The sequence below is a fragment of the Novosphingobium aquiterrae genome (assembly GCF_042434435.1).
In the GTDB taxonomy this organism is placed as follows: domain Bacteria; phylum Pseudomonadota; class Alphaproteobacteria; order Sphingomonadales; family Sphingomonadaceae; genus Novosphingobium; species Novosphingobium aquiterrae.
Map to the genome: position 1 here is coordinate 888832 of NZ_JBHLTL010000001.1, position 57671 is coordinate 946502.

General features: G+C 65.5%; 49 protein-coding genes (2 of these 49 only partly in view). 22 read left to right on the top strand and 27 right to left on the bottom strand.

Going from position 1 to position 57671, the window contains the following annotated elements:
• Positions 1–457, top strand: partial view of a YeiH family protein gene (locus ACFFF7_RS04335; protein ID WP_379480127.1) — the 3' end only. It extends 647 nt beyond the left edge of the window; 457 of the gene's 1104 nt are visible here — the last part of the coding sequence; its start codon lies off the left edge, out of view; its stop codon occupies positions 455–457.
• Here the strand turns inward: ACFFF7_RS04335 and ACFFF7_RS04340 are convergent.
• Positions 454–699 (bottom strand): DUF6356 family protein, encoded by a 246-nt coding sequence (locus tag ACFFF7_RS04340; protein WP_379480128.1) that lies wholly within the window; start codon positions 697–699, stop codon positions 454–456. The genes ACFFF7_RS04335 and ACFFF7_RS04340 overlap by 4 nt on opposite strands.
• A gap of 104 nt (positions 700–803) precedes the next feature.
• Here ACFFF7_RS04340 and ACFFF7_RS04345 point away from each other — a divergent pair, with 104 nt between their 5' ends.
• The gene (locus tag ACFFF7_RS04345; protein ID WP_379480129.1) at positions 804–1283 is read left to right on the top strand and encodes an Lrp/AsnC family transcriptional regulator; all 480 of its coding nucleotides are present in this window, start codon (positions 804–806) and stop codon (positions 1281–1283) included.
• Here ACFFF7_RS04345 and ACFFF7_RS04350 read toward each other — a convergent pair.
• The 7 genes from ACFFF7_RS04350 to ACFFF7_RS04380 form a co-directional block, all read right to left on the bottom strand.
• Entirely contained in the window at positions 1266–2186 is a 921-nt protein-coding gene (locus ACFFF7_RS04350) for an alpha/beta hydrolase (protein WP_379480130.1), read from the bottom strand. The genes ACFFF7_RS04345 and ACFFF7_RS04350 overlap by 18 nt on opposite strands.
• Before the next feature lie 2 nt (positions 2187–2188).
• Positions 2189–3697, bottom strand: coding sequence for a tryptophan halogenase family protein (locus ACFFF7_RS04355; RefSeq protein WP_379480131.1), 1509 nt, complete (start codon positions 3695–3697; stop codon positions 2189–2191).
• Positions 3694–5745 (bottom strand): glycoside hydrolase family 97 protein, encoded by a 2052-nt coding sequence (locus tag ACFFF7_RS04360; protein ID WP_379480462.1) that lies wholly within the window; start codon positions 5743–5745, stop codon positions 3694–3696. The genes ACFFF7_RS04355 and ACFFF7_RS04360 overlap by 4 nt, the downstream gene beginning before the upstream one ends.
• A gap of 5 nt (positions 5746–5750) precedes the next feature.
• Positions 5751–7379: an alpha-glucosidase gene (locus tag ACFFF7_RS04365; RefSeq protein WP_379480132.1), complete on the bottom strand. Its 1629-nt coding sequence runs from the start codon at positions 7377–7379 to the stop codon at positions 5751–5753.
• 16 nt (positions 7380–7395) lie between these two features.
• On the bottom strand, positions 7396–9216 hold the full coding sequence (locus tag ACFFF7_RS04370; RefSeq protein ID WP_379480133.1) for an alpha-amylase family glycosyl hydrolase: 1821 nt from the start codon (positions 9214–9216) through the stop codon (positions 7396–7398).
• The gene (locus tag ACFFF7_RS04375) at positions 9213–10721 is read right to left on the bottom strand and encodes a tryptophan halogenase family protein (protein ID WP_379480134.1); all 1509 of its coding nucleotides are present in this window, start codon (positions 10719–10721) and stop codon (positions 9213–9215) included. The genes ACFFF7_RS04370 and ACFFF7_RS04375 overlap by 4 nt, the downstream gene beginning before the upstream one ends.
• Before the next feature lie 65 nt (positions 10722–10786).
• Positions 10787–13537: a TonB-dependent receptor gene (locus ACFFF7_RS04380; protein ID WP_379480135.1), complete on the bottom strand. Its 2751-nt coding sequence runs from the start codon at positions 13535–13537 to the stop codon at positions 10787–10789.
• Between the two features lie 276 nt (positions 13538–13813).
• Here ACFFF7_RS04380 and ACFFF7_RS04385 point away from each other — a divergent pair, with 276 nt between their 5' ends.
• Both ACFFF7_RS04385 and ACFFF7_RS04390 read left to right on the top strand, forming a co-directional pair.
• Entirely contained in the window at positions 13814–14863 is a 1050-nt protein-coding gene (locus ACFFF7_RS04385) for a LacI family DNA-binding transcriptional regulator (protein ID WP_379480136.1), read from the top strand.
• Between the two features lie 118 nt (positions 14864–14981).
• Complete coding sequence (locus ACFFF7_RS04390) at positions 14982–16472, top strand: MFS transporter (protein ID WP_379480137.1); 1491 nt, start codon at positions 14982–14984, stop codon at positions 16470–16472.
• Here ACFFF7_RS04390 and ACFFF7_RS04395 read toward each other — a convergent pair.
• From ACFFF7_RS04395 to ACFFF7_RS04435, 9 genes are all read right to left on the bottom strand, one after another.
• Entirely contained in the window at positions 16469–17026 is a 558-nt protein-coding gene (locus ACFFF7_RS04395; protein WP_379480138.1) for a VOC family protein, read from the bottom strand. The two genes, ACFFF7_RS04390 and ACFFF7_RS04395, sit on opposite strands and share 4 nt — an antisense overlap.
• Positions 17023–18123: a 4-hydroxyphenylpyruvate dioxygenase gene (hppD, locus tag ACFFF7_RS04400; RefSeq protein WP_379480139.1), complete on the bottom strand. Its 1101-nt coding sequence runs from the start codon at positions 18121–18123 to the stop codon at positions 17023–17025. The genes ACFFF7_RS04395 and hppD overlap by 4 nt, the downstream gene beginning before the upstream one ends.
• A 73-nt stretch (positions 18124–18196) precedes the next feature.
• On the bottom strand, positions 18197–19357 hold the full coding sequence (locus ACFFF7_RS04405) for a glycosyltransferase (RefSeq protein ID WP_379480140.1): 1161 nt from the start codon (positions 19355–19357) through the stop codon (positions 18197–18199).
• 23 nt (positions 19358–19380) lie between these two features.
• Positions 19381–19902: a DUF2141 domain-containing protein gene (locus ACFFF7_RS04410; RefSeq protein WP_379480463.1), complete on the bottom strand. Its 522-nt coding sequence runs from the start codon at positions 19900–19902 to the stop codon at positions 19381–19383.
• A gap of 23 nt (positions 19903–19925) precedes the next feature.
• The gene (locus tag ACFFF7_RS04415) at positions 19926–20858 is read right to left on the bottom strand and encodes a hypothetical protein (RefSeq protein WP_379480141.1); all 933 of its coding nucleotides are present in this window, start codon (positions 20856–20858) and stop codon (positions 19926–19928) included.
• Positions 20859–20957: 99 nt separating this feature from the next.
• Complete coding sequence (locus tag ACFFF7_RS04420; protein ID WP_379480142.1) at positions 20958–22094, bottom strand: glycosyltransferase; 1137 nt, start codon at positions 22092–22094, stop codon at positions 20958–20960.
• Positions 22091–22828, bottom strand: a complete 738-nt coding sequence (locus ACFFF7_RS04425) for a DUF2334 domain-containing protein (protein ID WP_379480143.1) — start codon at positions 22826–22828, stop codon at positions 22091–22093. Before ACFFF7_RS04425 ends, ACFFF7_RS04420 begins: the two co-directional genes overlap by 4 nt.
• Positions 22825–23805, bottom strand: coding sequence for an agmatine deiminase family protein (locus ACFFF7_RS04430; protein ID WP_379480144.1), 981 nt, complete (start codon positions 23803–23805; stop codon positions 22825–22827). Before ACFFF7_RS04430 ends, ACFFF7_RS04425 begins: the two co-directional genes overlap by 4 nt.
• Positions 23806–23811: 6 nt before the next feature.
• Positions 23812–25482: a M28 family metallopeptidase gene (locus ACFFF7_RS04435; RefSeq protein ID WP_379480145.1), complete on the bottom strand. Its 1671-nt coding sequence runs from the start codon at positions 25480–25482 to the stop codon at positions 23812–23814.
• Between the two features lie 123 nt (positions 25483–25605).
• Here ACFFF7_RS04435 and ACFFF7_RS04440 point away from each other — a divergent pair, with 123 nt between their 5' ends.
• The 6 genes from ACFFF7_RS04440 (at position 25606) to ACFFF7_RS04465 (ending at position 33706) form a co-directional block, all read left to right on the top strand.
• On the top strand, positions 25606–28320 hold the full coding sequence (locus ACFFF7_RS04440; RefSeq protein WP_379480146.1) for a bifunctional [glutamine synthetase] adenylyltransferase/[glutamine synthetase]-adenylyl-L-tyrosine phosphorylase: 2715 nt from the start codon (positions 25606–25608) through the stop codon (positions 28318–28320).
• Positions 28317–28790 carry a peroxiredoxin gene (locus ACFFF7_RS04445; protein ID WP_379480147.1) on the top strand — a complete coding sequence of 158 codons (474 nt, stop codon included), beginning with the start codon at positions 28317–28319 and terminating at the stop codon, positions 28788–28790. Before ACFFF7_RS04440 ends, ACFFF7_RS04445 begins: the two co-directional genes overlap by 4 nt.
• A gap of 171 nt (positions 28791–28961) precedes the next feature.
• The gene (locus ACFFF7_RS04450; RefSeq protein WP_379480148.1) at positions 28962–29750 is read left to right on the top strand and encodes a ferritin-like domain-containing protein; all 789 of its coding nucleotides are present in this window, start codon (positions 28962–28964) and stop codon (positions 29748–29750) included.
• A 143-nt stretch (positions 29751–29893) separates the two neighbouring features.
• The gene (locus ACFFF7_RS04455) at positions 29894–30640 is read left to right on the top strand and encodes a M23 family metallopeptidase (RefSeq protein ID WP_379480149.1); all 747 of its coding nucleotides are present in this window, start codon (positions 29894–29896) and stop codon (positions 30638–30640) included.
• 205 nt (positions 30641–30845) lie between these two features.
• A complete protein-coding gene (locus ACFFF7_RS04460; protein ID WP_379480150.1) occupies positions 30846–32399 on the top strand; it encodes an acyl-CoA synthetase in 1554 nt (517 codons plus the stop codon).
• The gene (locus ACFFF7_RS04465; RefSeq protein ID WP_379480151.1) at positions 32396–33706 is read left to right on the top strand and encodes a cytochrome P450; all 1311 of its coding nucleotides are present in this window, start codon (positions 32396–32398) and stop codon (positions 33704–33706) included. Before ACFFF7_RS04460 ends, ACFFF7_RS04465 begins: the two co-directional genes overlap by 4 nt.
• Positions 33707–33762: 56 nt before the next feature.
• On the opposite strand, the gene ACFFF7_RS04470 is transcribed toward ACFFF7_RS04465, so the two are convergent.
• Both ACFFF7_RS04470 and galU read right to left on the bottom strand, forming a co-directional pair.
• Positions 33763–34683: a hypothetical protein gene (locus tag ACFFF7_RS04470; protein ID WP_379480152.1), complete on the bottom strand. Its 921-nt coding sequence runs from the start codon at positions 34681–34683 to the stop codon at positions 33763–33765.
• A 260-nt stretch (positions 34684–34943) separates the two neighbouring features.
• Complete coding sequence (gene galU, locus ACFFF7_RS04475; RefSeq protein ID WP_379480153.1) at positions 34944–35825, bottom strand: UTP--glucose-1-phosphate uridylyltransferase GalU; 882 nt, start codon at positions 35823–35825, stop codon at positions 34944–34946.
• A gap of 103 nt (positions 35826–35928) precedes the next feature.
• On the opposite strand from galU, the gene murA reads away from it, so the two are divergent.
• Together murA and ACFFF7_RS04485 are read left to right on the top strand one after the other, a co-directional pair.
• Positions 35929–37212: a UDP-N-acetylglucosamine 1-carboxyvinyltransferase gene (gene murA, locus ACFFF7_RS04480; RefSeq protein WP_379480154.1), complete on the top strand. Its 1284-nt coding sequence runs from the start codon at positions 35929–35931 to the stop codon at positions 37210–37212.
• Positions 37209–37679, top strand: coding sequence for a GNAT family N-acetyltransferase (locus ACFFF7_RS04485; RefSeq protein ID WP_379480155.1), 471 nt, complete (start codon positions 37209–37211; stop codon positions 37677–37679). The genes murA and ACFFF7_RS04485 overlap by 4 nt, the downstream gene beginning before the upstream one ends.
• A 22-nt stretch (positions 37680–37701) precedes the next feature.
• On the opposite strand, the gene ACFFF7_RS04490 is transcribed toward ACFFF7_RS04485, so the two are convergent.
• From ACFFF7_RS04490 to ACFFF7_RS04500, 3 genes are all read right to left on the bottom strand, one after another.
• The gene (locus ACFFF7_RS04490; RefSeq protein WP_379480156.1) at positions 37702–37944 is read right to left on the bottom strand and encodes a ribbon-helix-helix domain-containing protein; all 243 of its coding nucleotides are present in this window, start codon (positions 37942–37944) and stop codon (positions 37702–37704) included.
• A 172-nt stretch (positions 37945–38116) separates the two neighbouring features.
• Positions 38117–38839, bottom strand: a complete 723-nt coding sequence (gene phbB, locus ACFFF7_RS04495; RefSeq protein ID WP_379480157.1) for an acetoacetyl-CoA reductase — start codon at positions 38837–38839, stop codon at positions 38117–38119.
• Positions 38840–38943: 104 nt separating this feature from the next.
• Complete coding sequence (locus ACFFF7_RS04500; RefSeq protein ID WP_379480158.1) at positions 38944–39696, bottom strand: hypothetical protein; 753 nt, start codon at positions 39694–39696, stop codon at positions 38944–38946.
• 364 nt (positions 39697–40060) lie between these two features.
• On the opposite strand from ACFFF7_RS04500, the gene ACFFF7_RS04505 reads away from it, so the two are divergent.
• The 10 genes from ACFFF7_RS04505 (at position 40061) to ACFFF7_RS04550 (ending at position 52418) form a co-directional block, all read left to right on the top strand.
• Positions 40061–40456, top strand: a complete 396-nt coding sequence (locus tag ACFFF7_RS04505; RefSeq protein ID WP_379480464.1) for a DUF3576 domain-containing protein — start codon at positions 40061–40063, stop codon at positions 40454–40456.
• 49 nt (positions 40457–40505) lie between these two features.
• Positions 40506–43052, top strand: a complete 2547-nt coding sequence (gene leuS, locus ACFFF7_RS04510; RefSeq protein WP_379480159.1) for a leucine--tRNA ligase — start codon at positions 40506–40508, stop codon at positions 43050–43052.
• Positions 43049–43549: an LPS assembly lipoprotein LptE gene (gene lptE, locus ACFFF7_RS04515; protein ID WP_379480160.1), complete on the top strand. Its 501-nt coding sequence runs from the start codon at positions 43049–43051 to the stop codon at positions 43547–43549. Before leuS ends, lptE begins: the two co-directional genes overlap by 4 nt.
• Before the next feature lie 10 nt (positions 43550–43559).
• Positions 43560–44612 (top strand): DNA polymerase III subunit delta, encoded by a 1053-nt coding sequence (gene holA, locus ACFFF7_RS04520; RefSeq protein WP_379480161.1) that lies wholly within the window; start codon positions 43560–43562, stop codon positions 44610–44612.
• A gap of 128 nt (positions 44613–44740) precedes the next feature.
• Positions 44741–46156 (top strand): sugar transferase, encoded by a 1416-nt coding sequence (locus tag ACFFF7_RS04525; RefSeq protein WP_379480162.1) that lies wholly within the window; start codon positions 44741–44743, stop codon positions 46154–46156.
• Between the two features lie 128 nt (positions 46157–46284).
• The gene (locus tag ACFFF7_RS04530; RefSeq protein ID WP_379480163.1) at positions 46285–46761 is read left to right on the top strand and encodes a hypothetical protein; all 477 of its coding nucleotides are present in this window, start codon (positions 46285–46287) and stop codon (positions 46759–46761) included.
• Between the two features lie 156 nt (positions 46762–46917).
• Positions 46918–48306, top strand: coding sequence for an O-antigen ligase family protein (locus ACFFF7_RS04535; RefSeq protein ID WP_379480164.1), 1389 nt, complete (start codon positions 46918–46920; stop codon positions 48304–48306).
• Entirely contained in the window at positions 48303–48995 is a 693-nt protein-coding gene (locus ACFFF7_RS04540; protein WP_379480165.1) for a polysaccharide biosynthesis/export family protein, read from the top strand. The genes ACFFF7_RS04535 and ACFFF7_RS04540 overlap by 4 nt, the downstream gene beginning before the upstream one ends.
• 11 nt (positions 48996–49006) lie before the next feature.
• Positions 49007–51223 (top strand): GumC family protein, encoded by a 2217-nt coding sequence (locus tag ACFFF7_RS04545; RefSeq protein ID WP_379480166.1) that lies wholly within the window; start codon positions 49007–49009, stop codon positions 51221–51223.
• Positions 51224–51227: 4 nt separating this feature from the next.
• Positions 51228–52418, top strand: a complete 1191-nt coding sequence (locus tag ACFFF7_RS04550; RefSeq protein ID WP_379480167.1) for a tetratricopeptide repeat protein — start codon at positions 51228–51230, stop codon at positions 52416–52418.
• Here ACFFF7_RS04550 and ACFFF7_RS04555 read toward each other — a convergent pair.
• The 5 genes in view from ACFFF7_RS04555 to ACFFF7_RS04575 are tightly spaced (at most 45 nt apart) and all read right to left on the bottom strand, a layout consistent with a single transcriptional unit that may run on beyond the window.
• Positions 52415–52981 carry an LbetaH domain-containing protein gene (locus ACFFF7_RS04555; RefSeq protein ID WP_379480168.1) on the bottom strand — a complete coding sequence of 189 codons (567 nt, stop codon included), beginning with the start codon at positions 52979–52981 and terminating at the stop codon, positions 52415–52417. The two genes, ACFFF7_RS04550 and ACFFF7_RS04555, sit on opposite strands and share 4 nt — an antisense overlap.
• Positions 52978–54105 (bottom strand): glycosyltransferase, encoded by a 1128-nt coding sequence (locus tag ACFFF7_RS04560; RefSeq protein ID WP_379480169.1) that lies wholly within the window; start codon positions 54103–54105, stop codon positions 52978–52980. The genes ACFFF7_RS04555 and ACFFF7_RS04560 overlap by 4 nt, the downstream gene beginning before the upstream one ends.
• Before the next feature lie 3 nt (positions 54106–54108).
• On the bottom strand, positions 54109–55476 hold the full coding sequence (locus ACFFF7_RS04565; RefSeq protein WP_379480170.1) for a hypothetical protein: 1368 nt from the start codon (positions 55474–55476) through the stop codon (positions 54109–54111).
• Positions 55477–55521: 45 nt separating this feature from the next.
• A complete protein-coding gene (locus tag ACFFF7_RS04570; RefSeq protein WP_379480171.1) occupies positions 55522–56712 on the bottom strand; it encodes a glycosyltransferase family 4 protein in 1191 nt (396 codons plus the stop codon).
• Positions 56709–57671, bottom strand: partial view of a hypothetical protein gene (locus ACFFF7_RS04575; RefSeq protein ID WP_379480172.1) — the 3' portion only. 171 nt of this gene lie beyond the right edge of the window; only the last 963 of its 1134 coding nucleotides appear in the window; its start codon lies beyond the right edge, outside the window; the stop codon is at positions 56709–56711. The genes ACFFF7_RS04570 and ACFFF7_RS04575 overlap by 4 nt, the downstream gene beginning before the upstream one ends.

Consider the following 57671-nt stretch of genomic DNA (forward strand, 5'->3'; position numbering starts at 1 on the left):
CCAGGCCGGGTTCCTGATCGGTGCATCGATTCACGATGTCGCCCAGGCAATTGGCGGTGGTTATGCCTTTTCCGATGCGGCGGGCAGCTATGCGACGATCGTCAAGCTTGCGCGCGTAGCCTTGCTGGCCCCGGTCGTCGCGCTGGTCAGCCTCGCCATCGGCCCGGCTGACCAGGGTGGGGGGCAGCCGGTATGGAAACGGCTGGCCCTCCCCTGGTTCATTCTCGCCTTCCTGGGTGCGGTCGCGCTCAACAGCGTCATCGCCGTGCCTGCGCCACTGGGACACGCGGCGCTAATCGCCTCGAAGGCACTGCTCCTGCTGGCGGTTACCGCAACCGCGATGCGCAGCCGCATGGACCTGTTGCTGCAAATGGGCTGGCGCGCGGCGGTGCCGGTGGTCTGCGCCACCCTCGCCAGTTTCGCGACCGCGCTCGGCTTCGCCTACCTGCTGCTTTAAATCACGAAATCGAGGATCGCCGGCATCGGCTGACGCTGGCGATTGATGACCATGGTCGAATGCAGCGTGGTGATCTGCTTGCTGCCCGTCCGCACGAACAGGAACGGCAGCAGGCCGTGGACCAGGCAGGCGAACCCGCCCAGGATCATCCGCACGCCGAAGCTCGACGCGACAACGAGATGCTCGGTGTAGCTCTCGCCCACGCTGGCCGGATGGTCGGTGAACAGTTTGGCAATCGGCATGGACACCCCCCGCTTGTTTCTCGGGCCAATTAATACACCTGCTCTGTGGTAAATTCATCGCCTTATTTCTGGTCATTTGCCCATTTCGCGGTTATTCTATCCCAATGCTGATCGAAAATCCGCAAATCGACACGCTCGACTGGGCGATCCTGCTCGAACTGCAGGCCGATGCCTCGCTTGCCATTCACGAGGTCGGCGAACGGGTCGGGCTGTCGCACAACGCCTGCTGGCGGCGGATCAAGCGGCTGGAGGAAAGCGGGGTGATCGCCCGGCGCGTGGCCCTGCTCGACCCGGAAAAGGTCGGGCTGGGGACCACGGTGTTCGTCGCGATCCGCACCCAGCGCCACGATCCGCAATGGCTCGACGCCTTTTCCCGCGCGGTCGCCGGGATCGACGAGATCGCCGAATGCCACCGCATGGCGGGCGACGTCGATTATCTGCTCAAACTGTCGGTGCGCGACATCGCGCATTATGACCGGATCTATCGCAAGCTGATTGCCGCGGTGCCCGACCTGGCCGATGTCAGCTCCAGCTTCTCGATGGAACGGATGAAGGCCAGCACCGCGCTACCCAGGCCGGCGTAGCAGCCAGGTGAAAAGCTCGGGCAAGCGCGCCGCCCAGGCGTTTTCCTCGTGCTCTGCGCCCGGGTAGACCTTGCTTTCCCAGTCGGTGCCCCGGCGCCAGCTGGTCGCGGCGAGGCGCGCGTCGATCGCTTCCTGGTAGGGAGCATAGAAAGCATCGAGCGTCGCCGTGCCGTGGTCCATCCACAGCCGCCGACCATCCCGCGCACCGATTCCCTGGGCCAGCCAATTACTCCAGTAGGCAGCTAATTCCGGACTGGCATCGCCCAGCTTGGTCGGATCGACCGCCGGCCAGTGCGAGCTGACGCAGGCCGCGCGGCCAAACACCTGGGGCCGTGCAACGAAGGCATAGCAACTCATCAGACCGCCCATGCTGGACCCGACGATGGCCGTATCGTCGCGGCCAGAGCGCGTTCGCAGGTGGCTATCGACCCACGGCTTCAAGGTTTCAGCGATCCAGGTCAGATAGGCGTCGGAAACGATCGGACCGCCTGCCATCGCATCCATCTGCGCGCGCAGTGCCGGGGGGGCGGCATCATAGGCCGGTCGCGGCAGGTACTGGCGATAACGGTCATTGCCCGGAGCCCAGATCCCGACGATGATATGCGGCGCGACCTTGCCGCCGCGCATGGCCGCCAGCATCGCCTTGTCCGCAGCCCAGATCTTGTTGAAGTTGGATTTCCTCACGTCGAACAGGTTGTGCCCATCGTGCATGTAGACCACGCCGTAGCGCCGTTTCGAGCGATCATAGCCCGGCGGAAGCCAGATCGTCAGCCGCTGCACCGGCAGACCCGCTGCGGGAACCTGCTCATATTCCAGCAAACGCCCGGTATCCTTGGCCGCGGCGTGCGCCGGAACGGTCGCCAGCAGCAGCGCACATAGAGCGGCAAGCACACGTCCCAGCATCGCTATTCCTTCAGGCGGTGCAACAGATCGTCGTGCGGCGCGAAGTTGCGGGCGCAGCCGGCGACGAAGCGGTCGAGCGCGGCGAGATCGGTCAGCGGCAGGTCGGCTTCGGGCGGGACCAGCTTGGCAGCATCGGGGAACTGGCCGTATCCCGCCAGCAAACAGTGCCACGACAGCGGCGCGTAGTAGCGCTCGATCCCCAGGCGGTGCACTTCGGCTTCAAGATCCTCGCCGCGAAACCACGCGGTCATCACTGCCTTGAGGTTGTCCGACAGGTCCTGGTTCGCCGCATTGGCGCGCCAGTAGTCGCCCGGGCGCCGGTTCATCCGGTAATGGCAGACGATGTAATCGCGGATCCCCTCATAGCGGGCGTGGATCGCGGCGTTGAAGCTGTCGGCGTGCTGGCGGGTGAAGCCGCCCGCCTCATAGGCCTCGATGAATCCGGACAAAGTCGAATGGACGATGTGCAGCGCGGTCGCCTCGAGCGGCTCGATGAAACCCTGGGCGAGGCCGATCGCCAGGCAGTTGCCCACCCACGAACGCCGCACTTGCCCGACCTTCATCTTGAGGTGGCGGGCAGGCACATCGGCATCGAGCAGGCCGAGGTGGCGGCGCAGTTCGGTCTCGGCCGCATCGGCGTCGAGATGGGCGGAGGCATAGACATAGCCGTTACCGGTGCGATTGGTCAGCGGAATGCGCCAGGCCCAGCCGCTGCTCAGCGCAGTCGCTCCGGTCTCGCAGGTGGTCGCCCCGTCGTCGCGCGCGCTGGGCATGGCCACGGCGGCATCGTTGAAAAGGTTACCGGCAAAGCTTTCGAACGGTTCGCCCAGCGCCGCCTGGATCAGCGTGGCGCGAAAGCCCGAGGCATCGATGAAAACATCACCCGGGATTGTTTCATCGCCCTCCCCCAGCAGCGCGACGATCTCTCCGTTCTCGTGATGGCGCACCCCGTCGATTCGCCGTTGCAGGTGCGTGACGCCCAGCGTGCCGATCGCATGGTCGCGCAGGAATTCACCGACCAGGTGCGAATCGAAGTGATAGCCATAGCCGATGTCGAAGGGGAAGTTTTCGTCCGGGATCGGACCGCGTCGCTCTGCCGCGAGCCGGGCGAGCAGGAAGAACCGGTCGGGGTGGGCCCAGACATCGCGCCCGGTTCGCCGCGCCCGGGTGTGGAAGAAGAACCCCGGCGCAGTGTGCTGGTCCAGCGCGGTCTGGAACGGGTGGAAATAGCTGTCGTAGCCCGGCGCATCGGACCAGCCGTGAAAGCGGATGCCGTTCTTGTAAGTGGCATTGCAGCGCGGCATCCACGTCGCCTCGGCAATGCCAAGCTCGTCGAAGAAGGCCTTCAATTGCGGGGTCGATCCCTCGCCCACCCCGATGATCCCGATTTCCGGGCTTTCGACCAGGGTCACCGCCGCGCGCTGGCCCAGCCGGTGCGCAATCAGGCAGGCTGCCATCCAGCCCGCGGTGCCGCCGCCAAGGATGACAAAGCGGTGCGGCGCTGCGCTCACTTCCGCGCCTTGAGCCTTATCGCAAAGCCGCCGCCCGGCGCCATGCGCAGGCTCAGCCGGTCGGTGCTGGTCAGCACGCGCTTCTCGATCACGACGCTGTGGCGCTTGTCGGTGCGGTAATCGGCATCGTCGCCATCGCGGTAGATCTCCGCGTCGTACTTGACCCCGGGGGTGAGGAAATCGAGCGCAAAGTCGCTGCCGCGCGCCTGTTCATCGCCGACGCCGCCGATGTACCAGTCCCTGCCGCCGCGGACCTTGCGCGCGATCGTGACGAAATCGCCAACCTCGCCATTCAGCACGCGGCTTTCCTCCCAGTCGGTCGGCACGTCGCGGATGAACTTGAAGGTATCCATGTGCTTGGCGTAGTTTTCGGGCGTATCGGCGGCCATCACCACCGGTGAATAGATCACCACGTAAAGCGCCAGCTGCTTGGCCTCGGTCGAGAGGATGTTGCTGTCCTTTTCGCCCTTCAGGCTGAGCACGCCGGGGGTGAAGTCCATCGGCCCTTCAAGCATCCGGGTGAAGACGATGTTGGCTTCGTGTTCGGGCGGATTCTTGCCGCCCCACGAATTGTATTCCATCCCGCGCATGCCTTCGCGCGCCACCCAGTTGGGATAGGTCCGCTGCAGTCCGGTGCCCTTGATCGGCTCGTGGCTATCGAAGGCAACCTTGTACTTGGCCGCCGCTTCGGCGACACGGATGAAGTGGTTGCTCATCCACTGGCCCTCGTGCCACTCGCGCAGCCGGGTGCCGTCGGGATCGACCCGCTCGATCTGCCCGGCGTCGGTGACATAACCGGTCTTGACCACCATTTCGCCGTGATCGGCGGCGAACTTGAAGGCCTTGTCGAACTGCGCCTCGTAATGGCTGGCCGCGCCGCCGGTTTCGTGATGCCCGATCAGCCGCACACCCTTGGACTTGGCATAGCGGGCCAGCTCGGCTGCGTCGAAATCCTCGGTCGGCCGGGCAAAGTCCATGTCGTTGCCATTGCCGAACCAGTCGCCATCCCAACCGACGTTCCAGCCTTCGACCAGGGTGTTGGGGATGCCGTTGGCGGCGGCGAAATCGATGTAGCGCTTGACGTTGGCGGTGGTCGCGCCGTGCTTCGGCCCGCGCGCCCAGGTCCATTCGCCCTTGATCATGTTCCACCACACGCCGTTGAACTTGCCCGGCTTGAACCAGCTGACATCGCCCAGCTTATTGGGTTCGTTGAGGTTGAGCATCAGGTGGCTCTGGTAGAGCCCGGCGGCGTTGTCGGCCAGAATCAGGGTGCGCCACGGGGTCGTCCAGGCGCCGTTCTTCTCGACCTTGGGCTTGCCCGCCCCCGGGGTCAGCGCGGCACGCAGGGTGTTGCCCTCGGTCCGGGCCACTGCCATGCCCGAATAGTCGACCAGCGCGGCTTCGTGCAGCGCGGCGTGGGTGCCATCGGCAAACTTGATCGTCACCGGCGTATCGGCGGTGCCCACGGCCGACAGCGGCGTCTTATTATAGAGGTATTCCTCGCGGTTCCACAGGAACGCCGGCTTCCACCAAGCGGTGCCGTCCGCCGCGAACGCGAACTCGGTCAGCTCGTCGGCGATCTTGGCGTGATGCAGGTTGGGCTGATCGGGGAATTCGTAGCGAAAGCCGACGCCATCGTCATAGATGCGGAAGGTCACGGCAAAGACCCGGGCCAGCGCGCTGGTTTCCTTGAGCTGGACCTTGAGCTCGCGGTAGTGATTGCGGATTGTCCGCCATTCGCCCCACGGCTGCTCCCACGTCGCGTCGAAATCACGGGTCTGCTGGCCTGCGATGGCCAGGTTGCGATCGATCTTCACCGCATCGGTGAACAGGAAACCCAGCCGCGACGGTGCCAACACCAGCTTGCCCTTGCGCGTCACCGTATAGAACGGCCGGCCATCGCCATCTGTGGTCAGCGTGACCGCGATTGACCCGTCGGGCGAACTGGCGCTGGCGCTGGGCCGTTCCTGGGCATGGGCCGTTGCGGCAAGGCTGCTTGCCGCCAAGGCAGTTGCGGCCCAGATTCCAAGGGAGGTGCGATAGACCATGGGTGTCATTCCTCGATCAGGATTGCGCCGAATGCCGGCAAGGCGGTCATATCGGCATTGCCAACCGCGATCAGCGGACGGCCCGCCGGGTTTATTCCTTGCGGCCACGCTGCCGGTTCGGCCGACAGGTTGAAAGCGCACAGCATGCTTTGCCCCTCGGCCTGGCGACGGAACACCAGCCGCGCTTCATCGGCGTGGAGCAGGGCAAAATCGCCTTCGCGCAGGGCGGCATTCTGGCCGCGCAGGGCCAGCACCGCGCGGGTGAACTGCAGCAGGGAATCCGGATCGTGCTCCTGCCGGTCGGCCGCCTTGGCCATGTTGTCCTCGCCCAGCGGCAGCCACGGGGTATCGGCGCTGAACCCGCCGTGCTCGTCCTGCGCGCTCCACGGCATCGGGGTGCGCGCGCCGTCGCGTGACAGGGTCAGCGGCCAGTTGGCAATCGCTTCGGGATCCTGCAATTGCTCGAACGGAATATCGACCTGGGTCAGGCCCAGCTCTTCGCCCTGGTAGAGGATGATGTTGCCGCGCAGCGAGGCCAGCAGCAGCATCTTGAGCGGGGCGAAGGCTTCGCGGTCTTGCGGCGCGCACCAGCGTGACAGCGCGCGCGGCGCATCGTGGTTTTCGAAGGCCCAGCTTGGCCAGCCGGTGCCTTCGTCCGCGGGCCAGTCGGCCTGGGCGGCGGCGACCAGCGCTGGGGTCAGCGCCTCGGCATAGAGGAAATCGAAGCCATAGGCGCTGTTCAGCCGGTGCGCGCCCTGGGTGTAGAGCTGCATTTCGCTGAGCGCTTCCTCACCGCCGACCTCGGCCATGGTGAAGACCGAGTCATAGCGATCGGTCAGCGCGCGGATACGTTCGATGAAGGCCGGAATATCCGCATGTGATTGGTTGTACTTGCGCAACTGGAAGTCGAACGGGCGGGTCCGTTGCAGGCCCGTGTCTGGTGCCGGCGGATTGTCGGTCAGCAAGGGATCGTGCATCGCAAAGTTCAGCGCATCGAGGCGGAAGCCGTCGACCCCGCGATCGAGCCAGAACTTTGCCACCCCCAGCAGGGCATCCTGCACCGCGGGCAAGTGGACATTGAGCTGCGGCTGGCTGCTGAGGAAATTGTGTAGGTAGTATTGCCCGCGCCGCGCGTCCCAGGTCCAGGCCGGCCCGCCGAACACCGATTGCCAGTTCGACGGGGGCGAACCTTCGGGCTTGGCATCGGCCCAGACGTACCAGTCGGCCAGGGCACCATCCCGGCTCTGCCGGCTCTGCGCGAACCATTCGTGCTGGTCAGAGGTATGGGCATAGACCTGGTCGATCATCACTTTCAGCCCAAGCTGATGCGCGCGGGCGATCAGCGCGTCGAAATCGTCGAGCGTGCCGAAGATCGGATCAACCGCGCAATAGTCCGACACATCGTAGCCGAAGTCCTTCATCGGCGACTGGAAGAACGGCGACAGCCAGATCGCATCGACCCCCAGCGCGGCGATATGGTCCAGCCGCGAGGTAACGCCGGGCAGATCGCCGATCCCGTCGCCGTTGGTGTCGCGGTAGCTGCGCGGATAGACCTGATAGATCACCGCGCCGCGCCACCACGGGCTGGCCAGCTGCGATGCGTTGGCGAGAGAAATCGATGACAGTCGGTTCATGGCTGCAGACGGACGCTTATTCCTTCGCCGCGCAAACGGCAAAGCTGAGGGGAGGAAGGGTAACGGTCACGCTGCCCGGGGCGTCGGCAACTTGCGGACACTGACCGGCCAGCGCGGTGAAGGCAAGGCTGGCCGGATCGATTGCAATCCTATTCGTCAGCGGCGTGGTTCCGGTGTTGTAGGCAAGCAGCACCTCGCGTCCGGTCACCGGATCGAAACGCGAAACGGCAAACAGGCCAGGCTTTTCGGACATTGCGCGGACCGTGCTGGCCCCGCCGGTCAGCGCGGGCGTGGCGCGGCGCAGCCGGGCAAGATCGGCGATAAAGCGATAAAGCGGATGGGCGGGGTTGAAGTTTGCCTGGGCGGTGGTCGATGTCGTGCCGACCAGCGCCTCGTCGTTGTATTCGGGCACCTTGCTGGCGAACATGTCCTGCCGCGCCAGCTGGTCGCCGCCGTGTCCGGCAAAGCCCTGTTCGTCGCCATAATAGATCACCGGCACCCCGCGCATCGTCAGCATGATGGCGTGGCCCAGCTTGTCGCGGGCCAGCAAATCTTCGGGCCTGATCCCGGGATTCATCTGCTTGAGGAACATTGCGAAGCGCCCGGCATCATGATTGCCCAGGAACGTCGGCAGGCGCAGCGCCGCAGCCTTGCCCCCTTCGTAGAGCACGTCATCGTCGAGCAGACGGGCCAAGATCTCGGTTCCCGATTTTCCCGCTGCAGCCTCGACTGCGGCGCGGGCAAAGGCGAAATCAAGATTTGAGGGCAGTCCGGCATTGCGGGTCCAGGCGGCCTGCAGCGCAGGATCGAAGTCTCCGGTCGCAACCTCGCCGAAGATGTGGAAATTGGGGATACCCCTGGCCTTGGCGCGGGCCAGCATGGCGGGAACGAACTGGCGCCAGAATTCCGGATTGACGTGCTTCGCAGTGTCGATGCGGAAACCGTCGACCCCATACTTGTCGATCCAGTCGCCATAGATCTCGATCATTCCGGCGACCACGCGCGGATGCTCGGTCGCCACGTCGTCAAGCCCGACGAAGTCGCCGTAGAGCGCGCTTTCGCCCTTCCAGTTCGAATTGCCGCGGTTGTGGTAGTAAATCGGATCGTTGAGCCAGGCCGGGGTCTTGGCCTTCTCTTCGCCCTTGGGCACGCAGGGCGTGTAGGCGAAGGACGGGTCGGTCAATTTCGCCCAGTTGGCGGCCGACGCATCGCCGTCCCCGGCAAAGCCCGGATTGATCGGAGCGCCGCCCACCCCGCCGCGGCGCGAGAACGGATAGTCGGCCTTGCCGCGATAAGGATAGCCGTCCCTGGTCACTTCGCGGTACTGGATCACATCGGCGGTGTGGTTGACCACGATGTCCATGTAGACCTTCATTCCGCGCGCATGGGCGGCATCGACGAAGGCCTTGAATTCGGCATTGCTCCCCAGGTGCGGATCAACCGACGTGAAATCGGTGATCCAATAGCCGTGATAGCCGGCGCTTTCCTGTCCGGGCGGTCCCTGCACGGGCTTGTTCCTGAAGATCGGCGCGAACCACACCGTCGTCGCGCCAAGCCCCTGGATATAATCGAGCCGCGCGGTCAGCCCCTTGAGGTCGCCGCCATGAAAGAAACCCTTGGCCGCCGGATCGAACCCGGTCTTCAGCCGGTCACCCTTGATGCCGCCGCGGTCGTTCTTCGGATCGCCATTCGCGAACCGGTCGGGCAGGACGAAGTAGATCACTTCCTGCTCCGGCGTCCGGGCGCGATAGTCTGCGGGCGCAGGCACCGGTGCAGTTTGCGCCATCGCCGGCGTGATTGCACAGGCGGCCAGCAAGGCTGCGAGAAGGCGGTTCATGCACGTGTCCTGACAGGTTGGCCCAGCATCCGGGCAATGAAGGCGCCGTGGGGCGGCAGCGCCGCCGCCCGCGTGCGACAGGACTTGGCCAGGCTGTCCAGGAATGGCCCGATGTCTTCGCCGGGAACATTGTCGGCCAGCGGCGACCAGCCGCGGGGCATGATCCCCTGTCCGATCATCACCTGGCCCCAGCTGTCGTCAAGGAACAGCTCGTCCTCCTCGCGCACGAACAGGCCGCTGTCGCGGAACAGGTCGAGCTTTTCGGTCAGGGTATCAGGCAATTCGATCGCCCGGCAGTGATCCCAGAACGCTTCGCCGACGCGTTCGTTGGCGACATAGTGCAGGATCAGGAAATCGCGCACCCGTTCCCATTCGGTGGTCGAGAGGCGATTGAACTGGCTGCGCGCCGTGGCAAAGTCAGCACGGTCGCGCGGCAGCAGATTCAGCAGGCGAGAAATGCCCGACTGGACCAGATGGATGCTGGTCGATTCGAGCGGTTCCATGAACCCGGCGGCCAGGCCCAGCGCCACGCAGTTGTGCGACCAGTATTCGCGGCGATGGCCGGTGGTGAAGCGGATCGGACGCGGATCGGCCAGCGGTTTGCCCTCGACATTGGCCAGCAGCAGGTCGCGGGCAGAATCGACGTCCATGAAGGCCGAGCAGAAGACATGACCATTGCCGGTGCGGTGCTGCAGCGGAATGCGCCACTGCCACCCGGCGGGGCGCGCAAGCGACTGGGTATAGGGGCGGAACTGCGGCCCGGATTCGGTCGGCATCGCCAAGGCGGTGTCGCACGGCAGCCAGTGGGTCCAGTCGGTGAACGGCACTTCCAGCGCCCCGCCCAGCAGCAGGCTGCGAAAGCCGGTACAGTCGATGAAGAGATTACCGGCGATGCGCCGTTCGCCTTCGAGTTGAAGCGCGGCAATGTCTCCGCTGGCACCGTCACGCTCGACCGCGACGATTTTGCCTTCCACCCGCCGCACGCCGCGTTCTTCGGCATAGCCGCGCAGCATCTGCGCAAACAGCGTCGCGTCGAGATGATAGGCATAGGCCAGTTCGACACTTGCGGCTTCACCGATGGCAAAGCTGCCCGCGCGCGCGGCGGCGACGTTGAGGCTGTAGTCGCCGTAATCGCCCGCCACGCCCAGCGCGCGGCCGCGCAGCCACAGCTGGCGGAACGGGATCAGGCCGACCCCGCGGCCGACGCTGCCGAAGCTGTGGATGTAGCTTTCGCCGTGGCGCCGCCAGCCGTCGAATTCGATTCCCAGCTTGAAGCTGGCATTGGTGGCGCGGAGGAAATCGGCCTGGTCGATGCCCAGCCCGATAAGCAGATTGTGGATTTGCGGGATCGTTGCCTCGCCCACGCCGACCGTGCCGATGTCATCGGATTCGACCAGCGTAATCGAGGCGCAATCGCCGAGGAACCGGGCCAGGGTTGCCGCAGCAATCCAACCCGCGGTTCCGCCGCCGGCAATCACGAACTCCAGGCGCGAAGCGTCGCTCATGGCAGTCCTGTCCCTAAACGGGGGTACGGTTCCGCCGGCCCATGCCGACGGAACCGTCTAGGTCATCAGAACTTGTAGGTGAAGCCCGCCAGATAACGGCGGCCATAGGTCTGGTACTTCAGCCACGCATCCTGCACGCCGGCCCCGTTGATTTCGGCCAGGGTGGCCTGACGTTCGTTGGTCAGGTTCTGGCCCTGCAGGAACACCGACAGCCCACCGAGCGCCGAGTCCTTGGGGAAGTCATAGCCGATCTGCGCATCGTAAACCGTTTCGGACAGCACCGCCTGGCGATCGAGCCCGCCGCTGAACAGCGCGAAATCACCCAGGAAGCCCGACCGATAGCGCATCGAACCGCGGACATTGAACCCGCTGTTTTCGTAGAATGCGGTCAGGTTGCCGACCCACTTCGAATAACCCGGAATGGCGGACGTTCCACCGGCCGAATTGAACGCCTTGGTTTCGGTGTAACCGAGACCGCCGGTGATGCCGAAGCCGCTGAGCGCGGAGGTGAAGACATCGAACGGCAGCGTGCCCGCCAGTTCGGCGCCCATGATCCAGCCACCCTTGGTGTTGACCGGACCACTGAAAGTCCCGATCGGCGTCGGCGGCTGGATACCTGATGGTACCGGATAGCCCGAGTAATCGTAAGCGAGATCAACGCCGCTCGGATCGATGTAGCGGTTGAGGTGCTTGTAGTACATCTGCAGGGCGATGTAGCCCTTGTTGCCGAAGTACTTTTCGACCGACAGGTCGAGCGCAGTCGCCTTGTACGGCCGCAGCTTGGGGTTGCCCCCACCGCCCTGATAGATGTTCAGCAGCACGTTGCGGTTAAAGTTCACAGTGTTGTTCATGTCGGGCAAACGTGCGCGCATGATCTGTTCCGACGCGGCGAAACGCACGACCAGATCGTCCGGCGAGCGGAAGTTCAGGTTGAGGCTGGGCAGCACCATCCAGTATTTGTCGGTGAGAGTACCGTTTACAGCCCCGAACGAGTTGACTGTGGTGTGGACAGCCTGAACGCCTATGTTGCCGGTCAGCGAATTGCCGTTGCCGAGATCGGCGTCAAGCGACGCCATGGCATAGGGCGTCCAGACGTCTTCGCTGATCCGGTAGGCCTGCGAATTGCCGAAGTTATTCGGAACATATAGCAGCACGTTGTTTGGCACCAGCGTGCGCGGATCCCATGACAGGATCGGTCCGAAGCCGCGCGAAAGATTTACCGGCGCAAGCAGAAGATTGGCAGGAATAACTGCGCCATTGACGCCAGTTGGAGGCGTAAGGGTCGCTTCATCCTGAGTCAGGTTCTTCTTGCGATAAACATGGTCAACACCGACCTTGATTGACTTGATGAAACCGCCGATGTCCTGTTCGATTTCGGCGCGCAGTTCCTTCAGGTCGTCGCGGCTCTTGCGGATCTTGTCGTAACCGGCCTGATTGGTCGGTCCTGACCAGCCCTGTACGTCGGTCAGAACCAGCGCCGGGCTTACGCCATTGAAGTCGCTGCTGAACAATAGGGCATTGTTGCTCGTCAGGGTATAGCCGAAGGTGCCGCCATAGCTGGAAACAGGGAGCGGATTGCCTGCATCGTCAGTCGTGGGCAGGTTGCGCCCAAGGCCGGCAATCGTTTCGAGACGGTCCTGATAGCGATCGGTGCGCGACCAGCTGACGTCAAACAGCGCACGGGTGCCGTTGTCGTTATCCCACTTGAGGTTGCCGGCGAACGAGTAGGTGTCGTTCTTGTTGTCGGTCGCATAGTTTTCGATGATCGGGCGTCCGGTCCACGTTGCCGCAGTAACCAGACCGATCGGAACCGAGGATCCGCCAATGTTGTAGTTGGCAATCGTGCCGGGCGTGAAGCCGGTCACGGTCGAGCCGCAGCACAGGATCGGCATTTCGAAGCCCTTCTGGTCGAGCTTCTCGTTGAAGCGCGAATAGAAGCCATCGACGGTGAAGGTCAGCTGATCGCTCAGCTTGGCCTGGAAGGTGCCGTTGAGGCCCAGGCGCTTGAGCCGCGAGGCTTCTTCCCAGGTCTTGACGCCGCTGATGCCGTATTGGTTAGATCCCGATGGTCCATAACCACCGTAACCCCAGGCATTCCAGTCGTGGGTCTGGTACGGTTCGTCCGAATAGGCGGCCGACAGGGCGATGCCCATGGTGTCGTCAGCAAACTGGTCGACGTAGGTCGCAAAGACGCGGTAGCCCTTGTTGGTGACGGTCGGGATGACCTTCTGGTCGACCACGGTGCCGCGCGCGCCGATCGCGATGACGCGCTTGCCGGCGTCGAGCGGACGGATCGTGCGCATGTTGATGCTGCCGACCAGGCCGCCCGCGGTGTGATCCGCCTGGCTGGTCTTGTAGACGTCCACGCCCGAAAGGATTTCCGAGGGGAACTGGTCGAATTCGACTGCGCGGCTGTCGTTGGTGGTGGTCTGTTCGCGACCGTTCAGCGTGGTGGTCGAAAAGTCCGGGCCAAAGCCGCGGATCGAAATGATGTTGGCGCGGCCGTTGCTGCGCTGCGCAGCCAGGCCGGGCAGGCGGGCGATCGATTCACCGATCGAGTTGTCGGGCAGCTTGCCGATGTCTTCGGCGTTGACCGATTCGACCACGGTTTCGGTGCGCTTCTTGTTCGCGGTGGCGCTCTGCAGCGCGGCGCGGAAGCCGGTGACGACGATTTCCTGGCCCTCGGCGGCGGTGTCGTCCGCGGCCGGTGCGGCGGCATCCTGCGCCAGCGCGGCGGCGGGCAGGGCGAAGGCGGATACGGTCAGCGCGATGGCGGATACGCCAAGGCTACCGCGAATACGGGTGCGAAGTGCCAAGTGAACTCTCCCAAAACCTTGCCGGCAGTCCCCGGGCCCCGGCAAACGGCCCTTGTCCGATGGGGGGAGCATTTGAGCTATACCCCCGTCATGTTCGGCAATAGGACCACGGCGCGACTTGCCGAATAGGGCATACGTATACGCATAGTATGCATTCGCATGCCTGTGGCGGCAAAGACACGCCCCGCGATCGCCCGTGCGTGCAGATTGCGGGCGCGGCGGCCTGCGCCTAGGATGTACATGGCAACCCGGACAAGGGCTGCCGCGGGAGGACCGATGGGGCGCAAACGCTCAAGCAAGCCGACCAGCTTCGACATCGCCTATATCGCCGGCGTGTCGCAGCCGACCGTCAGCCGCGCCTTGCGCGGATCGCGCTCGGTCAGCCTGGCAACCCGGCAGCGGATCGAGGCGATTGCCCGTGAACTCAACTATTCGGTCGACAAGAACGCCTCGTCGCTGCGCTCGCAGCGCGCCAATACGATCGCGCTGCTGTTCTTCGAGGAGCAGACCCCCGACGAAAGCCGGATCAACCCGTTCTTCCTTGCCATGCTCGGCTCGATCACCCGGGCCTGCGCCAGTCGCGGCTTCGATCTGCTGATCTCGTTCCAGAAGATGGAGGATGACTGGCACACCCGCTATCAGGACAGCCACCGTGCCGACGGGCTGATCCTGCTGGGTTATGGCGACTATACGCTATACGAATATACGCTATACGAAAGCCGCCTGGCCAACCTGGTGCGGCAGGGCACCCATTTCGTTCGCTGGGGTTCGGTCAATGCCGAGAATATCGGCGCCACGGTGGGATCGGACAATTTCGGTGCCGGTCAGAGCGCGGGCGAGCACTTGCTGGCGCTGGGGCGCAAGCGGATCGCCTTCATCGGCCAGGCGGATGAACACTATCCCGAATTCGCGGAGCGGTATCGCGGCATGTGCGCGGCGCTGAAGCAAGCCGGTATCGCCCCCGACCCGGCGCTGCAGCGCGGCGGAGTCAGCTATGAGGACGATGGCCAGCGCGCGGTCGAGGACCTGCTGAGCAAGGACACACCCTTCGATTCCATTTTCGCCGCCAGCGACCTGATCGCGATCGGGGCAATGCGCGCCCTGGCTGCGGCGGGGCTGCGCATTCCCGAAGACGTGGCCGTGGTCGGATTCGACAATCAGCCCGCTGCGAGCATGACCAACCCGCCGCTCACAACGGTCATGCAGGACCTGAAAGGCGCCGGCGATCTGCTGGTCGATACCCTGCTCGACCAGATCGAGGATCGTCCGGTCGACAATCGCACCATCCCGACCCGGCTGATCGTGCGGCGGAGTACGTCTGGTTAGGTGCGGACAGGCCGTCCGTCGACGGCGCAGCCGACAAATAACGTATTCGTATGCATCCCTTGTCCGCGCCGCTCGCACGTGCCAGCCCGTGCGACGATAAGGGAGAGGCAAGAATATCATGGAAAAACCCCGCCAGAACTGGGCCGGGCTGGCCAATATCAGCTTCGGTTTCTTTGGCATCCAGATCGGATTCGCGCTGCAGAACGCGAACATGAGCCGGGTGTTCCAGTCGCTGGGGGCCAGTCTCGATGACCTTCCCGCCCTTTGGGTCGCTGCGCCGCTGACCGGTCTGCTGGTCCAGCCCGTGATCGGCTACATGTCCGATCGCACCTGGCTGGGCCGCTTCGGGCGGCGGCGTCCCTATTTCCTGGCTGGTGCGCTGCTGGCGGCGCTGTCGCTGCTGCTGATGCCGCTGTCGGGCGTGTTGCTCGCCTCGGCGGTGCTGCTGTGGCTGCTCGACGCCAGCCTCAACGTCTCGATGGAGCCGTTCCGCGCCTTCGTCGGCGACATGCTGCGCAAGGACCAGCACACCGCCGGTTACGCCGTGCAGACCGCTTTCATCGGCGCGGGCGCGGTGCTGGGATCGCTGTTCCCCTACCTGCTCGACCACCTGGGCGTGGCGAACGAAGCGCCGGGCGGCGGCATTCCGGACACGGTGCGCTATTCGTTCTGGGCCGGGGGCCTGGCGCTGTTCGCCTCGGTGCTGTGGACCGTGTTCAATACCCGCGAATATTCGCCCGAAGAGCAGGCCGCGTTCGGTGAGAGCGCCGAGGCCCACGCCGATACCAGCGCCGCCCTCGGCGCGCGCGGCAGCGGGCCATCGTTCTGGTGGATCGCGGCGGGCGCGCTGCTGGCGGTGATTACCGAGCAGTTCAGGCTGGAGAAGGAAGTCTATCTGCTCGCCGGCCTGCTCGCCGGGTACGGCCTGCTCAGCTACGTCGCGATCCGCCTTGCCCGCGCCGGGCGCAGCCAGGGCATGTTGACCAGCGTGGTCGGGGACTTTTCCGGCATGCCCCCAATCATGAAACGACTGGCATTGGTCCAGTTCTTCAGCTGGTCGGCACTGTTCATCATGTGGATCAACACCACCCCAGTGGTGGCGCGCAATTTCTTCGGCGCAGCCGATCCCGAAAGCGCCGCCTATCAGGAGGCAGGCAACTGGGTCGGGGTGCTGTTCTCGGTCTATAATGGGGTTGCGGCCCTCGCCGCCCTGCTCCTGCTCCCGCTGCTGTCGCGGCGGATCGGCAAGGCGCGTACGCACATGGCTTGCTTGCTGGCCGGTGCGGCGGGCTATGCCAGCTTCTTCGTGATCAAGGACCCCAGCGTGCTGATCGTCAGCGAGATCGGCGTCGGCATTGCTTGGGCCTCGATCCTGGCCATGCCTTACGCGATCCTCGCGTCAAGCCTGCCGCAGGCCAAGCTCGGCATCTACATGGGGCTGTTCAATGTCTTCGTGGTGGTGCCGCAGCTGCTCGTCGCCACGGTGATGGGCTCGATCATGAAGGCGTTCTTTCCCGACCAGCCGATCTGGACCATGGCCTTCGCCGCGGGAACGCTGGTGCTGGCCGCGCTGGCGATGACCCGGGTCCAGTTGCCGGGCGAAGCCTAGGCTTCGCCGCGCTCGGCCGGATCCTCGTGCAGCCAGGCGGCGTGGCGCGGGGCGCGTTTGGTCCGGCTCCACTCCTCCAGCATCGTCGGCGCAAGCGCTCGCAGTTCGGCGTACTGATCGGGCGTGCCGATGTTGCAGGCCAGTTCGAGCCTGTGACCGTTGGGATCGAAGAAATAGATCGAACGGAAGATGCCGTGATAGGTCGGCCCCAGCACCTCGATCCCCTGCGCCTCGATATGGGCCTTGGCGGCGAGTAGTGCATTGAGGTCGTCGACCTCGAAGGCGAGGTGCTGGACCCAGGCCGGGGTATTGGGATCCTTGCCCATGTCGGGCTGCTGCGGCAGCTCGAAAAAGGCCAGGACATTACCGCCGCCGCAGTCGAGGAAGACGTGCATGTAGGGATCGTCTTCGCCGGTCGAGGGAACCTTGTCCTCGCTGAAGGCGGTGACGTAATCCATGCCCAGTACGCGGCGGTACCAGTCGACCGTTTCCTTGGCATCGCGGCAGCGGTAGGCGACGTGGTGGATGCGCTTGAGGGTGGGCGTCGTGCTCATTCCGCTGCTCCTTCCACCTGCAGCGCGCCACGGCGGATCTGGTCGGCCTCGATCGACTTGAACAGCGCGGTGAAGTTGCCTTCGCCGAAGCCTTCGTCTTTCTTGCGCTGGATGAATTCGAAGAACACCGGGCCGATCATGGTCTGGCTGAAGATCTGCAGCAGCAGCCGCGGATCGTCATTCTCGGTCGATCCGTCGAGCAGGATCCCGCGTTGCTGCAATTCGTCCACCGGCTCGCCATGGCCGGACAGGCGCTCATCCAGCATTTCGTAATAGGTTGCGGGCGGCGCGGGGGCGAAGGGCGTGCCCAGCGCCTTCAGCCGGTCCCAGACCGCATAGAGATCGTCGCAGGCGAAGGCGATGTGCTGGATCCCCTCGCCATTGTAGGCGCGCAGATATTCCTCAATCTGCCCGCCGCCGCCGGCGCCTTCCTCGTTGAGGGGGATGCGGATCCGTCCGTCGGGGGCGGTCATCGCCTTGCTGGTCAGCCCGGTATATTCGCCCTTGATGTCGAAATAGCGGATCTCGCGGAAGCCCGCGATGCGTTCATAGAACGCCGCCCAGTGCGCCATGCGCCCGCCATAGACGTTATGAGTCAGGTGATCGATCAGGTGCAGCCCGGTCCCGACTGGATGGCGATCGACCCCGACGTGATAGACGAAGTCGATGTCGTAGATCGACAGACCCCCGGAGCTTTCGGCGCCATAGCGGTCGATGAGGTAGATCATCGATCCGCCGATCCCGCGGAACGCCGGAAGGCGCAGTTCCATCACCCCGGTACGGCTTTCGACCGGCTCTGCGCCGCGGGCGATCGCTTCGTCATAGGCCGCAGCCGCATCGCGCACGCGCCAGGCCATGCCGCACGCCGAGGGCCCGTGTTCCTGCGCAAAGTACCACGCCGGGCTGCGCGGTTCGTAGTTGGCGATCAGGTTGATATCGCCTTGGCGCCACAGGGTGACGTCCTTGGAGCGGTGGCGTGCAATCTCGGTGAAGCCCATCGCGGCAAAGACCGGTTCGAGCACGCCTTTGTCGGGTGCGCAGAATTCGATGAATTCGAAGCCATCAAGCCCCAGCGGGTTGTCGAACAGGTCGGCCATGATCACGCGCTCCAAACCGGAATGGTTTCACCTGCAACTAGTTTGCAGCGTCGCGCGAGTCAAGAACGCTGCGTCAGGCCGGGGCCTTTCGCCGGTCGGCCAAAGCGGCATAGTCGGCGAACAGTTTCGCGAAATGGCCGCGCATGGTTTCGCTGGGCGGAACATTGTCCAGCGGCAGTGGCGGCCCGTCGATAAGCCGCAGTATCGCGTCGGCTGCGGCTTCGGCATTGCCCGCGGCATAGGTGATGCCCGCGCCGTCGGCGGCATGGTCAGCCGCGCCGCCGCGATCGGGTACGATCACCGGAATGCCGCTGGCCCGCGCCTCGGCCGCGGCCAGGCAGAAGGTCTCGGCCTCGCAGCCGTGGATCAGCGCGTCGGCGCTGGCCAGGATCGTGGCGAAGCGCACCCGGTCACGCTCGGGCGCCAGCATGCGGATATGCGGATTGCCGAAGATGCCCTTGACGATGCGGCTGCGCTTGTTGCCGTCACCCAGGATGACCAGGCCGATCGGATGATCGTGGCTGGCCGCCATCACGGCGTCGACCACCATCGGCCAGCGCTTTTCCGCAGACAGCCGCCCGACCCCGATCAGCAGGGTGGCGCTTTCGGGCAGGTCGCAAAGTTCGAGCAGGCGGCGGCGCACCTGCGCGTCGCGGCGGTCCTTCGAAAAGAGCCCCTCTTCCACCCCCATCGGATGCAGCACCGTGTTGGCCACCCCGCCGTCTTCCAGCCGGTCCTTCAACTCGCGGCTGGCGCAAACCACGCGGTCGAAGCTCTGACCCAGTTCGCGCAGGTGCTCCCAGAAGGTTTCAAAGCGGCGGTCGATCAGCTCGCGCGAGAACATCGGCTCGAACCAGCGATAGGCATAGGCCGAAAGCGGATCGGCGTGCATTACCAGCGCGCGCGGCACCGGGCTTTGCCAGCGCGCCACCATCGACGGGCTGCGCCACGGTGACGAGGCTTCGACGAAGTCCGGCTTGAGCAGATCGAGCGCCAGGTGCAGCGCCGCCTCGTCGTCGAAGTACCAGTACTTGCGGTCGAGCGGGAAGCGCGGACTGGGCAGGGTGACGATCCGCGCGCCGGGTCCGCGTTCGACCACCCCGGCCTTGTCGCCGGGGGCAAGAATGACGATTTCGTGGCCAAGCTGGGGACCGAGTTGCAGCTTCTGCTCGATATAGGTCTTCACCCCGCCGCCCTGCGGCGAATAGAAGGCGCAGACATCGACGATGCGCAAAACCGTGCCCCCCTTGCCTCGGATTACTGGCTGAGCGGACCGAAGCTCATCAGACCCTTGCGGTAATTCATGACGATCGTCGTCTGCGAAACGCCGCCGCTGCTGACCGACAGGCGCGTTGCCGCGGCCTTGGGCTTGCGCATCCCCAGCTTGGGATTGCCGGTGAAGCCGATCCCGTCGACCGACAGGCCGAACTTGCGGTTGGCATCGCGGTCATGCAGCAGCGAAATGCTGTAGGTGCCCGGCCCGGGAATGCGCACGCAGACCTGGACATTGCCAGTGGCCGGCACCGCCATCTCGACCCGGCGAAAGGTCTTGCCAGCTGACACCAGAATGTTGTCGTCAGCCAGGAAATCCTCGTCGTTCGACGGGTAGACTTCCAGCTTGAGATTGCCCTTGCGGTCCTTCAATCCGGCAACATTGACCAGCAGAGCCGGCCCGCTTTCGCCCGCACGGCATCGCCCTTCGGCCTTGCCCAGATCGGGGGTGGAGGGGATCAGCGGTCCGGCCCGCGCGACAAGCGGCGCTGCGAGGGCAATGCCCATACCAAGACCAAGAACGGCTTTGTTCACTTCGTGCTCCTCGATTCTATCAGCCCGATCAGGCCGACGATCGCGCCGACGGCCAGATGGGCAATCAACAGCATGGCCGCCATCAGTGTCATCAGGCTTGCCACCTGAACCTCGTGCCCCAGCAGGAACACGGCCAGACCGGCAAACACGACGTCCTTGTTGGGCAGCAGCGGCAGGCGCGAAAGCAGCATGCGGAGTGTCGCCAGGACGATCCACAGGTCCACCGACACGTCGGGCAGGACCAGATGCCACATCAACGCCGAACACGCCAAAACCACAAGGATGCGCAGCACATGTACGATGGAAATAAACCACAATTCACGTTTCGGCAGGGTGAACAGGCGCTGGCGGAACAGCAGAATCACGAACGAGGTGATCAGGATCACCCCCAGCGACATGAACGTGCTGCGCATTTCCATGCCGATCTGGCCGGATGAAACCAGCGGCCAGGTAAAGATCAGCATGACCAGGGTCATGACGTTGCCGGTCAGTGCCGACAGGATCGTCACGTCCTTGATCGCCCCGAACGGGGTCGCTTCCATTTTCAGGTGGCTGCGCGCCCAGCTGTAGAACTGCGCTTCGCCCAGATAGCCCAGCAGCAGTTCGTTGCTGACCAGCTTGCGCAGCAGCGCCGCCATGCCCGAAACGAACGGGATCGGCCACAACCGGCGATAGATCAGCCATTCGCTGAGCGGCAGCGCCATGTAGTAGGCTGCAAAGAAGAACCAGAACCCGGCGTGGCTGGGAACCAGTTCCAGCACCTGCTCGAATTCCAGCTTGCGCATTTCGAGCACGACGGCGACCAGCATCGCCAACGATACCGCAGCGCTGAACCAGCCGGCCCAGCGCGCACGCTTGCTTTCATCCGCCGGAGTAAGCGGCAGCGGCGCTGCGCCGGGCAAAGGATCGACAGCAGTCGTATCAGGCATGACCTGCGCTCAAAAACGCCGTTTCGGCGGACAACGGGCCCGGATTGCGCCTGCTTGCGCGGTGCAGCGCCATCGACTGGCGGAGTGATGCAGCGTACCTCAAGCGGGCGCCGCCTTGGCAGATTTCGTCAGCGATTGAAAGAGCGCAAGGTAACGGGGTGCCGCCTGGCTCAGCCGGAATGGCGCGGCGGCGCGGCGTGCGGCGGCAGGATCGAAGGGCATGACGCAGGCATCGGCCATCGCCCCGGCCAGCGCGGCAGGATCGCGGGGCGGGACCAGAATGCCGAATGCGCCATCACCCAGCAGCCCGTGCATCGAGACGCTGCAAGCGGTGCTGGCGATCGGCAGGCCCGCGGCCAGCGCCTCGATCGTCACCGCGGGCACGCCTTCGTAATCCGACGACATGACGAAACAGTCGGCCTGGCCCAGCGCCGCGGAGGTCGCATTGCTGTGGCCGGGCAAGGCCACCCGGTCGACAATACCAAGCTGCCGCGCCAGCTTCTCGAGCCGGGCGCGTTCACCGCCCTCGCCCAGGATCGTCAGCCGCGACGTCTTGTCAGCCAGCAGCGCAAAGGCGCGCAGCAGCACGGGAAAGTTCTTCTGCCGCGCCAGCCGCCCGATCGAGAGATAGTGCGCCCCGGCAGGCGGCACCGCGCCGCGTGGCAGGGCGCACAGCGCGGCGTATTGCTCTTCGCCCAGCGAGGGATCCTCGATGATCGTGATGCGATCGTCCGGCACCCCGACCCAGCGGGCGATTTCATCCCGCATCGGCGCAGCCATGCCGACGAAATGATCGATCAGCCGCCCCTGGATGCGCAGCCAGCGGTGATAGAACCAGCGCACCGGCTGCGGCAGGTCGCGGCGTTCCAGATCGTTGCTGATCTTGATCGCGACCGGCGGGCAGTGCCGTCCCAGCACCAGTTTCAGCACGGCGATCACCACGGCATAGGTATTGCCCGAACAGAAGATCACATCGGCGGGATTGCGGCGCAGATAGCCGATCATCCGCCACATCATCCACAGCGTCTCGAAGCCGCGGGTCGGGATCGGCTCGGGCTCCAGCAGGTAATTCAGCGAAGGCGCATCGGGCGCCATCGCCCCTTCGCGCCGCCCCAGCACCACGGCGACCTCTGCCCCGGCGACCTGCCACGCCGCACACAGGCCAAGCGCGACCCGCTCCACCCCGCCGGGTTCGAAGCTGTGGATCGGCACGGCGATGCGCAGCGCTGCGCTCATCCCGGCAGCAGATCGGCGTAGCGCCCCGCCGGCCGGCGCGCTGCGAAGGCCGAATAGGTCGCCTCGATGCTGTCGATCAGCGCGGGCACTGTAGTGTCGCCGGGATGGACCGCGATGCGCATCACCTTTTGCGGGTGCAGGGCATGGCGCGCGAGGCCGGCAAAAAAGCGCGAGGACAGCTGCCGCCCCTTGCTGCGGCTGGCCCAGGTGATCACCGGCCCTTTCGCGAGGATTTCACCCGTCGACGGCTGCCAGACGCGGAAATGATCCTCGGCCAAAGCAAAGCCGCTTTTGGCCAGGGCCGCCCGCGCACCCTCGCCGTAGAGCCAGGCCGGAGCGATGAAGCCCGCCGCCGGGCGCCCGATGATGTCTTCGAGCAAGGCCTTGCCATCGGCCATGCGCTTCGCCGCGACCGCTTCGCTGAGGCCGAGAAACTCGCCCTCGCCCGCGGTCATGTGCCTGGCCTTGAACGAGGCCGCGCCGCCGTGTTCGGCCATGTCCTTGTGGAACCAGCCGTGCACGAACATTTCGACTCCCGCGTCGGACCAGCCGCGCAGCTTGGCCTGGAAGGCCTTGGCCTCGGCCAGCGGGGCCTCGCTCCAGTGGTCGGCCACCACCAGCATGGCGAATTTGGGCCCGCCGAGAATGCGCGAAAGCTGATCGGCCAGCTGGTCGACCTCGCGCTCGAAGCGCGGTCCGACGTCGTGGATCGAGGCGAGCAGGCGTTTGGTCATAACGCCGGCATCTGCTGGCTGGCGCAATGGAAGCTGCCGCCCCCGGCAAGGACGGCATCGGCCAGAATGCCGATCACCGCGCGGTCGGGGAACAGCGCCTGCACCGCCGCCACCCCATCGGCATCGTGCGCAGTGCCGTAGGTCGGCACGACGACGAGGTTCGAGGTGATCGCGAAGTTCATGTAGCTGGCCGGCTCGATTCGACCGTTGGCGCTTGTTACAAGGCCCGGAGAGGGCACATCGCGCACCGTTACGCCAAAGGCTTCGGCCCGGGCGCGGGCATCGCCGTAAATCGCGGCATTGGGATCATTCGCGCCGGTTGCATGTGGCAGCGCAAGGATATTCGGTGCCACGAAGCGCGCCAGGTTGTCGACATGGCCGTCGGTATGGTCGTTGATCAACCCGTCACCCAGCCACAGCACCCGGTCGAAGCCCAGATCACGCGCCAGCCGCGCTTCCAGATCGGCCCGCGACAACGCCGGGTTGCGGTTGGGATTGAGCAAACACTGCTCGGTGGTGACGACCAACCCGGTGCCATCGCAATCCAGCGCCCCGCCCTCCAGAATCCAGTCGGCGGCGCTGACCGGCAGGCCCGCGCTCTCGGCCAGTTCCGCACCGATTTCGGTATCGCCGTCCATCACATACTTTCCGCCCCAACCATTGAAGCCAAAGCGCATGGCCAACGGACCCTGCGGCCCGGCAACCACCAGCGGCCCGGTGTCGCGCAGCCAGATATCGCCATAGCGGCGCTGCTCCAGCGAAACGGCCGCCGAACACAGGCTGCGCGCCCGCGCCGCATTGGCTTCGTCGCGCACGATCAGCCGAACGCCCTGCCCGCTGTCGGCGACGGCATTGGCGAAGGCCGCGATCTGTTCCTGCGCGCGCGGCAGGAACCCTGGCCATTCCTCCGCGTCGTGGGGAAAGCCGATCCACAGCCAGCGCTGCGGGTGCCACTCGGGAGGCATTGTCACTGTCATGCGGAGCTACTTCGCGCCCGCCCGGCTCTTGTCCCGCACTAGCCGGAACTCATCGGTCTTGTGCCAGTTGGGCCAGGCCTTGCTGTCGGCCAGGGCGCGGCCGAGGCGGTAGTACAGCACCGCGTCCTGCTGCGGGCCGGACCAGTCCCAGTCGGCGTGGAACTCGTCGCTCGGCTGGTGATAGTCGGTGCTGGTGTAATGCTCGGCTGCAGCCTGACCGGCGGCCGTGCCGCCCTTGATCCAGTCGTTGCCGCGTTCGACCGAGAACATCGGCACGCCGCGCTTGGCGAAGCTGAAGTGGTCCGAGCGGTAATAATGGCCGCGCTCGGGATGATCCTCGCCGACGATCGCCAGGTTCATCGCTTTCGCCACGGTCTTCAGCACCGCGGTCAGTTCCGACTTGTCGCCGCCGGTGACGCTGACGTTGCGCGCGGCGCTGCCGGGCAGCAGCGCGTCCATGTTGACCCCGCCGACCGTCCTGGCCAGCGGATAGACCGGGTTGCGGGCATAAAATTCGCTGCCCAGCAGCCCCGATTCCTCCAGTGTCACCGCGAGGAACACCTGGCTGCGCGTCGCCGGTCCGGCCTTGCGGTTGGCCTCGGCAATCGCGGTCAGCGCGGCGATGCCGGTGGCATTGTCGACTGCGCCGTTGCAGATGTCGTCTCCGGTCTTGTCCGCCTGGCAGCGGCCAAGGTGGTCCCAGTGTCCGGTGTAGAGGACATATTCGCCGGGACGGGTGCGGCCCGGCTGGATGCCGATGACATTGTGCGACATGGCGCGTTCTACGGCGTTGTCGAAGCCGAGGCTGGCCGTGGCGGAGAGCGGCACCGGCTTGAAGCCCTTCTGCCCCGCCGCCGCGGTCAGCGTGGCAAGATCCTGGCCCGATGCCTTGAGGATCTGTTCGGCCACGCCCTTTTGGATCCAGCCGTTGGCCAGGGTCTGGTCCATACCATTGTTCGCCGAAGCGACGAAGTTCTGCTTGCCCGACCAGCTCGACTGGACGACCTGCCAGCCATAGGCGGCGGGGAAGGTGTCGTGGACGATCAGCGCCCCCGCCGCGCCCTGCCGCGCGGCTTCCTCGAACTTGTAGGTCCAGCGACCGTAATAGGTCATGCGGCGGCCTTTGAAGAGGCCGTCCTCACCGGTCATCGCATAGTCGGGATCGTTGACCAGGATCACCGCGATCTTGCCCTTCATGTCGACGCCGGCATAATCGTTCCAGCCCAGTTCGGGGGCATTGATGCCGTATCCGACGAAGACCAGCGGTGCGTCGGCGATCTGTGTTTTCGACGTGATCCGGTACGATCCGGCTACGAAATCCGCACCGGGTGTAAAGCTGAGCGTCTGTCCGCCAGCCCTGACCGTCAACGGGGTGACGTTCTTCGCCTCCATGATCACGGTGGGCACATCCTGGGTCCATTTGCCCTTGTTGCCGGGCTTGAGACCGGCCGCCTTGAAGCGGGCAATGATCGTATTGACGGTCTTGCCCTCGACCGCGGTGCCCGGGCCGCGCCCTTCATAATCATCGCCCGAAAGCACGCGGGTGACATCGCGCAAGGTGGTCATCGATATCGCCGGCGCCTTGCTGGCCGGGGCCTTGGCTGCGGCTGCTGCGCCCAGAAGCAGGGCGGAGGATGCGCAGATGGCGGCGATCGGACGCAAGCGGGACAGGGTCATGGACGGGGCCTTTGGCAAGAGACGGATTAACCGGGGATGTGGCAGAGCCCCCGCCCCCGGGCAAGTACCTGCCCATGCGCGACCTGCTTGATTGCCAGGACGGGAGCGGGCATCGCCATGCCGATGACTTTCGACTGGACCGACGCGCTGCGCCGCGCCCGCGAACACGCCCCCTTTCTGGCGGGCGGGCTCGACCGGCTGCCTGCCCTGGAAGCCCTGCTGGCCGATGGGCAGATCGAGGCGGCGCTCGAGGCGGCGCGGCGTGCCGGTGACGGCGCGGATTCGGTGGCGTCGGCGCTGCGGCGCGAAAAACGCGCGCTGGCAACCGTCCTCGCGATCGGCGACCTTGCCGGGGCGCTCCCGCTGCTGCGGGTCACTGGCGAACTATCGGCCTTTGCCGACCGCGCGCTCGACGCGGCCATTGCCGACGCGATCCGCCAGCGCGTGCCCGATGAAGAGCCCGCGGGCTTTCTGGCGCTGGCCCTGGGCAAGCACGGCGCGCAGGAACTGAACTACAGCTCCGACATCGATCCGATCCTGCTTTACGATCCGGCCCTGCTGCCCCGCCGCGAGCGCGACGAGCCGGGCGAGGCAGCGCAGCGCGTTGCCCGCACGCTGATGCAGACGATGAGCCACGTCGATGCTGAAGGCTATGTCTTCCGCGTCGACCTGCGGCTGCGCCCGGCCAGCGAGGTCAGCCCCCTGGCAATCCCTATCGATGCGGCGCTGACGCACTACGAAAGCTCGGCCCTGGCGTGGGAGCGGGCGGCGTTCATCCGGGCGCGGGCCTGTGCTGGCGATATTGCGGCGGGCGACGCGTTCCTTGCCGCGATCCGCTCGTTCGTGTGGCGCAGGAGCCTGGACTTCGGCGCGATTGCCGAGATCGGCCGGCTGACCCAGCAGATCCGCGCCAGCCACGCCGGCGCCCTGCGCCCCGGCCCAGGCTTCGACCTCAAGAAAGGTCGCGGCGGAATTCGCGAGATCGAATTCTACGCCCAGACCCATCAGCTGATCCACGGCGGGCGCAATCCGGCACTGCGGCTGCGCGGGACCCGGGCCAGCCTCGATGCCCTGGCCGAGGCGGGCCTGATCGACCCTGCCGATGCCCACCTGCTGGGCGAAAGCTATGACCGGCTGCGCCAGGTCGAGCACCGCCTGCAGATGGTTGCCGATCAGCAGACCCATGCCTTGCCGCTCGATCCCGCCGCGCTCGACAATGTCGCCCGTCTCGATGGCCTGGCCGACGGGCGCGCGCTGGTGGCCGAACTGGCGGCGATTACCGAGGCGGTCGGCGAACGCTATGACCGCCTGATCGTCCAGCACGGCCACGATCCCGCCGGTCCTGCGTCGACGATGGCCGTTCAGGGCGACGCTCTGGCCGAAAATCTTGCGGCGCTGGGCTTTGCCGACCCGGCGGCGCTGTCGGCGCGAATCGAAAGCTGGCGCGGCGGCAAGGTCCGCGCGCTGCGCAGCGAGGCGGCCCGCGCCGCCTTCGAGGCGATCCAGCAGCCCTTGCTCAGCGCGCTCGCCGCCGCGCCCGAGCCCGACCGTGCGCTGCTCCGCTGGGAACAGCTGCTGACCAATCTGCCCAGCGCGGTGAACCTGTTCCGCCTGCTCGAAGCGCGGCCCGGCCTGCTCGAACTGCTCGCGCGGATCCTCAGCCTGGCCCCGCCACTGGCCGATGCCCTGGCGCGCCGCGCCGACCTGCTCGATCCGCTGATCGATGCCAGCGCTTTCGATCTGCCGCCTTCGGTGGCGGAATTGGCCGCCGACCTGACCCGCGGCGAGGCCGATGACGATTACGAACGATTGCTCGACCGGATCCGGCGCAAGGTTGGGGAACTGCGTTTTCTGCTGGGGGTGCAGCTGATCGAGGGCGCGCGCGATCCGCTGGAAATCGGCGCGGCGCTGTGCCGCGTGGCCGAGGCGGCGCTGGTGGTGCTGGGCGAGGCAGCGGCAAGCGAATTTGCCCGCGCCCATGGCCGCATCGCCGGCAGCGACCTGCTGGTGATGGGCTATGGCCGGCTCGGCGGCGGCGTGCTGACCCACGCTTCCGACCTTGATCTGGTGTTCCTGTTCAGCGGCGAGCACGGCGGGGAAAGCGACGGTGCCCGCCCGATCGGGGCCACGCTCTATTACAACCGGCTGGCCCAGCGGGTCACCGCGGCGCTGTCGGTACCGACCGCCGAGGGCGCGCTGTACGAGGTCGATACCCGGCTGCGGCCATCGGGCGCGCAAGGACCGCTGGCGGTCAGCCTCGACAGTTTCGCGCGCTACCAGCGGGAAGCAGCCTGGACCTGGGAACACATGGCCTTGGCCCGCAGCCGCGTGCTGGTCGGCGCAGAAGATGACCGCCGCGCACTCGAACAGATCGTCCACGATGTCCTGACCATGCCGCGCGACGCCGCCAAACTGCGCGCCGACGTGCTGCACATGCGCGGCGAGATGGCGCGGCACAAGCCGGCCAAAGGCCCGCTCGACGTCAAGCTGGCGCGCGGCGGGCTGGTTGATGTCGAATTCATCGTCCACTTCCTGCAACTGCGCGAGGGGCGCGGGCTTGACCCGCATCTGCCCACCGCGCTGGCGGCGCTGGTCGAGGCGGGGCTGCTGCCCGCTGCGATCCGCGCTGCCCACGCCCGCCTTGCCCGGTTCCTGATCGCCGTCCGCCTTCTCGCCCCCGATGCCGAATTGCCCCCACCGGCGGCGCGCGCGGTGCTTGCCAAAGCGTGCCAATGCCGCGATTGGGACAGCCTTGTCGCGGCCTTGCAAGACGCCCGCGAAACGGTTGCGGCGTGTTGGGGCGCGACGTTCGGACTTGAACTGGAGTTGGACGGATGAGTACATTTCCCGGTGTCGGCGATGCCTTTCCCGACATGGCCCTGACCAGCCCCGAAGGCGGCACCGTCAAGCCGTCGGACTTTTCTGGGCGCAAGCTGGTGGTGTTCTTCTATCCCAAGGACGACACCCCCGGCTGCACGACCGAGAACCAGGACTTCACCGCGCTGGCCGATGACTTCGCCAAGGCCGGCACCGCGCTGCTCGGCGTGAGCAAGGATCCGCCGGCGCGCCACGGCAAATTCATCGCCAAGTACGGCCTGACCGCGCCGCTCGCCAGTGATGCGGCCGAAGGCGGCCTGTCCGACGCGCTGGGGATCTGGACCGAAAAGCAGAACTATGGCCGCACCTATATGGGCATGGTCCGCACCACCTACCTGATCGGGGCCGACGGCCGGATCGCGCAGGTGTGGGACAAGGTCAAGGTCAAGGGCCACGCCGCGGCGGTGCTGGAGGCGGCGCAGGCACTATGATCGATCGCACGTTGATCCTCTCCATTTTTGGCGAATGCCACAAATGGGGAGGTGGCATTTGCGCCAGCAAATGACGGAGGGGTCGCTGCACTTGCGCCATTACCCCTCCGTCTCGGCTGCGCCGAGCCACCTCCCCATTTGCACTTCGTGAAAATGGAGAGGATCTGGACAATGCCGACCATCGCCCAGGCGATCCGCGCCGCCTTGCTGGAACCCGACCCGCGCGCCAAGGCCTTCGCCGCCCGCGCCGTGGCGCGCGATTTTGCCGCCGGACGCCTGTCCTTCGTCTTCGATGTTCCGATGCCCGATGCACCCGGCCGCCCGGAAACGCCCGTACTGTTGCCCCCCAGTCAGATGCCCAAGCGCGGCAAGGGCGGGTCCGAACGCGGCCGGATCGCGCTGTGGCACGCGCTGGCCCATATCGAGTTCGTCGCGATCGACCTGGCGCTCGATATGGCCGGGCGCTTCGGGGCGGAGCGCGGCCCCGGCTTCGTTGCCGACTTCCTGTCGGTCGCCGCGGACGAGGCAATGCACTTCGCGCTGCTCGCGCGCAAGCTGCGCAGCCTGGGCAGCCACTATGGGGCGCTGCCGGCGCACTCTGGCCTGTGGGACGCTGCCCGCGAGACCGCCCACGATGTCGCCGCGCGCCTCGCCGTGGTGCCGATGGTGCTCGAGGCGCGCGGGCTCGATGTCACCCCGGCAACGCTGGAACGGGTGCGCGCAGCTGGCGACGAAAACGGCGCGCGAATCCTCGAGCGAATCCTTGACGACGAAATCCGCCACGTGCGGGTCGGCGCAACACATTTCACCGCAATTTGTGCCGAGCGCGGCGAATCCGCGGAAAACCTATGGAAAATGCTTGTCCGGCGCCATTTCGGGGGTGCCGTTAAGCCGCCGTTCAACGACTCGGCGCGGCTATCTGCCGGGTTATCGCGCGATTGGTACGCCGGGGTTGCCTGATTAACTTTTGCCGGTCAGACGGGTTGGGCAAGAGACGGCGGGGGGTCCGACCATCTCAAGACAAACCAACCGGAAGGCCAAAAGGCTGCCCGGTTCTGGAAGGTTTTACGGCCTTTCGGGCGCAAAAAAACAAGGTAGTTTTAGTGGTCGTACTTACCGTTGTTGCCAAGGCTCGCACGATTGCCGGCACCCTTGCCGCACTCGCCAGCCTGGCCTTTACGACTCCCGCGATGGCCAACAGCAGCGCTGCCGCTGCCGATGTCACCGCTCCGCTGCGCGCCGCGCAAGCTTCCAAGGTACAGAACACCGGTGGCGACGAAGAGTTCCGCCGTTTGTTTTCCAGCTGGAAATCACTCGACAAGGCGAACCTGGTCAACACCAGCGTGACCGCCGCCGGCTCTGCCAGCTCGATCTTCCGCCCGCGCACCGTTTCGATCCCGTCGCGGATGCCGGTCGTCGGCGCAGCGCTGACCAGCGGTTATGGCATGCGTATCCACCCGGTGCTGGGTGGCCGCCGCGCGCACAAGGGTATCGATCTGGCCATGCCGATGGGCACCCCGGTCTATGCCACCGCCGATGCAGTGGTCAGCAAGGCCGAACGCTTTTCCAGCTATGGCCTGTTCATCAGCCTTGAACACGGCGCCGACATCCAGACCCGCTATGGTCACCTGTCGCGCATCGCGGTTGCCGCCGGCCAGACCGTCCACAAGGGCGACCTGATCGGCTACGTCGGTTCGACCGGCCGCTCGACCGGCCCCCACCTGCACTATGAAGTGCGCGTCGGCGGCCTCGCGGTAAACCCGGTTCCCTATCTGCAGGGCGAAGGCCGTCCTGGCACGCAGCTGGCCGTGGTCAGCGATGATGGCGCCATGGGCGACGGCGACGAATAAGGGTTCATTGTCCGATACCGGGCAGAGACCCGGATCGGGTTTCAGCTTCGGAGAGGAACGCTGGAAGAGGGGCGGTGCCGCAGGCGCCGCCCTTTTTCGTTGCGGTCGTTTTTCGCGGGACGGGCGCTTTTCCCTTTGCCGCCCTTTAATCGTTCGGTTAAACCACTCCTGAGCGGCGCAAAGCCGTAACGGAGAGTGACCGACGATGCATCCTGCAATCCATGCCAAGGCCCATCCCGACAAGGCTGCCATCGTCATGGCCGAAAGCGGCGAGACGATCAGCTATGCCGAACTTGACCGGCGTTCCAACCAGGTCGCCCAGCTGCTTCGCAACCGCGGGATCAAGATCGGCGACACGGTGGCGATGTGCCTGGAAAACCACCCCTGGTTCTTCTGCCTGGCATGGGGCTTCCAGCGTGCCGGGGTGCATTACGTCGGCATCTCCAGCCGCCTGACCGCGCCGGAGATCGCCTATATTTTGGAAGACAGCGGTGCCAAGCTGCTGTTCGGTTCGGCCCACGGCGCCGCGGTGCTTGACGAAGTGGCCAACCTGTCTCCTGCCGTGCCGCAGCTGCGGCTCGACACGCCGGGTCCGCTCAGCGCCGAAGACGCGCTTGGCGCGATGCCCGCCACGCCGATCGCCGACGAACGCGCCGGGGCCGACATGCTCTATTCGAGCGGCACCACCGGGCGGCCCAAGGGGGTCAAGATCCCGCTGCCGGAAGATCCGGCGATCGATGCCACCAACGTCCTCGTCCAGCTGGCAATGATGGCCTATGGCATTAACGAGAACGCGGTCTATCTGTCTCCCGCCCCGCTGTACCACGCCGCGCCGCTGCGCTGGTCGATGACCGTTCACAAGATCGGCGGCACCGTGGTGGTGATGGAAAAGTTCGATCCCGAAGCCGCGCTGGCCGCGATCGAGAAATACAAGATCACGGACAGCCAGTTCGTGCCGACGCATTTCGTGCGGATGCTCAAGCTGCCCGAAGCGGTGCGCGCGAAGTACGATGTGTCGTCGCTCAAATGCGCGATCCACGCCGCCGCGCCGATCCCGGTGCCGGTCAAGCAGGCGATGATCGACTGGTGGGGGCCGGTGCTCTACGAATACTACGCCGGGACCGAAGGCAACGGATCGACCTTCATCACCAGCCACGAATGGCTGACCAAGCCCGGATCGGTCGGCAAGGCGCTGTCCGGCATCCTGCATATCTGTGACGAGAACGGCGACGAAGTGCCCGCGGGGACCGAAGGCCAGGTGTTCTTCGAACCCAGCGACCCCAGCCTGCCGGTGTTCGAATACCACAACGACCCGGTCAAGACGGCAGAAAGCCGCAACAAGCACGGCTGGTCCAGCCTGGGCGACGTCGGCTATGTCGATGCCGACGGCTACCTGTTCCTCACCGACCGGAAAAGCTTCATGATCATTTCCGGCGGGGTCAACATCTACCCGCAGGAGATCGAGAACCTGCTGGTCACCCACCCGAAGGTGGCCGATGCCGCGGTGATCGGCGCCCCCGATCCCGACATGGGCGAACGCGTGGTGGCGGTGGTCCAGCCGCTCGACATGGCGCAGGCCGGGCCCGATCTGGCGGCGGAACTGACCACCTATCTGCGCGGGCAGCTCAGCGGCGTGAAGATGCCGCGCCAGATCGATTTCCGCGAACAATTGCCCCGCGAACTGACCGGCAAGCTCTACAAGCGATTGCTGCGCGACGAATACAAGGCGGCCCATGAACAGGCCCAGGCAGGAGCATGACCACCGTGACACAGCCCGTTGCCAGCCCCGAAGACGCCATCGCGGTAATCGATCCCGCATCCTATGCCGCGTGGGGCCCGCTGCTCGACACCTTCGACCGGCTTCGCAGCGAGACTCCGGTGGTGCGGATCGAAAGCCCCGACGGCGAATTCGACCCGTTCTGGCTGCTGACGCGCTATGACGATGCGATGCGGGTATCGAAGGACAATGCCCGCTTCCTCAACGCGCCGCGCGCCACGGTCTTCACCAACAAAACCGGCGAGGCCTTTGCCCGCCAGATCACCGCGCAGCAGGGCGATGAAAGCCCCAACCTGGTCTCGTCGCTGGTCGTGCTCGACGCGCCCAAACACCCCAAGCTGCGCCGGCTGACCCAGGAATGGTTCATGCCCAAGAACCTGCGCACGATCGAGGCGCAGATCCGCGAGCTGGCGGCCAGGACTGTCGACCGTCTGGTCGCTGCCGGGCCGGAATGCGATTTCGTCCCGCTGGTCGCCGCGCCCTATCCGCTGCACGTGGTGATGCAGATCCTGGGCGTGCCCGAGGAAGACGAACCGCGCATGCTGTTCCTGACCCAGCAGATGTTCGGCGGGCAGGACGAAGACCTCAACAAGAGCGGCATGGCCAACCTCTCGCCTGAACAGATCCTGCAGATCGTGACCGGGGCGGTGAAGGACTTCGAGACCTATTTCGAAGGGCTGGCAGCGCAGCGCCGCGCCAATCCGACCAGCGACGTCGCCACGATCCTGGCCAATGCGGTCATCGATGGCGAGCCGATTTCGGCGCGCGACCTGGCCGGGTACTACATCATCGTCGCCGCTGCCGGGCATGATACCACCAGTGCCAGCACCGCCGGGGCGATGCTCGCCTTGGCCAGGGATCCAGAGCAGTTTGCCCGGGTCAAGGCCGACCGCAGCCTGGTGCCTGGGATTGTCGAGGAAGCGATCCGCTGGACCACCCCGGTCCAGCACTTCATGCGCACCGCGGCCGAGGATGCGCAGTTCGGCGACGTGACGATCAAGGCCGGCGACTGGCTGATGATCAACTATGTCGCGGCGAATCACGATCCGGCGCAATTTGCCGATCCGCGCCGGTTCGATGCCACGCGTGAGGCCAACCGCCACCTGGCCTTCGGGGCGGGAGCGCATCAATGCCTGGGGCTGCACCTGGCCCGGCTGGAAATGCGCCTGCTGTTCGAGGCCCTGCTCGACCGGGTCGATGCGGTGGAACTGGCCGGAGAACCGCGCCGCGCCAAGAGTACGTTCGTCGGTGGGCTGAAAACCTTGCCGCTGCGGATCACCGCGCGCTGACGCCAAACGGGCGCGCACCTGGAGGGGTGCGACGCCCGCGGCGCATCTGGCGCGCCCTAGACGAACTCGGGCGTGCGATGCTTGATCGTCACCGCTTCGGGGCGATAGGTCCGATAATCGAACGGCGTATCGCTGTGGTTCTGCTGCCGCGCCTCGCGCGCCTGCAGGATCAGCCGCGCCCGGCGGCGGCGGGCCTTGGCGGTGGTGAACGGGTTGGCGGCGTCGGGCGGCGCAGCGACCATGCTTTCGATCAGCGCCTGACGATCGGCCCCGGCAGCGAACTGGCGCTCTGCCGCGCGCGGGGCAGGTGCCTCAACCGGCTGGACAGGGACCGCTGCGGGCACGTCCGGTTCGCGTTCCACTGGCACCGAGACAGGTTCGTATTCAACCACAGGAAGGTCTTCGCCGACGCGCTTACGGCGGCGTGACAGCACGTAGCCCGCACCGGCACCGATCACCAGAATTGCACCGCCCAGCGCCAGCGCAGCGCTTTTTTCGTCATTGGCCGGTGCAGGCTGCGCAGCGCTTTCAGCAACCGGCAGCGCCGCCGGTTCTGCTGCGGCGACGGGCGTTACCGCGTCCGGCCCGGTGCCAGCGGGAGGGAGGGTACTTGGCACAGGACCGGACGCAGTCGGCGCGGCGGCGGCGGAGGGGAGCTTCACCGCTGCCGCGCGGGGTGCTGCTGTGGAACGCGCCGTGCGTGTCGGCGCGGCAGCCTTGGCAGGAACAGCCGGAGGCGGAACAGCAGCAGGCTCTTCGGGAAGTGCGATAGCGGTCGGGACCGCCTGGATGACCGGTTGCGATAGGATCGTCGGCGCGACAGGAGCAGGGGCAGGTGCCGGTGCGGCTTCAGCCGCGGGCGCGGCCTGACCGGCCGGCACGGCTTCCTGCGCCATCACGGGAACGGGAACGAGGGCGAGAGCGGCGACAGTCGCGGCGAAGGCCCGGGGCGAACGGATCAGGGTTGCTTTCGTCATGCCAGTCAAAATGCGTGGAGGCGGCAAACCGTTCCATCTTGACATGTGTTCTTTGGGACGAACCGAAAGGCGTACTTCGATGAATTGAGCAACTTTGTTATTTAGTTTCGTGATTGATTTCGAATTGAACGGTCGCAATCCAGCTCGGTTAATCGAACCGACAGGGTTGGTTCATCTGGCGTTTATGTTCCTGATGGGCGCTTTTACTTTCGTCGTGCCTGGGCAACCATTGATCGCTGGCGAATCGCGACCGCATCATCCTATCGCAACAGCCGCAGCGCCATCGCCCGCACCTCATCGCGCATGTCCTCGCGCTCCAGCGCGATGGCCAGGGTCGCCTCTACAAAGCCGGTCTTGCTGCCGCAGTCATAACGCTTGCCGGCAAAGGTAACCGCGTGAAACGGCTGCTTGCCGATCATCTGCGCCATGGCATCGGTCAGCTGGACCTCACCCCCGGCGCCCTTGCCCTGGTTCTCCAGCACCCGCATCACTTCGGGCTGGAGGATATAGCGGCCCGAGATGATCAGGTTGCTGGGGGCATCGGCGCGCTTGGGCTTTTCGACCAGGCCAAGCACTTCGGTCAGGGCGCCGTTTCGCGCGCCCGGGGCGATCACGCCGTAGCTGGACACCTCATCCTCCGGCACTTCCAGCACCGAGATGAGGTTGCCGCCCGTCTCGTTATAGGCATCGACCATTTGCTTCATGCAGCCGGGCTGGCCGATCATCAGCTCGTCCGGCAGGAAGATTGCAAAGGGCTCATCCCCGACGATCGCCCGCGCGCACCAGATTGCGTGACCGAGGCCCAGCGGCACCTGCTGACGCACGGTCACCAGGTTGCCCGGCAGAACCCGTGTCGGTTCGAGCACGGCCAGCGACTTGTCGCGCTCGGTCATCGTCGCTTCGAGTTCGTAAGCGGTATCGAAATGCTCGACGATTGACGTCTTGCCGCGGCCAGTGACGAAAATCAGCTGCTCAATCCCTGCCTCACGCGCTTCGTCGACCGCATACTGGATCAGCGGTCGGTCGATCACCGGCAGCATTTCCTTCGGGATCGCCTTGGTCGCGGGCAGGAACCTGGTGCCCAGACCGGCCACCGGAAACACGGCCTTGCGGATCGGTTTGTGCGCTTTGGAACTTGTCATGCACGGCCCCTAGCCTGCCCATATTGCAGCGCGGTTAAAGCGGTTTCCACGGCCATGCGCAACGCCCCGTTGCCCGCCGCGTGAATCGCGCTAAACGGCATAAATGGACAAGATCATCATCCAGGGCGGCAAGCGCCTTTCCGGCACCATTCCCATCTCCGGCGCGAAGAACGCCGCGCTGACGCTGCTGCCCTGCGCCTTGCTGACCGAAGAGCCGCTGACGTTGCGCAACCTGCCGCGCCTGGCGGACATCGACGGGTTCCAGCATCTAATGAACCAGTTCGGCATTTCGACGTCGATTGCCGGATCGCGACCCGAGGACTTCGGCCGGGTGATGACCCTGGAAGCGCCGCGCATCACCAGCACGGTCGCGCCCTATGAACTGGTGCGCAAGATGCGCGCCTCGATCCTGGTGCTGGCCCCGATGCTGGCGCGGATGGGCGAGGCGACGGTGTCGCTGCCCGGCGGCTGCGCGATCGGCAACCGCCCGATCGACCTGCACCTGAAAGCGCTCGAAGCGCTGGGCGCGACGATCGAGCTGGCCGCCGGCTATGTCCGCGCAATCGCCCCCGATGGTGGCCTGCCCGGCGGGCGCTATTCGTTCCCGGTGGTCTCGGTCGGCGCGACCGAGAACGCGCTGATGGCGGCAGTGTTGTGCACCGGCAAGTCGGTGCTGCACAACGCCGCGCGCGAGCCCGAGATTGTCGACCTGTGCAACCTGCTGGTGGCGATGGGCGCGCAGATCGAAGGAATCGGCAGCAGCGACCTGACCATCCACGGCGTCCCCCGCCTGCACGGCGCCACCTACCGGGTGATGAGCGACCGGATCGAGGCCGGATCCTATGCCTGCGCCGCGGCAATCACCGGGGGCGAGGTGTTCCTCAAGCACGCCGTGATCGACGAGATGGACGCCACCGTCCAGGCGCTGCGCGATGCCGGGGTGACAGTCGAGCCCAAGGCCGGCGGGATCCAGATCGCCGCCGAGGGCAAGCTCAAGGCGGTCAACATCTCGACCGCGCCCTATCCGGGGTTCGCCACCGATATGCAGGCCCAGCTGATGGCCATGCTGTGCCTCGCCGAAGGCACATCGGTGTTGACCGAGACGATCTTCGAGAACCGCTACATGCACGTCCCCGAACTGGGCCGGATGGGAGCGCATATCGAGACGTCCGGCCGGACCGCGATCGTCCACGGCGTGGGCAAGCTGACCGGCGCCGAAGTGATGGCCACCGACCTGCGCGCCTCGATGAGCCTGGTCATCGCCGGGCTCGCCGCCGAGGGCGAAACCCAGGTCCACCGCCTCTACCACCTCGACCGCGGGTATGAACGGCTGGAAGAGAAACTGGCCCTGGTCGGGGCGGATATCGAGCGGGTTGGCGGGGATTGATACAGGCAGCAGGGCTCACTTTTCGCCGCGCCCGCGCGGTCGATGTGGCGACAATTGTCGCGTTGCTGGCCGACGACATGCTCGGCGCTGCGCGGGAAGCATCGGCGGACGCGGAAGCGCAATTGGCCTATCTCGCCGCCTTTGGAGAGATTGACGCTGACCCCAATCAGCTTTTGGCGGTGGCGGAATTGAACGGCGAAATTGTCGGGACGCTGCAACTCACCTTCATACCTGGGCTTAGCCGTCACGGCTCCAAGCGCGGTATTATCGAGGCGGTACGTGTCGCCAGTGATAGCCGCAGCAAGAAGATCGGCGAGGCGATGATCGCTTGGGCGATTGAACAATGCCGGGAAAGACGTTGCCGTTTGGTCCAATTAACGACGGACAAGGCACGGATCGATGCGCATCGGTTTTATGATCGGTTGGGCTTCGAGGCGTCGCACATCGGATACAAGCTCGCCCTGTGATTCGTCTTGCGTTGGTTGTTGGCTAGCCCAGCCGCGCAGCCAGCCACCCCACCAGCCACAGCCGCACCGCGCTGGCGAGGCCGGGCGGGACCGGGGCCTTGATCCGTTCCGCATCGATCCGTGCGACCAGGGCGTTGATTGGCACGCCTTCGACCGCTGCCGCCTGCTTGAGCAGTTCCCAAAACAGTGGCTCGAGGCTGATCGAGGTCTTGTGGCCGGCGATCTCGACCGAGCGCTTGCGCGGCGGGTGATAGGGGGTGGTCATGGTGAAATGGGTCTAGCGCGCCAAAGCGGCTGCGGCAAAGCCGCATCCGTGACGTCAGACGGGTTTGGCGGCCTGATGTCCGCCGCCCCGCTGGCCGAGATGAACCGTGGCTGCGCCACAGGCGAATAGCTTGCCGTTCCTTCGGAACGCCTGCGCTATTCGCCTCGGTCCATCAGTACATGTGCTGACCACCGTTGATGCTCATCGTCGAACCGGTCACGAAACCGCCATTGTCGCTGGTCAGGAAGGCCACCCCGCGGGCGATTTCCTCGGCCTGGCCGAGGCGGCCGACCGGGATCTTGGCGACGATCTTTTCCAGCACCGGGGCGGGCACCGCGGCGACCATGTCGGTATCGATATAACCCGGAGCGATGGCGTTGACGGTGACCCCGTACTTCGCCCCTTCCTGGGCCAGCGCTTTGGTGAAGCCGTGGATGCCCGACTTGGCCGCGGCATAGTTGACCTGGCCGTATTGCCCGGCCTGGCCATTGATCGAACCGATGTTGACGATCCGTCCCCAGCCGCGTTCGCGCATGCCCGGAAAGGTCGCCTTGGCCATGTTGAAGCAGCCGCCCAGGTTGATCCGCATGACCTCGTTCCAGTCATCGAAGCTCATCTTGTGGAGCACGCCGTCGCGAGTCACCCCGGCGTTGTTGATGACGATGTCGATAGGACCATATTCGGCGGCAATGTCGTTGCAATTGTGTATGCAGGCCTCGTGATCGCCGACGTCCCAGCGGATGGACGGAATGCCGGTCCTGTCGGTAAAGGCGCGGGCCTTTTCGTCATTGCCGCCATAATTGGCGATGACCTGATGGCCCTGCCTCTGCAAGCGCAGACAGATCGCCTCGCCAATCCCGCGGGTCCCGCCCGTCACGATAGCCACACGCGCCATCAGCAATCCTTTCCCGAGTTTTGTGATTCTCGGGAAAAGACTAGGCAGGCTGCCCTAGACGGGCAAGCGCATTGCATACGTAAAGGAAATAGCGGCCCAGCGACCTAGAAGCGGATCTGGGTACCGACGTAGACCGCCTGGTTGTCCTGCTTGCCATCGACCAGCGGATCGACGCGGTTGCGCTCGGGCGAATAGCGTACCCCGGCGGTCACGTTGAGATTGCGGCTGAGCCGGTAACTGCCGCCCAGATCGACTGTCTGGTCTGCACCCTGACCTTCCAGGGTGCGCGGGCTGCGGCCGGGACGGGTACGTTCGTCAAGTTCGACCCGCGGCGCAAAACGCGACGGATCCGACTTGGCCGAGCCGGCAATGCTGTATGCGGCCAGATCGGGCATGTCGATGCGGCGGGCCTCGGCTCCGGCTCCGCTTTGGGCAAAGGTCTTGTACCCGCGCGCCGCGCCGAGGCTGTAGGCGGTCGGCGCGATGGCCAGTGCCGCGGCATCGCCGGCATTCCTGGCCGGTCCGCGCACCACGATCTGGCGGGCAATCGGCGAATCGAGCCGGACAGCGACCGTCAGCGAACGGTCCATCCGGGTTGGCGTCGCCGCCGGCGTAAAACGGAAGGTGCGACCCTTCGACAGGGCGCGTACCGTAATCGAACGCGCCAGCCGCGGATCGACGTCGGCGGGGCGGAAGCCAAACAGCTGCGCATCCGCCGAATCATCGATCGGCTGCAAAGCCAGACGGCTTGAGAAGGCCAGAACCGCGCTGGGCAAGGCAAGCAGGGCAACAGTCGCCGCCAGCAGCAATGCCGCTGTGCCGCTGCGCTTTCTTGTCTCTGTTCCAGCCTCGGCCATTGCCGCGCAATTCCCTTGTCAACTGGGCGACTCTGCGCCCGCTACCATGCAGTTTCGGCCCCTTCGGGCGCAATGCCAAGCCCTAACTTGGGATGTCGGCGATCCTGATGGCGGTGGAGCGGTGAATTGCGGCTTAACCAGGCGCGGCCCATTCACGCCGGGTTCACCGCCCCGGCGGCCTTAAGCCGCCTGAACTGTGGCTGGGCAAAGCAGGCTTGCCGCCCCCGCCGCCTCGGTTATAGAGGCTGCGGGCGGCGCGGGCTTCCCGCTCGGCATGGACGCCCTTGATACAGGACCTGGAACGACGATGAACGGCAGCACCCCCACCACTTTCTCTCGTATCGGGCGCGCAGGCCTTGTCGCGATGACCGCACTGGCCCTGGTCAGCTGCGGCAAGAAGGATCGTCCCAAGGCCGATCTGGCCGCATCGAAGATCACCACGATCGGGGTCAATTCCTATCTGTGGCGCGCCAGCCTTGAAGCGCTAAGCTTCATGCCGCTGCTCCAGACCGACAGCAACGGCGGGGTGATCGTCACCGACTGGTACGCCAACCCCAACAACCCGAACGAGCGGATGAAGGTCACGGTCACAATCCTCGACCAGGACCTGCGCGCCGATGCGCTGCGCGTTGCCGCCAGCCGCCAGGTCAACCAGGCCGGGACGTGGGTCGATGCCCCGGTTCAGGCCGCAACCATCCAGAAGCTGGAAGACGTGATCCTGACCAAGGCCCGCGACCTGCGCCGCAGCGGGATCAGTTAAATCCCGATCCGCGCTTGCGCGGCACTGCCGAAAAGCTAGAGGGACGGGCATGACCGACAGCCCTTCCGAACCCGTCCGTTTCAATCCCGCCGCCGCCGATCCGCGCTGGCAGGCGGAGTGGGACGCGCGCCAGTCGTTCCGCGCCGACGATGCCAGCCCCAAGCCGAAGAGCTTCATCCTCGAGATGTTCCCCTATCCCTCGGGGCGCATCCACATCGGTCACGTGCGCAATTACACCATGGGCGACGTGCTGGCCCGGACCAAGCGGATGCAGGGCTTCGAAGTGCTCCACCCGATGGGCTGGGACGCCTTCGGCATGCCGGCCGAAAACGCGGCGATGGAAAAGGGTGTCCACCCCGGAAGCTGGACGTTGCAGAATATCGAGACGATGAAAGCCCAGCTCAAGCGGCTCGGCTTCGCGCTCGACTGGAGCCGCGAACTCGCCACCTGCAAGCCGGACTATTACGGCCAGGAGCAGGCGCTGTTCCTCGACCTGTACAAGGCCGGCCTGGTCTACCGCAAGGAATCGGCGGTCAACTGGGACCCGGTCGACATGACCGTGCTGGCCAACGAGCAGGTGATCGACGGGCGCGGCTGGCGCAGCGGCGCGCTGGTCGAAAAGCGCAAGCTCAGCCAGTGGTTCCTCAAGATCACCCAGTTCGCCGATGAACTGATCGAAGGGCTGGGCCGCCTCGACACCTGGCCCGAAAAGGTCCGGCTGATGCAGGAAAACTGGATCGGCAAGTCGCAGGGGCTGCGCTGCACTTTCAACTTCGTCGACAGCAGCGACGGGATCGCGGTCTATACCACGCGGCCCGACACGCTGTTCGGTGCGAGCTTCGTGGCAATCGCGGCGGATCATCCCTTCGCCCAGAAAATGGCCGCAAATCTGCCCGAACTGCAGGCCTTTATCGCCGACTGCAAGCGCGGCGGGACCACCGCGGCCGAGCTGGAAACGGCTGAAAAGAAGGGCTTCAACACCGGTTATTCGGTGGAGCACCCGCTGAAGAAGGCGTGGCACCTGCCGGTCTACGTCGCCAATTTCGTGCTGATGGACTACGGCACCGGCGCGGTATTCGGCTGCCCGGCGCACGACCAGCGCGACCTCGATTTTGCCCGCAAGTACGACCTGCCGGTGACCCGCGTGGTCGCCGAAGGCGACGAGACCGATGCCGTGTTCCGCGGCGACGAGGCCTATACCGGGCCGGGTCGGATCGTGAATTCCGAGTGGCTCGACGGGATGACCGTCGACCAGGCCAAGGCCGATATCATCGCCAAGGCGGCGCACGACGGCTGGGGCGAGGCGGAAACGCAGTACCGCCTGCGCGACTGGGGCGTGTCGCGCCAGCGTTATTGGGGCACGCCGATTCCGTTCATCCACTGCGCCGACTGCGGCGTGGTGCCGGTGCCCAAGAACCAGTTGCCGGTGGTGCTGCCCGAAGACGTCGACTTCAAGACCCCGGGCAACCCGCTCGATCGCCATCCCACCTGGAAGCACGTCCCCTGCCCCAAGTGCGGCCAGCCGGCGCAGCGCGAGACCGACACGCTCGACACCTTCGTCGACAGCTCGTGGTACTTCCTGCGCTTCGCCAGCCAGCCCGGAGACAAGCCGTTCGATCCGGCGATGATCAAGCAGTGGCTGCCGGTCGAACAGTACATCGGCGGGATCGAGCACGCGATCCTCCACCTGCTCTACGCCCGCTTTTGGACCCGCGCGCTGGCCCACATCGGCATGATCGAGGTCAAGGAACCCTTCGCCAGCCTGTTCACGCAAGGGATGGTGACGCATGAGACCTATTCGCGCGCCGACACGGGCAATGGCGCGCCGATTTACTTCGCGCCCGAGGAAATCGAACGTGGCAGCGACAGCGCCCTGCTCAAGGCCGATGGTCAGCCGGTCGAAATCGGCCGCGTCATCAAGATGTCGAAGTCGAAGAAGAACGTGGTCGATCCCGACGACATCATCGCCCACTACGGTGCCGATGCGGTGCGCTGGTTCATGTTGTCGGACAGCCCGCCCGAGCGCGACCTGCCGTGGTCCGAAGCGGGGATCGAAGGCTGTGCCCGCTTCGTCCAGCGGTTGTGGCGGCTGTTCGGCCAGTACGACGCATCGGCAGCTGGCGAGGACAAGGCGGTTGATCGCAAGGCCCACCAGGCCGTCCACGCGGTCGGCCAGGACATTGCCGCGCTGGGCTTCAACAAGGCGGTGGCGCGGATCTATGAACTGACCGCAGTGATCGAAAAGGCCGCCCCTTCGGCCAGCCGCTCCGCCGCGATCCGCACCCTGCTGCTACTGGTCGCGCCGATGATGCCGCACCTGGCCGAAGAAGCCTGGGCCCAGATCGGCGAGGCCGGACTGATCGCCGACGCCGCCTGGCCGCCGGTCGACCCTGCCCTGCTGGTCGAGGACGAGGTGATCATCGCGATCCAGGTGCTGGGCAAGCTGCGCGACACCGTCACCGTCGCCAAGGGCCTGCCGCGCGAAGAGCTTGAGGCGCTTGCCCTTGCCTCGGACAAGGTGCAGCGTGCATTGGATGGCAAGGCTGTTAAGAAAGTGATCGTGGTGCCCGACCGACTGGTGAATCTGGTGGCATGAAGCGCCTCGCCGCCCTGCTCCTGCCCCTGACGCTCGCCGCCTGCGGGCTGAAGCCGATGTATGCCGGCGGCGGCAGCGGCGCGGTTGCACAGGGCCTTGCCGGAATCTCGGTACCGCCGATCGAGGGCAAATCCGGCTGGCTGATGCGCAACGCGCTGGTCGACCGGCTGGGCAATGGCGGCGCATCCGGCGGATCGCGCTACCGGCTCGACGTCCGGCTTGACGACAAGCTTGAGGGACTGGGCCTGCTCTCCAACGATACCATCGCCCGCGAACGCCGCACCTTGCGCGCGCGCTATCAGCTGGTCGACTTGACCAGCGGCGCTATCGTGCTTGACGCGACCGCCGGATCGGACGCCGGGATCGACGTGGTCAGCAGCGAATATGCGACCATCGCGGCCGAACAGACCGCGCTCGAAAACCTCTCGCGCGAGGTGGCCGACCGGATTGTGTCGCGCATTGCCCTGCAGCTGCGGGGCGCGGCATCCGCGCAGTGATGCAGTCGGCGTGAAGGCCAGTCAAAAGGACTTCAAGGGGTTGGCATCGCGCGCCGCGCGGGATGCGCGCGTGTTCTTTTTCTGCGGTCCCGACGATGCCGGGGCGCAGGATGCCGCCGAAACCATTGCCGGGCTGCTGCCCGAAGCTGGTGAGCGGGTCGAGCTGAACGGCGCCGACCTGCGCAAAGATCCCGTCCGGCTGGGCGACGAAGCTCGCTCGACCTCGCTGTTCGGCGATGCCAGGCACATCTGGGTTCGCGCCAGCGGCGACGAGGTTCACGACGCGGTCGAGAACTTGCTGGCGGGTGAGGCCGAGGCCTGCCCGGTCCTGATCGTCGCAACCGCGGCCACCGACAAGGCGCGCACCGCCAAGCTGCTGGCAAATCGACCCGACGCACTGGTGGCGATGTTCTATCCGCCTGACCTGCGCAGCATGACCGAGACCGTGCGCGGCATGGGCGATGCCGCCGGGGTGCGGCTGTCGGGCGACCTGGCCGAGCGGATCGCCCGCGCTGTCGCGCTCGACAGTCGGCTGGCCCAGTCCGAAGTGACCAAGCTTGCACTGTACCTCGATGCCAGCAAGGAAGCGCCGAAAACCGCCGACAGCGCCGCGCTCGAAGCAATCGGCGCGCGCACCGACGATGACGGGTTCATGAGCCTGGTCAATGTCGTGCTGTCGGGCGAAGCCGCCAAGCTCGCCGCCGAACTCCGCCGGATGCGCGAACTGGGGCTCAATCCCGTTGGGCTGCTGCTGGCGTTCGAGCGCCGCGCCGCACAGCTGGTCCAGCTGGCCGGCAAGCTGGGGCCGCGCGGCAATCCGGTTGAGCTCGTCGATGCCGAAGCCGCCGCGCGCCGGGTGTTCTGGAAGGACAAGCGCGATCTCATCACCCAGCTCAAGGTCTGGCGCGGACGCAAGCTGACCCGGCTGGTCGATCGGCTGGTCGATCTGCACCGGCAGCTTCTCACCAACAGCCAGAATGCCGAGCTGCTGCTAGCGCAGGGTTTGGCCGACATTGCCCGCGCTGCCGCTTCGCGTCCCGGCGGACCGGCGCGCCGCGACTGATCGTCGCTTCGACCATTAAGCATTGCGCTATCGCGCTGATCGGCTACGCATTTTCCGCAACCGGGAATCGGGGCTGGCCACAAGAAGGCAAAGTCGGTCGCAATGACAAGTCTTTCGAAGGACACTGCATGACTGCGGGCGCGCCCGGCGGCATGCAAGCCGTTGTGACGCGTGGGTATCTCGACCCTGCGGACGAAGGCGGGCCACGCTTTCGCTCGCTCGTGCAGCGGCGGTTGCAGTGCTATCTCGCCTTGATCTGCGGCGATCTTGCCGCGCTGTACGTCGGATTCGTCGCGGCAGGGTACCTCTATCTCGGCGCGGTCGGGATAACCCAAGCCAGCCTGTTATCGCAGCTAGTGATGCCGGTTTTCCTGACAATCGCGTTATATAACGGTGCCTATTCGATGCGCGCCCTGGAATCGGCCCAGCACGGCGGTCTGCGCGCCGCGCTGGCGCTGCTGATTTCGGCGGCAGCCGTCGTGTTCATCGCGTTCTACACGAAATCGAGCCACGAATTCTCACGCATCCTGTTTTCTCTGGGCATCGTCCTGTCGCTCCTTGCCCTGCTATGGGTCCGGACGCAGATGCGTGATTTCGTCCGCTGGCGCTGCGGCCCGCGGGTTCTCAGCGAACTGCTGATTGTGGACGGAGGGCCGGACGTGCAGCTTGGCGGCGCGTGGCAAGTCGATGCACAGGCTTTGGGCCTGCGCCCCGCGCTGGATGATCCGCATGCGCTGCACCGCATCGGTCTGCTGCTTCAGGCAGCGGACCGCGTGGTGGTGAGTTGCGCTGCGGAGCGCCGCTCTGCCTGGACGACGATCCTGCGCGGTGCGAACGTGTCGGGCGAGGTGCTGGAAGATTCGGTAGCCGAACTGGGCGCGCACGGCGCCCGCATTGCTGGCGGTCATGGCTGGCTGCGGATTTCGGTTGGCCCGTTGGGGCTTCGCGCGCGGGCAACGAAACGCCTGTTCGACATCATCGTTGCCGGAACGGGCCTGATCGTCTTGTCGCCATTGCTGCTGCTTGTCGCCATTGCGATCCTGGTCGAAGACGGCAGCCCGGTCCTGTTCATCCAGCGGCGCGTCGGCCGCGGCAACCGCTTCTTCGACATCGTCAAGTTCCGCTCGATGGCGAATGTCGCCAATGACGGACATGGCGCCCAGTCAGCCAGCCGGAACGATGCCCGCATCACCCGGGTCGGCCGCCTTATCCGCCGGACCAGCATCGACGAGCTGCCGCAGCTGTTCAACGTGCTGATCGGACAGATGTCGATGGTCGGGCCGCGCCCGCACGCTCTGGGATCACAGGCCGGTGACAAGCTGTTCTGGGAAGTCGACGGGCGTTATTGGCAGCGCCACGCGCTCAAGCCGGGCCTGACGGGGCTGGCGCAAATCCGCGGCCTGCGCGGCGCGACCGAAGCAGAAGAGGATCTGCAGGAGCGCCTCGACGCCGACCTGGAATATGTTGATGGCTGGTCGCTGTGGCGGGACATCGCGATCATCGCGGGCACTGTCACTGTGGTGATCCACGAACGGGCTTTTTGACCGCAGAGGACAGGCCGTGCGCGGTTTATGACAAGTCTCGGAACTTTCATATTATGAAGGTATTACAAGCTGGACTAAGGGTTAACCCTTGTGATATTGCACCTGCGAAATAGGTTGGAGTTTGTCCTTTGAGCACCCAGATCTTTGCAGCCCTCGCTGCGGTTAGTCTGATTGGCGCCGGCGTTGCCGGTGCGGCGGAAACCCGCGCGATCGATGCAATTCCCGGTGCATCCGCACTGATGGGTGCAGGTCAGGGCGGCGGTTCCGACAAGTGCCGCGTCGATGTGATTCGCAGCGGCGCCGCAGGAACGGCTGATGTGACGCGTCAGGTTCTCGACAATGGTGGCTGCGTCTGCATCGTGACGACCGGTGCAGCCGCATCGAACGGTTCGGCTGAAGACATCGTGCGCGCTTTGCTACGTGACCGCACCTGCGATGGTGCACCGCTGGCTGCAGCCGCGGCTGGCAGCAATCCCGGTGTTGGCGGTCCGGTTTCCGCCGCAGCGACAAGCGGCGGTGGTTCTGGCGCGATCTTGCCTGTGCTGATCGGCGGGGTTGGCGCAGCCGGTCTCGCGGTAGCGCTGGGCAAGAGCTCAAAGGGCTGAGCGCATTCAAGCGCCGGTTTGACGGAATGGCCCGCGGATGATTCCGTGGGCTTTTTCGTTGGGCAGTGCGCATCCGGATCGGTCATCTTGCATCGTGGCGAATTCCGCCCACTGTGCCCAACGCGCCAAGATCTGCACGGAGATTCGGCAGCTGCGATGAACACAGGTCAATCTCTCCGCCTCAAGATCGCTGACTGGCTTCCGGCCGGCGTGCTGGGTCTGGCGCTGATCCTGGGCGGCGGCGGTTCGCCCGCGCCCTTGCCCGAAATTGCCTTGCAAATCGCCGTGGCGGCGCTTGCCTTGGCCTGGTGGTGGCTTCAACCTAGGCCGGTCTTCACTGGAATTGCACGGCCAGCCCTGGTCATTGGCGCTGTCTTGCTGGTCCTGCCATTAGTCCAGCTCGTCCCGCTCCCGCCTTTGCTGTGGCAGGCACTGCCGGGTCGGGGCAATGCCCGGGACGCACTGGACCTGGTCGGCAGCGCGCAGAATTGGCGGCCCCTTTCGCTTTCGCCGCAGCGCACCCTGGCCGCTCTCTTGGCGGTGATCCCTGCGGTGATCATGCTGGTCATGGCAAGCACTGCCGATCGCCTCGGCCGCGCCCGTTTGATAGCGACGATCGCCGTGGGCGCTCTTGCCACAATGGTCCTTGGCGCCGCGCAGATATCGGGCGGACCGGACAGCGCACTGCGCCTCTATGGTGCCGGGACCATCTTCCTCGAAGGGTTTCAGGCCAATCACAACAGCACCGCCGATGTGCTTTTGCTGGGGATGATCGCCGCGACCGCGTGGATCAGGGAAAGCGCGCTCGGCAAGGGCCGGCTGCCCAATCGGAGCGGTGTTGTTCTCAGCCTGGGTCTTGCCGTGACGCTGTTTCTCGGACTCGGCGTCGTGCTCACCGCCTCGCGCATGGGAATTGCCCTGCTACCGGTGGCCGCGCTTGCCAATGTCCTTCTACTGAGGCCATGGCTGGCCTGGTCGGGGCGGACGCTTGCAGCCGGGCTGGCAATCGCGGCCGGGATCGGGCTGGTCGGAATCCTCGCCCTGAGCCGCGACGACATGCTCGGCCGTGTCGGGGCACGCTTCGCCATCACGGGCGAGCAACGCCCGGACCTGTGGGCCGACAGCCTTTTTGCGGCCAGGGATTACTTTCCGGTCGGCGTCGGCATGGGCAACTTCGTTCCCGCCCTGCTGGCCGGAGAGCGCCTTGAGGTGGTCCAGGCAGCGGTACCCAATCGCGCCCACAACGACTATCTGGAGCTGCTGGTCGAGGCAGGCCTGGCCGGCATCGTCGCCCTGTCGATCGTCGCGGCGGCCCTGGGCCGAACACTGTGGCAAGCCCGGCGCGATCCGCCGACCGGATCGCGCGCGCTGGCGGTCGTGGGCGGCATGTCGCTGCTGGTCCTGGCCCTGCACTCGCTGGTTGATTATCCGCTGCGATCCATGTCTATAGCGCTGGCAGCGGCGGCATGCGCGGGAATCGTGATGCCGCTGCGGGTTGCCCGGGTCCGGCAGGATCAATCCGCAAGTTTGGAAGACACGCGATGAAGAACAAGGCTGCCCTTGCCGCAGCGCTGGCTGCTTTGGTCCTTTCTGGGTGCGAACATGCCGGCCGCAATACGCTGCCCACCGGCGCAGAGGCCGAGAAGATCTTCCCTATCCGCGCCGAAGCCGCCGCCGAGGAAGAAGTGCTGCGCATTGGCGATCGCCTGGCAATCCGCGTGCTGGGCGAACCGGAACTGACCTCGGACCTCTATCGGGTGGACGGCAGCGGCAATATCCAGGTTCCGCTGGCCGGCGAAATTCCTGCCGCCGGCCTGCGCCCCGGCGCGCTGCGTGACGAGCTGGTGCGGCGCCTGGGATCGCGGTTCATCCGCAACCCGCAAGTCGCGGTGATCGTTACCGAACGCAACAAGACCACCTTTGCGGTCGAAGGCGATGTTCGCGAACCGGGCATCTTCGAAGCGACCCCCACCACCACCCTGCTGGCTGCGATTGCCCAGGCAAAGAGCCCCAACGACCTGGCCAAGCTGAATGAAGTCATGGTCTTCCGCCTGATCAACGGCCAGCGCTCTGGCGCACGCTTCAACCTTGCCGACATCCGCCGTGGGAATGCACCGGATCCGCAGATCCTGGCCGGCGACACCGTAGTCGTCGGGCATTCCGCCCTGAAGGGCGCCTGGAAGGAATTCCTCCAGGCGGCACCTGCCTTCAACCTGTTCTACATTTTCCGCTGAGGTCCGCTGCCTTGTCCAACCCCGTGCTTATCGACAGCCATCATCACGGACTGGGCCTGGGCCAGCCAGGCGATGGCGCTGCCCTGTTCGGGCCGCCGCGTTCGAATATCGACATCCGCTATTTCGTCTCGCTGGTGCGTAGCCACCTGTGGCTGATCCTGGGGGTGATTGCCACGGCGATGACTCTGGCGCTGGTCGTGACCCTGCTGCAAACCCCGCGCTACACGACCTATTCCACGATCCAGATCAACGATCAGAGCGCACGGGTTCTTGGCGACAAGGACGACAGCAGCGACATGACCGGCGGCAACAGCTGGGATACCGATCGCTTTCTGAATACCCAGACCGATATCCTGCGCAGCCGCGGACTTGCGCTGCGCGTGGCGCAAAGCCTGAAGATCATCGGCAATCCGAATTTCTTCAAGGCCCAGGGCGCGGAACCCCCGCCTGCGGGGACATCCGCCGAGATCCAGCGGAACCAGGCGGTCGGCCTGCTGATGAGCGGTCTGACCGTCGATCTTCCGCGCGATTCGCGCATTGTCACGATCGGCTTTCGCAGCACCGACAAGACGACAGCCGCGCAAGTTGCCAACGCCTATGCGAGCGAATTCATCCAGTCGAACCTGCAACGCAAGTTCGACAGTTCGTCCTACGCACGGACATTCCTGTCCCAGCAGCTTGACGAGAGCCGACAGAAACTCGAAGCATCGGAGCGTGCGCTGAACGACTATGCCCGCTCTGCCGGCCTGATCCGAACCCAGGCCGCCAGTTCCGGCTCGACCGATAGCGGCGCTCCGCAAGGATCATCGGTTACTTCGGCCAGTCTGATTCAACTGAACGCCGCCGCAAACGATGCCACCGCGCGGCGCATCCAGGCCGAATCGCGCTGGCGCTCTGTCGAGAAGGTCCCGCTGCTGGCATCGACCGAAGTGATCGCGAACCCGTCGGTTTCGGCGTTGATTTCGCGCCGGGCCGAATTGCAGGCGGCGCTCGATCAGGACCGGGCGACACACCTGTCAGACTATCCTTCGGTCCGGGCCCGCGAATCCGAACTGGCAGCGATCACCCAGCAGCTGGGCCAGGCAGCACAGAATGTCCGCAATGCCGTGCGCAGCGAATACCAGTCGGCGCTGTCGGCCGAGCGGCAGCTGACGGCGCAGGTAAGTCAGCTCAAGGGCGCAACCCTGTCGGAGCAGGACAAGACGGTGCAATATGGCCTGCTCAACCGCGAGGCAGAGACCAACCGTCAACTCTATGATGGCCTGCTTGAACGCTACAAGACGCTTAACGCGGTGGCCGGGGTCAGCCTGAGCAACGTCAACATCATCGACCGTGCGGAAACGCCGTCCAGCCCCTCTTCGCCAAACCTGCTCAAGAACCTGCTGATCGGGCTGGTGCTCGGCGCAGGCCTGGCGGGCCTGACGATGTTCGTACGCGATCAGTTCGACGATTCGATCCGCGTCCCCGAAGACGTTGAGGCCAAGCTGGGGCTGCCGCTGCTGGGCGTTGTGCCCAAGGATCAGGCCGGCGATCCCGGCCAGGAGCTGGCCGATCCCAAGTCGCCGATGTCCGAAGCCTACAATTCGTTGCGCGGTTCCTTGCTCTATTCGACCAGCGAAGGCTTGCCACGGCTTATGCTGGTGACCAGCGCCCAACCGGCGGAAGGCAAGACCACCAGCAGCCATGCAATCGCCGCCGGCTTCGCCCGGATGGGCAAGCGCGTGCTGCTGATCGATGCCGACATGCGTCGCCCGGCCCTGGCACGGCGTGTCGGGATCGACGTCGACAAGGGTCTTTCCACCCTGCTGACGTCCCACGACCCGCTGTCCAGCGCCATTGTGGCGTCGGGGGCCGATAATCTGACCTACCTGCCGGCGGGTCCCGTTCCGCCCAGCCCGACCGAACTGCTTTCCACCGCTCGGATCGAACAGATTCTCGAAGAGGCCAAGGCGGCCTATGACGTCATCGTGATCGACAGTCCGCCGATTTTGGGCCTGGCCGATTCGCCATTGATGTCGGCATTGGTCGATGGGGTGGTCTTTGTGGTCGAGGCCGACCGCAATCGGCGCGGTTCGCTCAAGACCTCGCTGCGCCGCCTGCGCGCCATGCGGCCGGTCATGCTTGGCGCCGTGCTGACCAAGTTCAATCCGACAAAGGCGGGCAATCGCTATTCGGAATATTACGGGTACGACTACTACCAGTACGAACCTGACACCAAAGGCTCCTGATCCGGTGCCCGGCACCGCGCCACCGCTGCGACGAACGGTAGCCGGGCCTCTGCTGGTGCTCGCCTTCGCCAGCTATGCCGCGCTGGCCCTATTCAGCGGGATCGACCGGGCCAGCGAAACGCAGCCCGATTTGGCAAAGAAGGTACCGCGTCTGCTGGCATCGGAAGCGCTGCGCAGCGGCGGACGCGCCGCGCTGGGTACGGGCAATACCGCGCAGGCCCTGCAATTGGGCGAGTCCGCTGTTCGCGACGCGCCGCTCGATCCGGCCAGCACCGCGCTGCTGGGCGCGGCGCTGCTATCCGGCGGGGATCCCGGCGGCGCCGATCGCGCGTTCCGCATCGCAGCGCAGCTGGGCTGGCGGGTACCCTATACCCAGCTCTACATGATGGCCCGCGCACTCGATATCGGGGACTATCGCATTGCCGCAATGCGGCTCGATGCGCTGGCGCGGCAGAACCCCGCGACGCTGAACGACCGCCGCCTGTTCGATCCGTTCGAGCGTAGCGCGCCTGGCCGCGCGGCCCTGGCCGAACGGCTGGCGGCCAATCCGCCGTGGCTGCGCGACTATGCGATGCAGGTCGCCGACTTGCCTGCTGACCGCCTGGCCCAGCGCTATGCCGTGTTGACAACGCTCGCCGCCAGCGGGCGGCAGGTGGGCTGTACGCCCATCGGTGCACCGGTATCGCGCCTGATCGCACAAGGCGCGATCGAGGATGCAGCTCGGCTGTGGCGCGGCCATTGTCCGGTCGCCGCTGCTGGCCTGCTTTACGATGGCAGCTTCTCCGCGGCCTCGCTGGATCAGTCGGAAAGCGAATTTGCCTGGACCTTCATCGGCCAGAGCGATGTCAGTGTGGTGATTGAACCCGCCGCCAATCCGCCGGCACACCAGTTGGTGATCGACAGTTCCGCCTCCCAGCAGCGGCAGGTGCTGCGCCAGCTGGTTCTGCTGCCGCAGGGCAGATACCGGCTTTCCTGGCAGAGCGACGCCGAATCCGGAAACCAGGTCATGGCGCAGTTCAATTGTGCCCCGGCCGGCAGCGAGGCGATCGCACCGAGCCGCGATGCGGCCAGCCGGCGCTGGGCGGTGACGGTGACCATGGACCGCGCCTGTCCGGCGCGGTGGATCGGCTTTGCCATCAAGCCGGGGGCGGGCAATGTGCGGATTGCCGACGTCCGGCTCGACCGTGCAGCTTAGCCCGCGCGCATGACCCGCTGCTTGATCCTGACCGCGGGATTGCCCGAATAGACTCCGTCTGCCTCGGCATCGCCCAGCAGCACGCCGCGCGCGCCAAGGACTGCGCGATCGTGCATGATGACGCCGGGGCCGACAAATGCTTCGGCTGCAACCCAGCAACCCGCGCCGATGGTTATCGGCCGCAGCACCAGCTGGAAATGCGGATCGGCCAGATCATGGCTGGACGCGCAGAGGTACGCGCGCTGCGAGATGACAGTGCGCGCGCCCACGCTGATGCGTCCCTGATTGTAGATTCGCGCGCCCGGCCCGATCAATGCCTGCGCGCCAAGTTCCAGGTTGGACGGCAGCCAGATCCTGGCGCTGCCATGGACCCGCGACCCGGGACCAAGCTGCGCCCCGAACAGGCGCAGAACCAGCCGGCGCCAGCCATGCAGCGGGGGCGGGGTAAAACGGCACAGCAGCAGCCAGGCCGCGCCCCAAGCCAGCCGGGTCAGCCGGTTGCCCAGCGAAAAACTGGCCCCGCCTTCCAGCGGCCGGGTGTGGCGGGCTTCGAGCAGGCTCATTCCAGGCTTTCTCCGCGATAGGCGCGCGCCCACTGCGCTGCCACGGTCTGGGCCGAAAACGGCCCCTCGACAAGCGCGACCCCGGCGCGCGACATCGCCTGCCATTCATCGTCATTCATCGCCGCCGCCTGACGCAGGGCAGCCGCGATCGACGCCGGATCGGTTTCGCAGGCCAGTGCCGCCCCGGCGGCGATGCCTTCGGGCAGATTCGACTGGGTGCTGATTATCGCGGGTAAACCTGCAGCCCAGCCTTCCAATATGCTCATCGGCATGGCTTCGCCAAGCGAGGGCAGCACCATGAACCGCGCAGACGCCAGAAGCGCCTGCTTCTCCGCGCCGTGCACCGGGCCGAGCAGGCGCACCGCGGAGCCGGGATAGTCCGCATCGGCACGCACCCGTGCCTCTTCCGCCGGATCTCCCCACCCGGCAATGAGCAGCCCGCCATTGCGATCCATCGCCCCGATCCGCCAGGCGGACATCAACGCCCGGAGGTTCTTCTGCGCATGGATGCGGCCCAGAAACAGATATTTCGGTGCAGGCATGTCACGCAGGTTATCCGCGTTCGGCATTGGCGCGGCATTGGGGATCACGATCACCCGTGCCTTCCCAACCTGACCGCGTATGTTCGCTGCTTCCTGCTTGGTGAGCGCGTGGAAGGCGTCGGCTGCACGCCAGCTGGCCTGCTCATACCCGATCCGTCCGATCGCCTTCTTCCAGGGCCGGCGATTGACTGTCGTGGGATCGAGCATCCCATGCGCCGAGATCAGATAAGGCCGCTTGGTGGCACGTCGCCACTGCGTTGCCGCCCGCGACGGATACATCCAGATTCCGTGCAGATGGAGCAGATCGAGCTCCGCATCGATCAGCGCCTTGACCAGGCCAGGGGCATAGCCGAACTGGCGCGGTCCGGAGACCGGAAAGGTAGCTACGGTGCTGGGCACGAAGCGTACGGCATCGGTATCGCTGTAGGCGTCGTGCAATGCAAAAATCAGCGCCTCGCCGCCCAGCGCGCGGATCATCGCAGCTTGCTGCAGCACAGCCTCGAACACACCGGCACCCGCGCGCGACGCCGATGCGGTGAGCAGGCCGATGCGCATGCCCTGCAGCGGGCGCTGCCCGGTCATCGTTCAGCGTGCCTCCGCTGGCACGGCTGGGCGGCGCGGCGCATAGAGGTGTGCGTTGGCGGGATCGAACCGTGCCTGGACGCCCAACAGCAAGCCTGTCCCAATGCCATACCACAGCGCCTCGCCGCGCAGGATGAAGCTGGCCGCGAATACATCGGAAACCAGGAACCCGATGATGATCGTCGCGCCCCAGGCCCCCAGGAAGATCACGTCGCTGTCGGGCTTGCCGGCACGCGCCGCATTGCGCAGGAAGCGGATCGCCAGCACACCGAACCACAGCATCAGCAGAAGCAGCGGGAGACCACCGACGATCCCGCCGTTGAACAGCATGGAAATGTGCTGGTTGTGGCCGAAGCCGATCATGAATTGCTCGCCCCCGCCAAGTTCCTTGGTCTCGAAGTACCGGGTCCGCGCGGCGAAGCCAGATCCGAACAGAACGTTCTTGATCGAACTGGTCCAGCTGCCCAGCATGAATTGCCATTCGGACAACCGGGTGAAATAGGTCTGGTCGCGCACCGTCTCGCTGCCGCCGGCGCCGCCAAGACGGGCCTGCCAGCGGGCGAGCTGGTCACCGGCAAAGATCACCGCGCCCGCAGCCATGCCGATCATGCCGGTCAGGGCAACCATCAGGCGGCGGCTGACGATGTGGCGAAGGCCCGTCAGCATCACTGCGCCTTGCGCGACCAGTACGATCAGGAAGGTTCGGGTCACCGAAACAAGCAGGATGCCAAAATTGGCGATCAGCGTGAAAATCTGCACGGCGGATAACCGGAATATCGCAAGCGTGACAAACAAGCCCAGTGCCGCCATGCTCGACGAGCCGATGATCTGATAACGCACCCGCGAAAAGTCGATTCCGCCGGACGTTGCATTGAAGATGACAAAGGCCGCCAGCGCATAGGGCAGGCACAGCCACGACAGCGTCCTTCGCAGCCGTGCCGGATCGGCCTCGATCGCCACCTTGGCGGTAGCCCAGGCCGCGCTGAGGTAGACGAAAACACCGACCCCGTTGCGCAGCAATTGATAGAACGAATCGCTGCGTACAAAGCCCGACAGGAACCCGACAGTCAGGTAGAGGCCGCCCAGCACGATCAACCCGTTCAGGCCCTCGATCCGCGCCGGACCGCCAATGCGCGCGGTGGCGAAGATGATCAGGGCGAACAGGTAGACCGAAAGAAAGACCGCCTGGATCGCGACGGCCTGGCCTTCCCCGGCCGAGCGGAAGTCGGCCATCCAGGCGGCTGCCAGTAGGATATAGGACCAGGCAACGCCGCCAACGGCCGCCGTGCCGGTCTGCGCATGGCGCGGCAGTGCGATCGGGCGGCCATCCGGTCGCTGCGGCGTACCGCGGTCGGGAGAGTCTATGTCCATGGCTCTTTTCGCAAAATCCAATGCCGCATAGCACGCCGCAATTGATCAATCGAACGGTTCGCGGACCGCCTCCTGCAATTCGGAAAGCCGGTTCGTGGCGGCCACGTCATCTCCGAACACCAGCACTTCAACGGCATCGATCAGCCTGGCACAGTCCCCCCGCCAGGCCAAGGCGTCGGAGGCAAGGCGCATCTGTTCCCAGCGCTGCTCGTCCTCGGCCATCCAAAGCAGCGCATCGGCAAGGCCGGCTACGTCCAGCGCATCGACTACCAATCCGTTGTGCGGCTGGCGGACCAGCAAATCGCGTGCGCCGACGAACTGCGAGACGATTGCCGGCAAGCGCAGCGCAAGCGCTTCGTTGACCACCAGTCCCCACTGCTCGCAGGTGCTGGGCAGGACCAGGGCAAGCGACCGGTCGAGCGCCTGGCTGACGCCCTGGCTGTCAAGGAACCCCAGGAAATCCACCTTTTCGGCGATGCCGAGTTCGGCGATGCGGGCGCGAATGGCGGGCTCAAGCGCGCCCGATCCCGCCAGCTTGAGGCGGTGCGACCCCGCGCCCGCCTGCCGACAATACTGCGCGAAGGCATCGACCAGGCGGAGCATGTTCTTCTTGTCGACGAAGCGCCCGACAAAGATGAAATCGCGCGCGGCAAAGGGCAGGTCCGCTGCGCCGTCACTACGGCCAGCCTCGGCTCTGATCCGCTCGAGCGAGACGCCATCGCAGCACGGCAGGACCGGCCGCTTGCGGAAGCCCAATGACCGTGCATAGGCAATATGGCGCCGCCCCCCGACAATTGCGGCCCTGTGCGGCCAGACCAGAATGCGCTTCAGCAATTCAAGTGGCCGGCGCCGGGGGCTGTCGTCGTGCTTGGAATCGAACATCAGCACGGTCCTGACCCCAACCAGCCGCAGCAGCCACGGCAGCATGGCGCCGGCCGGATCGCCGTAACCGACGCCCATGAAGACATAGTCGCATTTGCGCAGGCAGGCGAACATGCGCAGGACAAGGCGCAGCGATCCGATGTCTTCTACGCGCTGACCGGGAAACAACGTTTGCCGGGGCACACCGTCAAGCTCACGCACCGGCTTCCAGGCATAGGTGTGCGAGGCTTCGGCGATCTCGACCGCCAGCAGATCGGCCTTGCCCTCGAACCGCCGTGCTGCGGCGATCAGGCGATCGGCATGATAGGGTCCGAACTGGGCCCAGACGAAGGCGATGCGGGGACGGTGGGTCATGGGATCTGGCCCGGGTCCGCTGCCACGAAGGGATCGATGGCCGGCAAGGTGCCAAGCGCTTCGGCGAGTCGGGCCAGACTGGTCCTTCCCTGAGCGCGGGCCCGCGCAGCAGCCTGGTGCGGTGCGATCGGCAGCGGCACGGCAGCGCCTTGAGCAAGAGCCGCTTCAGTCATGTGCGGATGATCGACAAGGTGGCACAAACGCTCGATCACGGAACCCTTGCGGACCACGACCGGAATGCCGAACTGCATGGCGCGGCCGAGTATGCCGGATGCCTGGTCATAGGACGGATCGTAGGCGCACCACACCAGATCCGCCGCCTGATAGAGCCCGTAGAGCTCCGCGTCCGACACGAACCGGTTCAGCGCGTAACCGCCTGTCTCTGCAAAGCGGGCCGCGGCAGCGGAAAGATCGGCGCTGACCGTTCCGCCGAACGCAAACAGAAAAGCTCGCCGCATTTCCGCGTTATCGCTCCACAGCGCGGCGAAGCGATCGAAGCCCTTCGCCCGGTTTTGCCCGCCGATTGCGACGCAAACCGTGCGGCCTGCAGCGGCGCCGCGAACCTGGCTGGCAGTCAGCGCGCTTTGCGCCGGATCGGTGGCGCTGCCCAGGGCGAAGTCCCAGTTCTGCAGATCGTGGATCCACCCGCGGGCAATACGCGAAAGCGCGGGGTCGACGGCAAAGGGTATGATCGTGAGTACCGAAACCCTGCGCAACTGTCGCAGAAGGATCAGCGCGGCCCGCTTGATCCGCAGCCGCAGCGAAGTGCCATGCAGCGCGGGGAGCGGACGCAGCAAAAGGCCCACGGTACGCAAACCCAATGCTGTCCGGATCAGGCAGGTCATGAAGAACAGGCCCGGTGCCACCTCGATCTGCGGGACTAGAACGACGCGCCGCGACAGCAACATGGCCGGACCGAAGGGTGCCGTGCGGAGACGGAAGAGCTGGGCCAGCATCGC

What these genes read in the sequence shown, in the direction of transcription:
- ACFFF7_RS04365 (WP_379480132.1), bottom strand. Translation starts at nt 7,379, where the DNA reads ATGAACCGACTGTCATCGATTTCTCTCGCCAACGCATCGCAGCTGGCC.
- ACFFF7_RS04420 (WP_379480142.1), bottom strand. Translation starts at nt 22,094, where the DNA reads ATGAGCGCAGCGCTGCGCATCGCCGTGCCGATCCACAGCTTCGAACCC.
- hppD (WP_379480139.1), bottom strand. Translation starts at nt 18,123, where the DNA reads ATGGCCGACCTGTTCGACAACCCGCTGGGGCTTGATGGCTTCGAATTC.
- ACFFF7_RS04385 (WP_379480136.1), top strand. Translation starts at nt 13,814, where the DNA reads ATGGGGCGCAAACGCTCAAGCAAGCCGACCAGCTTCGACATCGCCTAT.
- ACFFF7_RS04430 (WP_379480144.1), bottom strand. Translation starts at nt 23,805, where the DNA reads ATGACAGTGACAATGCCTCCCGAGTGGCACCCGCAGCGCTGGCTGTGG.
- leuS (WP_379480159.1), top strand. Translation starts at nt 40,506, where the DNA reads ATGACCGACAGCCCTTCCGAACCCGTCCGTTTCAATCCCGCCGCCGCC.
- ACFFF7_RS04525 (WP_379480162.1), top strand. Translation starts at nt 44,741, where the DNA reads ATGACTGCGGGCGCGCCCGGCGGCATGCAAGCCGTTGTGACGCGTGGG.
- ACFFF7_RS04540 (WP_379480165.1), top strand. Translation starts at nt 48,303, where the DNA reads ATGAAGAACAAGGCTGCCCTTGCCGCAGCGCTGGCTGCTTTGGTCCTT.
- ACFFF7_RS04470 (WP_379480152.1), bottom strand. Translation starts at nt 34,683, where the DNA reads ATGACGAAAGCAACCCTGATCCGTTCGCCCCGGGCCTTCGCCGCGACT.
- phbB (WP_379480157.1), bottom strand. Translation starts at nt 38,839, where the DNA reads ATGGCGCGTGTGGCTATCGTGACGGGCGGGACCCGCGGGATTGGCGAG.
- ACFFF7_RS04395 (WP_379480138.1), bottom strand. Translation starts at nt 17,026, where the DNA reads ATGAGCACGACGCCCACCCTCAAGCGCATCCACCACGTCGCCTACCGC.
- ACFFF7_RS04460 (WP_379480150.1), top strand. Translation starts at nt 30,846, where the DNA reads ATGCATCCTGCAATCCATGCCAAGGCCCATCCCGACAAGGCTGCCATC.
- ACFFF7_RS04555 (WP_379480168.1), bottom strand. Translation starts at nt 52,981, where the DNA reads ATGAGCCTGCTCGAAGCCCGCCACACCCGGCCGCTGGAAGGCGGGGCC.
- ACFFF7_RS04370 (WP_379480133.1), bottom strand. Translation starts at nt 9,216, where the DNA reads ATGAACCGCCTTCTCGCAGCCTTGCTGGCCGCCTGTGCAATCACGCCG.
- ACFFF7_RS04450 (WP_379480148.1), top strand. Translation starts at nt 28,962, where the DNA reads ATGCCGACCATCGCCCAGGCGATCCGCGCCGCCTTGCTGGAACCCGAC.
- ACFFF7_RS04345 (WP_379480129.1), top strand. Translation starts at nt 804, where the DNA reads ATGCTGATCGAAAATCCGCAAATCGACACGCTCGACTGGGCGATCCTG.
- ACFFF7_RS04560 (WP_379480169.1), bottom strand. Translation starts at nt 54,105, where the DNA reads ATGACCGGGCAGCGCCCGCTGCAGGGCATGCGCATCGGCCTGCTCACC.
- ACFFF7_RS04435 (WP_379480145.1), bottom strand. Translation starts at nt 25,482, where the DNA reads ATGACCCTGTCCCGCTTGCGTCCGATCGCCGCCATCTGCGCATCCTCC.
- galU (WP_379480153.1), bottom strand. Translation starts at nt 35,825, where the DNA reads ATGACAAGTTCCAAAGCGCACAAACCGATCCGCAAGGCCGTGTTTCCG.
- ACFFF7_RS04565 (WP_379480170.1), bottom strand. Translation starts at nt 55,476, where the DNA reads ATGGACATAGACTCTCCCGACCGCGGTACGCCGCAGCGACCGGATGGC.
- ACFFF7_RS04340 (WP_379480128.1), bottom strand. Translation starts at nt 699, where the DNA reads ATGCCGATTGCCAAACTGTTCACCGACCATCCGGCCAGCGTGGGCGAG.
- ACFFF7_RS04375 (WP_379480134.1), bottom strand. Translation starts at nt 10,721, where the DNA reads ATGAGCGACGCTTCGCGCCTGGAGTTCGTGATTGCCGGCGGCGGAACC.
- ACFFF7_RS04415 (WP_379480141.1), bottom strand. Translation starts at nt 20,858, where the DNA reads ATGCCTGATACGACTGCTGTCGATCCTTTGCCCGGCGCAGCGCCGCTG.
- murA (WP_379480154.1), top strand. Translation starts at nt 35,929, where the DNA reads ATGGACAAGATCATCATCCAGGGCGGCAAGCGCCTTTCCGGCACCATT.
- ACFFF7_RS04390 (WP_379480137.1), top strand. Translation starts at nt 14,982, where the DNA reads ATGGAAAAACCCCGCCAGAACTGGGCCGGGCTGGCCAATATCAGCTTC.
- ACFFF7_RS04410 (WP_379480463.1), bottom strand. Translation starts at nt 19,902, where the DNA reads ATGGGCATTGCCCTCGCAGCGCCGCTTGTCGCGCGGGCCGGACCGCTG.
- ACFFF7_RS04425 (WP_379480143.1), bottom strand. Translation starts at nt 22,828, where the DNA reads ATGACCAAACGCCTGCTCGCCTCGATCCACGACGTCGGACCGCGCTTC.
- ACFFF7_RS04350 (WP_379480130.1), bottom strand. Translation starts at nt 2,186, where the DNA reads ATGCTGGGACGTGTGCTTGCCGCTCTATGTGCGCTGCTGCTGGCGACC.
- ACFFF7_RS04440 (WP_379480146.1), top strand. Translation starts at nt 25,606, where the DNA reads ATGACTTTCGACTGGACCGACGCGCTGCGCCGCGCCCGCGAACACGCC.
- lptE (WP_379480160.1), top strand. Translation starts at nt 43,049, where the DNA reads ATGAAGCGCCTCGCCGCCCTGCTCCTGCCCCTGACGCTCGCCGCCTGC.
- ACFFF7_RS04535 (WP_379480164.1), top strand. Translation starts at nt 46,918, where the DNA reads ATGAACACAGGTCAATCTCTCCGCCTCAAGATCGCTGACTGGCTTCCG.
- ACFFF7_RS04360 (WP_379480462.1), bottom strand. Translation starts at nt 5,745, where the DNA reads ATGGTCTATCGCACCTCCCTTGGAATCTGGGCCGCAACTGCCTTGGCG.
- ACFFF7_RS04505 (WP_379480464.1), top strand. Translation starts at nt 40,061, where the DNA reads ATGACCGCACTGGCCCTGGTCAGCTGCGGCAAGAAGGATCGTCCCAAG.
- ACFFF7_RS04570 (WP_379480171.1), bottom strand. Translation starts at nt 56,712, where the DNA reads ATGACCCACCGTCCCCGCATCGCCTTCGTCTGGGCCCAGTTCGGACCC.
- ACFFF7_RS04500 (WP_379480158.1), bottom strand. Translation starts at nt 39,696, where the DNA reads ATGGCCGAGGCTGGAACAGAGACAAGAAAGCGCAGCGGCACAGCGGCA.
- ACFFF7_RS04490 (WP_379480156.1), bottom strand. Translation starts at nt 37,944, where the DNA reads ATGACCACCCCCTATCACCCGCCGCGCAAGCGCTCGGTCGAGATCGCC.
- ACFFF7_RS04465 (WP_379480151.1), top strand. Translation starts at nt 32,396, where the DNA reads ATGACCACCGTGACACAGCCCGTTGCCAGCCCCGAAGACGCCATCGCG.
- ACFFF7_RS04445 (WP_379480147.1), top strand. Translation starts at nt 28,317, where the DNA reads ATGAGTACATTTCCCGGTGTCGGCGATGCCTTTCCCGACATGGCCCTG.